Source organism: Aeromonas enterica, from assembly GCF_054052465.1.
Genome location: NZ_JBSTYL010000002.1, coordinates 57672 through 114879 on the forward strand (window position 1 = coordinate 57672; position 57208 = coordinate 114879).

Here is a 57208-nt window from a genome sequence, read left to right on the forward strand (position 1 = left end):
ACCGAGGAGCCCTTCCTCGCCAACATGCTGGTCACCAGCTTCCCGGCCAAGCTGCAACAACAGTTCGGTGCCCAGCTTGCCCAGCATCCGCTGCGTGGCGAGATCATCGCGACCCGGGTGGCCAACATGCTGGTCAACGACATGGGACTCAACTTCGCCAGCCGGATGAAGGACGAGACAGGTGCCTCGGTGGCCGAAGTTGCCTGCTGCTTCGCCATGGCTCGCGAGGTGTTTGGTCTGGGAGCCCTGTGGCGTGACATCGAAGGGTGCGACAATCTGGTGGATGCCCAGACCCAGCTTGAACTGATGTTTTACAGCCGTCGCATCGTGCGCCGCGCCACCCGCTGGTTCCTGCGCGCCCGTAATCGCAGCTGGAGCATCGCGGAGAACATCGCTTTCTTCCGCCCGGCCTTCGAGACCCTGGGGACCCACCTCTACGAGGTGATGGACGAGAGCGAGGTGGCCGAGCACCAGCAGGCAGTGGCCGCACTGGTGGCCAAGCAGGTGCCGGATGCCATCGCCCGTCAGGTGGCCCACATGAGCAGCCTCTTCTCCAGTCTGGATCTGGCGCAGATTGCCGCGGAGCACAAGACCGACATAGTGCGCGCCGCCAATGTCTACTATCGCCTTGGCGCCAAGCTCGATCTGCATTGGTTCCTCGAGCAGATCAACCATCAACCTGTGGGTAACCACTGGCAGGCGATGGCACGGGCCTCCTTCCGTGAAGATCTGGACTGGCAGCAGCGCAGTCTCACATCTGTGGTATTGGAAGGGTGCAAAGATCAGGGAGAATGCGCTACCATGCTGGCCGACTGGATTTCGGAGCATGAGCAACTCTTGTCCCGTTGGACCCACATGTTGGCCGACTTCAAGACCACGAGCACCCACGAGTTCGCCAAGTTCTCGGTGGCCTTGCGAGAGTTGAACCTGCTCCAGTTGAATTGCCGAACCTCGGCATAACCCCTAAAGCCCCGGCCAGTTGCCGGGGCTTTTTTAAGGAGCAAAAATGTTGTACCCCCTCGCCAGACATTTCTTGTTCAAGCTCAATCCTGAACAGGCACACGATCTCTCCATCAAATATTTGCCTCGCCTTCTCGGTACGCCACTTGACTGTTTCTTCCGCCATTCACTGCCCAAGCGCCCCGTCACTGTCATGGGGCTTTATTTTGCCAATCCGGTCGGACTGGCAGCTGGTCTGGATAAGGATGGGGAGTGCATCGATGCATTTGGTGCCATGGGGTTTGGCTTTATTGAAGTAGGTACAGTGACTCCCAAGCCCCAGAGCGGCAATGACAAGCCTCGTCTGTTCCGGGTTATTCCGGCAGAGGGGATCATCAATCGGATGGGATTCAACAACAAGGGTGTCGACCATCTGGTTGCCCAGGTCAAGAAAGCCAAATACCAGGGGGTAATTGGCATCAATATCGGCAAGAACAAGGACACCCCGATAGAGCAGGGCAAGGATGATTATCTGATCTGCATGGACAAGGTTTATGATCATGCCGGTTATATTGCCGTCAATATCTCTTCCCCCAACACCCCGGGTTTGCGTCAGCTTCAATACGGTGATGCACTTGATGAGTTGCTAGCTGCGCTCAAGGTTCGTCAGCAAGAGCTGGCTGCGCAATATAAGAAGTACGTGCCGCTCGCCGTTAAAATTGCGCCTGACTTGAGTCAGGATGAAATTAATCAGGTGGCCGCCTCCTTGATCAAAAACGGGATCGATGGCGTTATTGCCACCAATACCACCTTGGAGCGTGACATGATCTATGACATGCCCCACGCAGGTGAAACAGGTGGCCTCAGCGGGCGCCCCTTGCAGCACAAGAGCACAGAGGTGATCCGCCAGCTGGCCAAGGCACTGGACGGCGCCCTGCCCATCATAGGGGTCGGGGGCATAGACAGCGCCATGGCGGCGCGGGAGAAGCTGGCTGCGGGTGCCAGTCTGGTCCAGATTTACAGCGGCTTTATTTATAAAGGCCCGAGTCTGGTCAAAGAGATTGTGACCCATATTTAAGAAATAAATGGGTGCCCTTTATTTAAAGTTGCTGAAATTCTCGACATGGAATAAAGTCGAGTAACGACTTTCAGTAGGGGCACCCCATGTGTATCCAACCCAATGACAATTGGCAGTGGCATTATGATGCTCATGATGATCGTCTGATGCTGGATTTATCCGATCGCATGATATTCGCGACCGAATATAAAGGGCGACAACTGGTGCCCAGTTCCTTCACCACTCAACCTTTTTGTGTGGACGATGCCGCCCTCTATTATCAATTGATGGACAAGGCCGCCGAACTCGACTGGAGCACCCCCCATCAGGTCCAGTTGGTACTCAATGCCATCGCTGTCAGTCGCTTTTATAAACCCCTGATGCCGCAGAGCTGGTTCTTTGGTGAAGTTCATCCCTTTATTATTCCTGATACTGGAACTCTGGTATGCATGAATACCCCTCATGGCAAGGGAGAGTTCATGGTGATTGAGGCGGGTGAGCAGGCCAGCGTCTGTTTGAACCTGACGGATGATTTGATTTTGACCGCCAGTAAAGTCCTGCCCCGTTTCGGGGTGATCAAGGTAATGAACAACCGTATGATTGCCAGAGCGTCAACCCTGACACAATACCGTCAGGTGGGGTGATATTCTCGAGTTTCTTGCACAATCTTTAGCCTGTCTTGGCTCGTCCGATATTTTTTGTCTCTTCATTTCACTCATACCTATTGCTCCATTTTCATTTTCAAAAAAATGCCCTCGCATCAAGACGATGAGAGGGCGGCAAACACACACTACAGGAGGAATAAGCTGTTGTTCCAGCCACTCGGCTATTTTAAGGCTGATGGTTGCACCTGAAACCTGATAGATATGACAGTCTGGCGGCTGATGAAATGGCAGGACGCGGAAAGTAAAAAATAGCCCTCCTGTTTTCGGACGATAACGGGAGGGCAAAACACGGGGTAGTGAAAGGAGATGCACTGTCGGAAGGATAACAACTCAATGAGCCTTGTTTGACGCTTTTCAGAGATGGTGATCATTGATGTGTTGATATCCTCTGCGCCACGGATGTGGAATATGTTCAGCCTGCTGACAAGGGAGATATAACCCGGTTCAGATTGTCGCTATTTTGCGGTGATACCCTGTCACCCTATCAGGTGAATTGGCGCCAGGCATCATCGAATGCTTGGCCTGCCTATCCTGGTATCAAGGGGAATGGGGCAGAACGGGCGGGGAGGTGAGCCGGCCAACATGTAGAGAAACGCCCTGTTTCTGGCGTCATCACCAAGCTTTTGCTGCTCAGGATCGGCTCTTAAGGTATAATGCGGCACTATTTTTATGGCATCCCCGTGAGCGTGATGAAAGAATTTTTTGCAACCTGCCCCAAGGGGCTGGAAAACCTGTTGGCCGACGAGCTGACCACCCTGGGCGCAGAGCAGGTCCGTGAGACTGTCGCTGGCGTTCACTTCAAAGGCGAACTGGCCATTGGCTACAAGGCCTGCCTGTGGAGCCGTTTTGCCTCCCGCATCGTGCTGGTGCTGTCCGAATTCCAGATGAACGACGATCTGGACCTCTATCTCGGCGCCCACACCATTCCCTGGGAAGAGCACTTCTCCGGCACCTCCACCATCGCGGTGGACTTTACCGGTACCAACCCCGCTATTCGTAACACCCAGTACGGCGCGCTGAAGATCAAGGATGCCATCGTCGACCGCTTCACCAAGCGCGGCCATGTTCGTCCGGACGTGGACAAGAAGTCGCCGGATATTCGCATCATGGCGCACCTGGGCAAAGGCAAGGCCAATATCACGCTGGACTTGTCTGGCCCGGCGCTGCACCAGCGTTTCTATCGTCAGGGCACAGGCGAGGCGCCGCTCAAGGAGAACCTGGCCTGCGCCATGATCGCGCGCAGCGGCTGGGCCTGTGAGCCCATGATGGACCCCATGTGTGGCTCCGGCACCCTCCTTATCGAAGCGGCCTTCATCGCCGCCGACATGGCGCCGGCCCTGCGCCGCGAGCGCTTCGGTTTTGATCGTTGGCTGCAACACGATGGCGAGCTGTGGCAGAGCCTGATGATGGAAGCCCAGGTGCGCGCCAAACGCGGTATGCAGCGCTGCGAAGTGAAGCTGTTTGGTTGTGATGCCGACCCGCGTGTGCTGATGAAGGCTCGCGACAACGCCAAGGCCGCTGGCGTGGCCCACCTCATCACCTTCAAACAGGCCGATGTGACCGCGCTGGAAAATCCGCTGCCGATGCCGGTTGTGGAAGGGGAGGCCCGTGAAGTCGGCATGCTTATCTCCAACCCGCCCTATGGCGAGCGTCTTGGCGAATTCCCGGCGCTGCTCGAGGTGCATCAGGCCCTCGGCGATGCCCTGCGTCGCAGCTTCCAGGGCTGGCGCGTCTCCATTCTCTCTGCCTCGCCCGAGCTCTTGAGCTGCTTGCGGCTGCGTGCCGACAAGCAATATCGCCTGTTCAACGGCGCGCTTGAGTGTCAGCTGCGCAACTACCAGATTGCGCTCGACTCCGTGGCGTCCCAAAAAGAGGTCGCGCAGGACTTTGCCAACCGTCTGCGCAAGAACCTGAAGGCTCTCGAGAAGTGGGCCAACAAAGAGGGCATCGACTGCTACCGTCTCTACGATGCGGACTTGCCGGAATACAACGCCGCCATCGACCGCTATCAGGATTATCTGGTGGTGCAGGAGTATGCCGCCCCCAAAGACATTCCCGCCCAGAAGACCCGTCAGCGTCTGCTCGACATGGTTCAGGCCGCCATCAAGGTGACCGGCATGGACGGCGAGAAGGTGATCCTGAAGGTGCGCGAGCGCCAGGAAGGCAAACAGCAGTATCAGAAGCTCTCCGAAGAGCAGCACCGGATGGAAGTGCAGGAGTACGGCGCTCGTTTGTGGGTCAACCTCTACGACTACCTGGATACCGGCCTGTTCCTCGACCACCGCCAGACTCGCCGCATGCTGGGTCAGATGGCCAGGGGCAAGCGCTTCCTGAACCTGTTTGCCTATACCGGCAGTGCCACCGTGCACGCGGGCCTTGGCGGTGCCAGCGAGACCACCACGGTCGACATGTCACATACCTACCTGAACTGGGCGCAGGACAACATGCGTCTCAACTCGCTGGTGGGCCGTCAGCACAAGTTTGTCCAGGCCGACTGCCTGAAGTGGTTGTCTGAGGCGGACGAGCAGTACGACCTCATCTTCATCGATCCGCCCACCTTCTCCAACTCCAAGCGGATGGACGAGAGTTTCGACGTACAGCGCGATCACCTGCTGCTGATGCAGCACCTGAAGCGTCTGCTGGCGGTTGACGGCACCCTGGTGTTCTCCAACAACAAGCGTCACTTCAAGATGGATCTGGCCGGGCTCGAGGCCGTGGGTCTCAAGGCTCGCAACATCACCCAGCAGACCCGACCGAAGGACTTCGAGCGTAACCAGCATATCCACAACTGCTGGATCATCACCCACGCCGAGGCGCCAACGGAGGCGTGATGCTGACCCTGTTTCACACCGACGGCTGCCATCTGTGCGAACAGGCATGGGGGCTGGTGCAGGAGGCCGGGCTGGTTGGCCAGACTCGTCAATGCGACATCATGGACGATGCCGGGTGGCTTGCAGCCTACCGGGTACGCATTCCTGTGCTGCGGGATGAAGCTGGTCGCGAGCTGGGCTGGCCCTTCACGCTGGTTGAGTTGAAGGCCTGGGTTGTGCGTCAGGATTAATGCTGATTTGACGATGAAACGGGAGCGGACCCAGTCTGTCGCCCGTTTTTTCATATGAAATAAGGAACGAAAATGGCTCTTTTAACATTGCATGGCGCTTGCTTGTCGTTCAGTGATTTCCCGCTGCTCGACAATGCCGAGCTCAGCATAGAGCGCGGTGAGCGTCTCTGTCTGGTTGGCCGCAATGGGGCGGGCAAGTCCACCCTGATGAAAGTCATCGCCGGCGAACTGCCGCTCGATGACGGTCGCATGGTTCAGCAGCAGGATCTGAAGGTGACTCGCCTCGAGCAGGATCCACCCGCCTCCAGCGATCTGACTGTGTTCGACTACACGGCCGAAGGGCTGGCCGGTGTCGGCGAGCTGCTCAAACAGTATCACCATATCTCCATGGAGCTGGCCCACGATCCGAGCGATGCCAACATTCGCATCATGAGCGAGCTGCAAGAACAGCTCGATTATCAGAATGGCTGGCAGTTCGAGACCCGTATCAGCCAGGTGCTGACCCTGCTGAACCTCGATCCTGACGCAACTCTGGATAGTCTCTCCGGTGGCTGGCTGCGCAAAGTTGCTCTGGCTCGGGCACTGGCCTGTGACCCTGATCTGTTGCTGCTGGATGAGCCGACCAACCACCTGGACATCGACGCCATCAACTGGCTGGAAGAGTTCCTGAAAGATTTCCGTGGCGCCATCGTCTTTATCTCTCACGATCGGGAGTTCATCCACAAGCTGGCGACCCGGATCATCGATCTCGATCGCGGCGAGATCACCTCCTGGCCTGGCAATTACGATCAGTACCTGCTGGGCAAAGAGGAGTGGCTGCGGGTTGAAGAGCTGAAAAACGCCGAATTCGATCGCAAGCTGGCCCAGGAGGAGGTGTGGGTTCGCCAAGGGATCAAGGCGCGCCGTACCCGCAACGAAGGCCGCGTTCGAGCACTCGAGGCGATGCGAATGGAACGCTCCCAGCGCCGTGAGCTGCAGGGCAAGGCCAAGCTGCAGATGGACGATGTGAACCGTTCCGGCAAGCTGGTATTCGAGACCGAAGGACTGGGGCTGGACTTTGGCGATCGTACCCTGTTCCAGGGGTTGGATCTGCAGGTGCTGCGCGGCGACAAGATTGCCCTGGTGGGGCCAAACGGTTGCGGCAAATCCACGCTTATCAAGCTGTTGCTCGGTCAGCTCGAACCCAGCCGTGGTCTGGTCAAGGGTGGCACCAAGCTGGAAGTGGCCTACTTTGACCAGTATCGTGATCAGCTTGATCCCGAGCAGACGGTGATGGACAACGTGGGGGAGGGCAAGCAGGAAGTGATGGTGCGCGGTCGCTCCCGTCACATTCTGGGTTACCTGCAGGACTTCCTGTTTGAACCCAAGCGGGCACGTACTCCGGTGAAAGCCTTGTCAGGAGGCGAAAAAAACCGTTTACTGTTGGCCAAATTGTTCTTGAAGCCCAGTAATTTACTGATCCTTGATGAACCAACCAACGACCTGGATGTCGAAACGCTGGAACTGCTGGAAGAGCTGCTGGCAGACTATCCGGGCACCCTGTTGCTGGTGAGCCACGATCGCCGGTTTATCGACAATACGGTGACTGGTTGCTGGCTGTTTGAAGGGGATGGCCGCATCAGCGATTACGTGGGGGGTTATGCCGACATGATGGCGACCCGTGCCTTGCAAAGCACGCAACAGGCGGCAAAGGTGGCTCAAGCCAAAACGCCAGAGCCTGTCGCTGTGGCGAACCAGGTGGCCACAAAAACCAAAAAACTCTCTTACAAGTTGCAGCTGGAGCTGGATAATCTGCCAGCCCGACTGGAACAGCTGGAGACTGAGCTTGATACCCTGCAGGCCGAGGTAAACCATCCCGGTTTCTTCGCTCTGCCGAGCGATCAAACCCAGCTCAAACTGGATGCCCTGAATGCAGCAGAGGCTGCATTGGAACAAGCCTTCTCCCGTTGGGAGGAGTTGGAAGCGTTGAAACATCAGGACTAAGGAAGTAGATGAAAAAGCAATTATCCATGCTGGCCATTCTGGTCAGCGCCAGCCTGCATGCCCAGGCGGCACAAAGCCCCTTTTTCACCATTGTCGACGGGTCTGACAACGGATATGCCAGCGGGATCAGTGCCGATGGCAATGGACTCATCGGGATCAACACCAAAAACAACATGGCCGAGCACTTCTCGACTGTGCGGTTTGCCGACTTCCTGGTCGATCGTTTCCGTTTTGAGCAGGGCTGCATGCTCTCCAACTCTGTCTGTGACTCCTTCTGGGATGACAATCCGGGTTTTGCCTATCAGTGGCGTCGTGACTTCCTTGATGTTGTTGATCAACGCAGCAACGTGGGGTCTGTGGTCAGCAACGAAACGGATGGTTTGGTCACCGCTTTGGGCGATGTACCAGGCACTCGCGTCGGCTACAAGATGGATGGCAAACTGCGCACCGCATTTGCCATCGTCGAGGAAAGCAACCGCGTCAGCCTCAAGGATGGCGCCAGCAACCATAGCCTGAGTGTGCCGACCAGCATCAAAAAACTGGATAACGGTCAGTACCTGGTGACCGGCACCGCCGCTACCGGCCAGAACATTGCAGTCGGTTCCGAGACCTACAACTGGTGCTTTGCAGGCAACGATGGCCAGTATGGTGATTACCGTTACTGCCCGGGTCTCAACACCCAGGCCAGCTTCTGGCTGGTCAACCGCACGGGTACCTTCGACAAGCTGCTTCAGGCCAACGAGTACGCTCGAGCACGCAACGAAGTGGTGCAGACAGCCTCCGCGCTTGGCGTTGGAAAATTCAACGGCAGCCTGTACGGGGTGGGTTACTCCTCCACCGGCGAGATAGGGACCAACTATCTGGATGGCCGCAACCTGGCGGCATACTGGACACTGGATCTGGATAACAGCAAGGTAGGCACCACCCAAATCATACCGCTGGCCGAAGGCGAGCCGGGCAAGGATGACGCCAAGCTGCAACACAGCTGGGCGGTGGGGATCAATGACAACGGTTATGTGATTGGCAACCAGCTCTATCGCATCAACAAGGGCCAGAACCGCCCGGTCGAGATGTTCGTGTTCAACCTCAACACCCCGACCACCAATGCCGTCGTTTCCCTGCAGGACAAGCCGCTGAGCGGTTCTGGCTCCGAGGCGGCTGCCATCAACAACCACAACATGGTGGTTGGCTGGCGCGATTCCCGTCATCAGACCCAACCCGTGGTCAACGGTACCAACCGCATGCAGGAAGGCTTCCTGCTCAACGCGGCAACCGGCAACAACTGGTATCTGAACGATCTGATCTGCGGGCTGGATGATGCGGGTGCCAAGCAGTGCGCCCAGAACGGCTACTACTACCATATCGCTTATGCCAGCGGTATCAGCACGGATGGTACCGTGGCGGCGACGGCTTTCCGCTACAACAGCGAGAGCGAGCTCAACAACCGCAGCAATGCCACCGTGGTCAGCGTGAAGCTGGCGCCGGTTGTGACCGACTACAAGAACAACGATCCTGCCGGTTATGTGGTCGCCAACGCACCGGTCAACAACCAGACCGGTCAGGATGGTGGCAGCGGTGGTGGCAGCCTGTTCTGGTTGACTCTGCTGGCTCTGCCGTTTACCTGGCTGCGCCGCTACCAACGATAAAAAGGCATGTCACTAAAAATTAATGCGGTTCAGTGTCTTGTGTCACAATGACCGGATAGCATGGAATTTTTTGTTTGACCCTGCCCACCCTGTGGGGTAAAGATGAAAGCGACCGATGAAAAATTGGTCGCTTTTTTTGTTCCACGAAGAGGGTCGTAGATGATGAAGAGACAGAAACGGGACCGTCTGGAAAGAGCTCGTGCTCGTGGTTATCAGGCTGGCGTGGTCGGCAAACAGAAAGAAGCGTGTCCGTATCAATGCCTGGATGCCCGAGGGCATTGGCTTGGTGGTTGGCGTGACGCCATGGAAGGGCGGGGCTCAGGCCTCTTCATGAAGTAATAGGTACTTCATCACTCATTACAAAAGGAAAGGGGCCATCGCGGCCCCTTTACGTTATCTTTGTCTTACCACGGGATCAGTCGATCAGAATGCGGTGGTATCTTTGAACAGGCCCACTTTCAGGTCGGTGGCGCTATAGATGGGACGGCCATCCACTTCCACTACACCATCGGCGATCCCCATGACCAGCTTGCGGTTGATCACGCGCTTGAAGGTGATCTTGTAGGTCACTTTCTTGGCGGTCGGCAGGATCTGGCCGGTGAATTTCACTTCGCCTACACCCAGTGCACGGCCTTTGCCCGGGCCACCCTTCCAGCCGAGGAAGAAGCCGACCAGTTGCCACATGGCATCCAGCCCCAGGCAGCCAGGCATCACGGGATCACCCGGGAAGTGGCAATCGAAGAACCAGAGGTCCGGTGTTATGTCGAGCTCTGCCAGGATCTCGCCCTTGCCATGCTCGCCACCGTTGTCGTTGATCTTGACGATACGATCCATCATCAACATGTTGGGAGCGGGCAGCTGACTGTTACCTTCACCAAATAATTCGCCACGGCTGCAAGCGAGCAGCTCTTCACGGGTAAACGAATCTTTGCCTTGTTCACACAGGGAAAGGCGGGCATCAATGGTGGTATTGTCTAGGGTCACGCTGTTTATCCTTCATATGGGTCAAAGCGGGGCCAATTTAGCGTACACTTGTGCGCTAAACAACTCCGATCTCTTCTTTTATTACAAGCTGAACAACCGGCCCAGCAGGCGACGGAGCAAGCCCCCCTTGAACGCTGTGCCGTTCAGTTCATCCAGACGCTGCTGAATGCGACCGAACAGGGTATCCGGCATATCCGGTTCACCCGCCACACAACCGGTCAGCAACTCGATAGCTTCTTCCACATGATCCACCGGATGAATGTGGAATTGACCTGCCTCGACGGCGGCAATTACCTCGTCAGAGAGATTGAGCTGCTGAGCATTGGTACTTGGCAGCAGTATGCCTTGCTTGCCGCTGAGACCGTGGATCTTGCACACCCGGAAGAAGCCTTCAATTTTTTCGTTCACACCGCCAACGGCCTGCACATTGCCAAACTGGTCGACGGCGCCGGTGACGGCGAAGTGCTGATAGATGGGCTGGCGGGCGAGGGCGGAAAGCAGGGCGCACAGACCGGTCAGTGAAGCACTGTCGCCATCTATTTCGTGGTAGGACTGCTCGAACACCAGGTTGGCCGAGAGCGGCGAGGGGTTTTCGGCCCCAAACTTGTTGGAAAGATAGCCGTGGATGATCATCATCGCCTTGGCGTGGATATGACCAGCCAGCTCTGCCTTGCGCTCTATGTCCGCTACGTCGCCATCCCCCATATGTACGGTCGCCGTGAGGCGTACCGGTTCACCGAAATCATAGGGGTGGCCCGAGACCTGAATAACGGAGAGGCCGTTGATCTGGCCAATCTCTTCACCATCGGTTTGCAACAGGATCTGGCCATCGATGACCCCCTGATCGGACTGCTCCACCAGGTAGTTGAGACGATAGTCCTGCTCTTCCAGGGCCAGCTGGATATGTTCATCGGTCACAGCCTCGGCTTCTATTTCGCGAGCCAGGCTGTCGGCCATGCGCATGATGGCACTGAGCTGGATTTCGGACAGAGAGAGCCACTCCTGATGGTCACACAGGCGGCTGGCGTGACGACAGAGGGCCGCGAGGGCCGAAGGAGTGAAGTCCAGCAGTGTCCAACGCTCGCGCAGCCATGCCAGATATTGCAAAAATTCGGGCAAGTCTTCCTCAATATTGACCTCGGACACCAGGTCCGCGCGCAGGAAGATACGCTCGGACATGTCCCTGTCCAGCATCTGGAATTCGGATACCTCAAGGCGATCGCCAACCAGAATAAGCTTCAGCCGGATAGGGGTCGCTTCAGGGGTAAAGAAGGGGGTCAGGGTCTTGCCTTCCTGATAGGCGTTCCAGTCCAGCTCGCCTTTCTGGATGGCATTCTTGAGCTTGAACCAGAGGTGGGGCTGATCCAGCAACTCGTCGAGTTGCAGAATAAGGTAGCCACCGTTGGCCTGGCGCAACAGACCAGGCTCCAGCAGGTGCTGGTTGGCATACACAGAGCCTTGCTCTGTCTGATAGTTGATGGAACCGAACAGGGTATCCCAGTTCAGATCCCGGCCGTAAATCACGGGGGCTTCCTGCTCTTCATGATGGATCAGCAGGTTGATGAGTACGGGATGCTGGAATTCGAGCCCCTGGGCCACATGAGCTGACAGATCGGAGAGGAAGTCATCGATTTTGGGGTCGTTGTTTTGCTTGCGCATGATGCGAGTGACCAGGCGCTCGGCATCCAGATGGTGGCTCATCAGTTTGAGCAATTCACCAACCATCTCACAAAACTCGACGCCGGTACCGGGCTGCAGACGCAACCAGATAGGTTTGAACGGGTTGTTGAGGTTTTCTGTGTAACAGAGATCGAACAGGTCACCATCCTTGCCGTTGGAGGCGGCGATCAGCGTCTGACACACACCTTCATAATCTGCACCGGGGAAGCCGTTGAGCAGCATGACCGGGCAGTCACCATCAAAACTGGCGAGACGCTTGATGCCAGAAATGGCTCTGGGTTGCAAGGCGGCGAAGGGTATGGGTTCGAGTTCGCTAAGGGTAGGGAACTGTTCAATCACAAAAGCGGGTTTTAGTTGTTCTGATGTTAATTCAGCCACTTAAGACATCCGGTCGGAGATAGGATCAATTGTTGCCATTATACACAGTTCAACTAGTGGTAACAGGAAACAAGGTGCCTGCCTACAGGCCATGATTTCCTGTAGCAGTAGGGTATGTAGTTGATTTTTACGCGTAAATATCAGTATGGGCAAAAATTTTCGAACTGTTATGGCAGCAGCCAGCGGGTACTGCGATAACGAGACACCATCCAGCTTGTCAACAAAGACGCTGCACCGCTAAGGGTGATCCATATCGCGATCGCCCATGCGGGGTTGCTATCTTGCAACACGCCATAGTTTTTTAGCGGCCACAGGAAGAGTGGATGCAGCAGATAGATACCCAGACTGTGTTGACTGATAAAATTAACTATTTGCTGCCAATACAAGGGTAATTTGGTGGCAAAGGTTCGTGCTAGAACAAATATCATGCTCGCGATCACCACGACATTGACGGTTTTGTAGGAAAACCACAGCCCAACGCGGTATTCGCCCCGAGCAAGGCTCAAGGACACCACTTCACTCACAGTGATATAGAGCGCCCCCAATCCAGACAACGTCAGGAGCAACAGCCACCATCCGTTGCTCGGCCATTTGTGGTAAAGCAGATAACCTAGGGGCAAATACCCGGAAAAAAGCCACAAGTCGTTGCTCCATGGTTCACTAACGCCAAGCAGGAACAAGATCGTCGTGAAGAACCAAGGAACAACCAACCAATAGAGGAGGGGATCACCCCAACGTTTGTTCCCCCATTGCAGAAATGGGATCACCAGATAAAGCGGGATGAAATAATAGAAAAATCCGAGATGGTAATATGCTTCATATTGCGGGATGGCGAGCAATGTTTGCCAGGCTATTTCGTCATCAAAGCCGCTGGCGCTCCATCCTGATAACCATGCATAGAACAGTGACCATACGACGAACGGGACGATCACTTTTCCGAGTCGACGTTGCACATAATAGCGAGGATCAAATGGGCGCCGATCGCTGAGCATCAACGCTCCGGAAATCAGGATAAAGACGGGGACGGCCCAACGGCTCGCGCCGTTGATAGCAACTGCGGTCAACCATTGATTGAATGGTATCGTACCGAGCGAGTCGAAATAGGTTGCTACCACATGGATGGCAATCACGGCAACAGCAGCCATCACTCGCAACAAATTGAAAAAAAATACACTCTGCTGCATCTCTGATCCTCTGTATGGGGAAAATAGAGAATTCGACGGGGTGCATATTGTCGGGAATGTGGTGCATGGTTGAATGGACAATTACTGCATGCCGGAGCTCCCAGAGACGGCGCTGGGTCACAGGCCACAACAAAGTATCAGGAGATCCAGTAGTAAGGGAGTTGCACCGGTTACCCATAGTCATCCCGTTTGTGGTGAGAAATCCACGGTACTGAAAACAAACGTGCAGTCACCGTGGAATCCATTTTCTCATCAGCACAAAAACGGTACGCCTCGACACATACGAATGAAATACGTCCAGTCACGCTACGCGTCATGGCTTTTCGCAGCAGAGATGCATGGGCAAGGGGCTAGCAAGAATGATTCAAGCAAACAAGCTCATCACTATATTATTATTTAACATAATGTACATTATGCGCGGTTAGGTCATGCCCGTGACTAGGGGCCAGAAACACCGCTGCCACTAGGGCTACAGCCGTGCCGGCGCCTTTGGTGTACTTCGCCAGGATCTCGTACCAGGCCTTTTTCAATTCGGGATCCGTCTCCCTGACGGCTGCCAGACTTAACAGCACTTCATTGGCATCCAGGCCAATTTCCTCGGCAAGCTTTTTCGCAGTCGCATCAGTGAGTTGCGACTTTCCATGCTTGATTGCGGAAATGTAAGAGCTGGTAAATCCCAGGTCTGCGGCGACTTCCTGGAACTGGCTGTATTTTTTGGCCCTCATGTAGGCCTGGATCAGCGTTTTAGAGTCCATTTCTTTGTCTCCTGAGTGGTTAGACAATCAGCCCATCATACCCATTTTGGCGAAAATCGCCTCGTTTCTATTTAGGTACTTACATGATTGAATGCACTTAAGTAACTACTTGAACACATAACTCATGACCCACTCTAGCCCACAAAACCCAGATTTGCCTGCGCTGACTGAGCGCAAGGTCTATTGGCAGGCAGAACCGACCGGCGATCTCTCCGCCTGTGTGGCGGGTCAGGTTGAGATGTTCCGTGACCTGCATGAGATGCGGATCTATCTGTCCATGACCTACCCCGATACGGCCTTTGAGCTGGTCGAGGTGACCGAGGACACATGGCAAGGCTTCTATGACCAGGGAGTGTTTTTCGATGACTGGTCATAAATCCGTGATGCCGATAAATGGGGTTATCGGCAACAAAACCCTGATCGATTATCTCTCCTTTACCTGGGCACCGACCGAGTTACGCCAGATGGTCGAGTTGGCCAAGCAAGGCGCCCTCTTGAAAGCTATCCCGCGCTTCGATACCCAGAACAAGGCCATCCAGGCGGCATTGTCTGCCCCGCCCGTTGAGGGGCTGCGTTACCTGTGGAAGCGTCCGGTGGGGTTCGCTCCCCTCGCCCGCTTCGACAAGGTGACTGAACGGCTCTATGACAAGGCTGAACGGTTGGGGGTTGCCCCTGCCCCTACCGTGGCACGGGTGTACGACAAGGCCACCGAGCGGTTGAGCCTCAAGGGTGTGGCCAAGTCCCCTGCCCCGGTCTTTACCCCTTCCATGACTGAGATGATGGAGCGGGCCTTGCACTCCAATTACAAATCCCGTGCCGACATGCGCAAAGAGCTCAAAGCGGTCTGTGCTGACCTGCTCAAGTTCTCCGAGTTTGAGGTGGTCGAGGGTGCCAAGTATTGGGAAGCGTACAACGACTTGATCGACAGCTACGGCGTCCAGTTCCTGGATACTCTCTGTTGCGCCGAGTTGGAAACGTGGCTGGAAGAGCTGAACACCCGCATCGGTGTTCCCATTCCTGAGCCGCGCTTCACTATGCGCCCTCGCCGCTCCGGCCTGCATGGCTATGCCAACTCTGCTGACCTGCTGTGTGATGGGGAGCCCTGTGGCCTGATTGGTTGGGGCGCGGCTAACCACGGCTGCATGGTGAGTTTTTCCGGCGTGGGTTGTGCGGCTCTCGACTTGCCCGCTCTGCACTCCGTTATCTCTCACATTCCATCGGTGCGGATCACCCGAGTGGATTTGGCCCTGGACGATTACAGCGGCGAACACATCAGTTACCAGGGCGCGATTGCTGCCGCTGAGGCTGGCGAGTTTCACCCGCAACGGGGCCGTGCGCCTTCCTGGATGAAAATTGAATCCGGTGAGTTCGTGATTGCCGAAATATCCAAGGGCATTGCCAAGCGGTTTGGCATGGCGCCGACCAAGGGATGCTCCTTTTATGTGGGCAGCCGGATAAACGGTAAATGCGCTCGCATATATGAAAAGGGAAAACAGATGCAATCGGCAGACTGCCCGAACTGGGTACGCGCCGAAGGCGAGTTACACAACAAGGATAGAATTATTCCGCTGGACGTCCTGGTAAATCCAGATCCCTATTTTGCGGGTATCTATCCGCAATTTGCCAAGTGGCTGGATGCGGTTTGCCAGGAAGAAATAACGCCGGTTCGCGTGACCACCTTTAAAAACAAGTTCAAAACGTCCAGGGACAATGCCGTGTTTAATATGTCCAGGATGGCGGGTCGCCTTGTCAATTGGTTAGCAAGCATTGAGGGGCTATCCCCTGAAAAGATTGTTAACCAATTAACAGCGCATCTGGGAGAAGATGATATTCCCGCGCGGTTAAGAATGCCGTTACCACCTGAAATATTATCAGGTGCACATAATTTGGTATCGACCTAAAAATCAGGTTCTTCAAAGAAAGGGTAAATAATATGTCTCTGCTAACTGGTGTTCTGGTCACTCGCGTGACTCATGGTTATGGTGTTTCCCGTAAATCTGGTGCCCCTGTGCCTTATGACTTTGCCCAGGTGGAATATCTGGCGGTGGCCAATAACGTGAACAAGCCCGAATGCAATATCACCTCCTGGGGCTATGAGGTTCGCCAGTTGGCCTTGCGCAATGATGCCCCGACAATTAAAGAGCTGGCCGACTGCCCGAAATTGGTGGCAGTGGATCTTGTCCTGGAAGCAGATCCCCAGAATCCGACCCGCAACGTTGTTGTCGGTTTCCAGCCAACCAAAAAACAGCCGGTATAACCACCGCGCCGCGAGGAGGAGGAGCGAGAGCGCGCAGCGAGCGACGACGAGGGCGCGATGATGCTTTGTCTAGATATTACCTCTGAAGGATATACCCGCCTAGCCGAGGGGGATTCTTGTAAATACGTGCTCTTGACTGTCCAGGAGCACACCAAACTCACCGATATATCTGATTGGTTTCAATTCGATATATCGATTGTGGGAATTGCCTTTAGCTCCGGTATTGTGATTTGGGCTTTGGGTTTAAAAGTGGGTGCTATTGCCCGTGTAATTGTTGGTACAAAACGAGGATAAACGAAAATGCCTAATTTTTTCCGTAATGGTTGTATTGGTGTTGCCTGTTCCCTGGCTGCCATGGGCGCCAATGCTGAAACGGGTGGTGCTGCTGCCGCCGCTGCTGCGGCTCTGGATGCGGCTAAATCCGATGTGGATGCCACCTCTCCGAAGGTGATGCTGGTTGTGGCTTCTGTCGTGGCGGTCACTATCCTGATCGGCCTTATGCGCAAAGCCTAAGCCATGTCTTTGCTCATCGGGACGCTGTGGTTTCTGTTCTTTGTGGAAGGCTACAGATCATCGTTTTCGATATGACACAAAGGCGGCTCCGGTCGCCTTTTTTATTGGGGGTACTGTGCGCATCGCTTGGCTTTTATTGTTGTTTCCTTCGCTGGCCTTCGCCATTGATGGTTGTCCGGTTGGGGTGCAGCTGGGTAACGTGACGATGGCAACTCCCCTGCCCGTCTGCCTGAAATTTGGTGCATCCAAGCTGGGCGGCTGCCTGGTTGACTGCAAGGGCGTATGCGTTGAGCTGCCCTTAGCCAATACCAAGGGGCCGGTTGAGACAACGGGTAGCTCCTGTAGCTGGTCTGATTCCAATGGCAGCGGGAGCGGGGATGCTGATGGCAGTGGTAACACGCCAGGTGAAGGTAATAATGGTGGCGAGGTGGATGGCTGGGATTTCTTTGCGCCGGTCATTGGTGATGCTACCGGTACGTCTGTATCTGCCTCGGTCGCCAAGATAAATAAAAACCTTGGTAATACGCTGGGGACGTTAATTGGGAGTTCAAAAAATACATATAACGCGATAAATGAAATGCGTGGCCTTGCATTTCGTGAAACTAACGCGACAGAAAAGGCCGTTAGCATATTAGAGGAAATTCGGGAATATAATAAGAAGGCCAGTAATAACACTGAGGCTACCAATTTATATTTATCTCGAATGGAGCAGAATCAAGAAGTTGCCAATATTCAGTTGAAGAAACTGGCTGAATCATCTGGCGGTTCTGGAACGGGTTCTGGAACGGGTTCTGGAACGGGTTCAGGAACGGGTTCTGAAAATGATTCTGGCGACAATGCAAGAATATATAATGAACTGAAGCAACTCAATCTAAATATGTTCGGCCCTGACTTTACCCAAACTTATGGTGGTTATCATATGTATGCGTTGATGAAGTCAATGCAGTATGACCTCCCTGATATGAAGGCTGACCTTAGAAACATCAATAGCAACTTTACCAAGTTCTATTGGAATACGGCTAGTGAATTACAAAACAACAGTATTGAAATGAACCGCAATGTTAAAGCTATTGCCGAGGCCATTAAAAATGGCGGTATCGGTGGCGGGGATGGTTCGGGTGGCTCAGGGAATGGCAATGACGGCCCAGGGATTGATTACGCTCAAATGCCAGGCTCTGCGCAAAACCCGTTGCATGTGACGGGCGCTGATTATGAATCCAAACTCTGTAAAGGTGGTGCTGAGTGTTTCTTTGACCTGACAACCATTAATAAAAAATATGACGAAACAAAGAACCAGCTCACGGGAGCATATGACGGAATTAAAGAGCAGATGACCGATATGTTCCGTTATAACTTTAGCGGTTCTGCTGCTGTTCCTAAGTGCTTCGATATGTTTTCGTTATTTGGCCGCTCTTATTCTGTGTGTCCAAATGTCGAGGGCTATTGGGAAATGATGGCGGCCATCATGATGTTCATTTTTTATTTTGTGGCGTTGATGATTGTGGCTAAGAGGTGATATATGGAATGGATAAGTGATTTCTTTAATGGATTTTTCAACGATATATATCAACTGGCGGTGCAGTTTTCGGCCTGGATAACGATTAAGCTGGCGATCCAATGGGTCGAGTTAAAAATATTCCTGCTCACCTTCTCCTGGGACGTTGCCAAGCAAATTCTGATTAACATGCAATTCAGCGACCTGATATCAGCCTCATTTAATAACCTGCCGTCCCAGGTGAGAGGGATATTGCTGTATTTACAGCTTGATAAGGGATTGTCGATAATAACGCAAGCCTTTGTGACTCGCTTTTTGCTGAATATGTTGGGGTGGTGAGCCATGTCAATCAAGATCCATCATGGCGCTCCTGGTTCTTACAAGTCGTCAGGGGCCATTCATACCGATGTGATACCGGCCATCAAGGCGGGTCGCCATATCGTTACCAACGTGCGCGGCTTTACTGCGGAACGGTGCAAAGAGGTATTGGGCAAGCAAGTACCCGACGAGTTCCAGGTAACGTATATCGAGACAGAATCCCAGGAAGGACGCGATCACCTCGCCCGCTTTTATCATTGGGCGCCTAAAGGGGTTTTCTTCCTGGTCGATGAAGTGCAACGGATATTTCCGCCTTCCTGGCGCCAAAGCGATTTGGACCGGCTGAATTATCCAGGCGGGCCGGATGTGGCTAAAGACGATGGGCGACCGGAAACCATAGACGTGGCCTTTGATATGCACCGTCATCATAACTGGGACTTTGTATTTACGACTCCGAACATCAAAAAGGTGCACCAGGTAATCAGGGCTGCTGCCGAAACGGCGATTCGCCATACCAATATGGCGATATTGGGGATAGGTGGCCGTTACAAGACGGTATTACACCTCTCTGATAACTCCGGTACATCCATGAACGATGTATTGCAAGCCAAGCCATTTAATAAGGTGCCAAAGCATGTTTTCAAGCTTTATGACTCGACTACAACCGGTAAGGTCTCGGATACAATCGCGGGGAGCTCGTTATTACGAGACCCTAAAATTCTGTTTATTCTGGCGATTTGGGGACTCTGCGTATTCTTTGGCTTCATCAAGCCTGAGTATATTGATGCTCCTGCTAAGGCCGCTAAAACCGCTTCTGCCGCTGTTCCGGCTGCTGGGGCGGTGGGTGCTTCGCCCTCTGCTGATGTACGTCCTGGTGGCGCTCCTGCTGCGTCTGCTGCTGGTGTCCTTGCTGTAGGGCCGTTTGCTGGGCACCAGCTCATTATCAGCTGTCATATCCTGATAAAGGATCATCGGGGCGAGTATCGGGTCGAGTATTGCTTTTCGCTGCGCAAGGGTAACGACGTGCAGGCCCTCTATAGCGATGATTGGCCGGATGAGCTTGCCCGTGTGGATGCGGTGAGCGGCTGCCATGCGGTGGTGCAGTACCAGGGCCAGCCGGTAGACGTGTATTGCGACCCCGAGGGGGATGCCTTGCGCCGGAAATACAATGCTGCCCTCTTTGCCGGCGGCGATACCAAAAAAGCGCCATCGGATGACCGGTCATAACTATAAAGGTGAACGGGCATAAAAAATATAACCGCGACACTGTATTTCTTATGTTAAATACAGATGTTAGGGCGACAAAGACCGGGGGCGGTAGCCCCTGCAAGCCGCCCCTTTATGCTGATTTAGCCCCTATCGTCTCGCGGCGGAACACGCTGATATAGCCCCGAGACTGGATCACCCCCTTCCCTGCTAAACCGGCTTTTAAGGCTTTCCGGCTCTGAGGGAAGGGAGCCTTTAACTTTCTTCAATTGAAAAGATGTGCGTTCTATAATAATAAAAATTTAATTTAGTCTAATAAGTAATTCACCCTATAATAGGATCTTTTTTTGAATTAGTTCAAATCGCTCATTTGACAATGTGCTTTTGTAAAGTGAAACATGTCCTAAGCCATTTTTCTTATCCTGAACTAATTTCATTATCTCCTGTTGTTTTTTTAACGGATAATTAATTCCAAAGTAAATTGATTTAATTTTATTCTTATCTATGTTTTTAAGGAACATTGTGTCCTTTAATTTTGCCAATTCTCTTTCAAAGCTTTCATTTAATCTTTTATTCAATAGAGGCCTATCCTTGGATTGAGGTGGGGTTATTATTGCATCATTAGACTCGTTTTTAATTGTATAGTTAGTTTTTTTCATTTTTTCAAATGGCTCTTTAATATACTTTGGTAAAGAGCTAATGGATCTTAATATTATGCTATCACTCCATTCAACAGGAACAACTAGGCGGTGTTCTTTTTCGTATATCCATGCGTCGCTTTTTGTTGTTATCGCTCTCTTAATTGTTTCGTTGAGCTCATCATCTGTTAGTGCTTTTTTATTATCCAAAGAATTAAACTGATCATCATCAAAAACAACACTGTCATAATTCACTTTAATTGGAGTATAAGAGTAGCAAATTTCTTTGTTTCTTGTCTCTAAACCTTCAAATATGTCGGCTTCATAACCTATGCAACACCCTCTATGCTCTGAAGCATAATGGGACCACATTAAAAGATTTCTTTGTGTTTCCGTTAATGCTACAACGGATAAAGATTTCATCCCCTCTTCAAGAATTTCATGTAATCTAGATAGGGTTTCTTCTTCTGTGTCGAAAGTTGGAAAATCTTCAATTAAAATGATCCTTTCGCAGAGGACTTTCATTATTTTGTCACTTACCTTTCCTTCAAATGGATCATTCAAACCTGTTGTTTGAGTTAAGCGAATTGTTGGGTTGATAATATATTTTTCTAAATCAAGCGATGAAGAGTAATATTTATACAGTATTGTCATGATAATCTAACCAATGCCTCTGTTTTATGGTTCCCCCCGTATAGTAATACGGGGGGAATTCTTTGCACAGAGCCTCATGGCACCCTGGATCACATCTTTAGTTGTTTGTGCTGTCCTGCAGCGCACCTGGTCAAGCTTTCACGACATATCATGCTGCGGTTATGGAAAAGGGGGCTTTCGCCCCCTCCCCTGTCTAGTTGATACCTAGCTTCTTCCTCCAATAGAAGGCCGCCATTTGCCTTTCTGATCGTTCCACCTGGATGATAGCCAGGGCCTCGATCCTTCTTCTATCGTACATCACACCGTTAGGCGAGATAAGGCAGTCGTTCTTCATCCGCCAGCCTTCCCAGGCTTTGAAAATTGTGGGCAGCTCCCGCCCGCATGCCATACGCATCAGCCGTTTATAGACAGGGGGTATCTCTGTACCCTTATCCCAATATGTGACCTGCCTCACAGAAACGAAACATAGATTTGCCACCTCTTCAACGGATAAGCCGCATTCAAACCAGCGAAAAATGAAGTTTTTGGTCAACTCTCGTTCCATCCAAGTAAATACCTGATAAACCAGCAAAATTGCGTGGAGTGGCTTATCGGCGGGTTTCGGATGGGCATTTAACAAAACGTCGCATTATGCGCGGTCAGGCTTAGGGGCATGACAAAGGGGCCTGAGACGTCGGCCCCATTCTTCATATCCTTTGTTCGACACCACAAAACGGAAAGGATTTGTTTGTATCCTAGCTGGTGTGTCATAGAGAATCACTCTCGAACAAAAAAATCACCACTATGGAGAGAAACACCATGTTCAAACCCAACAGCCTAATCATCTATGTTGAAAATGTGGCCTTAAGTACTGACTTTTATAAAAAAATACTCAACGCTGAACCTCTTGAGACTTACGAAGAGTTTTCAGTTTTCCCAATATCATCGGATTTCATCCTCGGTATTCAAGCAAAATCAGGGATTGATCCTCAACCTCAACCTCAATTTGGCGGGTTTGAAATGTGCCTGTCAGATGTAACTAAAGACGAAGTTGACGCAATCTATAAAGAATGGAAGAAACTAGGCATTACCTTTGAACTTGAACCTACGCACCTTGATTTTGGTTATACATTTGTCGGCGTTGACCCTGACGGCCATCGATTGAGAGTCTGTGCAACCGATACAAGTAACGTCAACTAACCCTCTAAGCAGAAGCCTGTTCTATACACCTGACACTAAAAAGAGGCCACATAGCCCCTTGATCATTGATGCCGATAACTAGATTTATCGGCATCAACCTCTAAATGTCACTGCCTGGATAGAGCCCAACGTTCCATACGAATATTGCCTAGTCTGCTGGAGGGATGCAAAAGACCAGTGTCTAGGTCTGGCCATACCAAGCCATACCACCTTCCCTATCTGAGAACAGATCTCAATGTCTGATAATTCCACTTATTGGACATTCATAACCCCTCTTACTTGAAAGAGATAACACCCCTGCCCCGTGGCTGTATCGGGCATGTGAGGATTGAATTCCCCCCGTATTACTACCCGGGGGGCTGGCGCTCGAAAACCAGTGCGGCGCTGTAGCGTTACCCTCCCCCAGAACCGGCAGAGCCTTAAAAGCCGGTTTTGCAGGGAAAGGGGGTGGCCGTGCATCGGGTATAGATGGGCGTGTCTCGCCGCGAGACGGTAGAGGCAAAAATGGGCAGTAGAGGGCGGCTTGTAGGGGCTACCGCCCCTGTCCTTGGTAGTCTTGAGAGTCCTATTTAACATAAAGAACCGAGTGACGCGGTTGTGGTTATTTATGTCCGGGTATCAATATCATGACCGGTCATCACTTGGCTTGTCTCCTCCCCCTTTTGTACCAGCAAAGAGCGCGGCGTTGTATTTCCGGCGCAAGGTATCCCCGTCCGGGTCACAATAAACGTCCACAGGTTGGCCCTGATACTTCACCACCGCATGGCATGCACTCATTGGATCCACCCTAACCAGTTCATCCGGCCAGTCCTCGGTATCGAGCGGCTGCACATCATCCCCTTTGCGCAGTGAGAAACAATATTCGACCCGGTACTCTCCCCGCTGATCCTTTATCAGAATGTGGCAGCTGATAATAAGCTGGTGCCCGGCGAACGGCCCTACAGCAAGGACACCAGCAGCAGGCGCAGCAGGAGCGCCACTAGGACGTACATCAGCAGGGGCCGAACTACCCACCTCCCCAGCAGCCGGAGCAGTGGCCGCAGCGGCCTTAGCAGGAGCATCAATATATTCAGGCTTGATGAAACCAAAAAATAAACAGAGTCCCCACACCGCCAAAAAAAACAATACTTTAGGGTCTCGTAATACCGAACTACCCGCAATTGTATCCGAGACCTTACCGGTTGTAGTCGAGTCATAAAGCTTGAAAACATACTTGGGCACCTTATTGAATGGCTTGGCTTGCAGCACATCAGACATGGACGTACCGGAGTTATCGGACAGGTGAAGGACTGTCTTGTAACGGCCACCTATCCCCAATATCGCCATATTGGTGTGGCGTATCGCGGTTTCGGCAGCGGCCCTGATCACCTGGTGAACCTTCTTGATGTTCGGCGTGGTGAACACGAAATCCCAGTTGTGGTGACGGTGCATATCAAAGGCCACGTCTATGGTTTCCGGTCGCCCATTGTTTTTAGCCACATCTGGCCCACCGGGATAATCCAGCCGGTCTAAATCGCTCTGCCGCCATGAAGGCGGAAATACCCGCTGCACTTCATCGACCAGGAAGAACACGCCCTTGGGTGCCCAGTGGTAGAAGCGAGCCAGCTTATCGCGTCCCGCTTGGGATTCCGTCTCGATATAGGTCACTTCAAATTCGTCAGGCACCTCCTTGCCCAGCACTTCTTTACAGCGCTCTGCCGTGAAGCCGCGCACGTTGGTGACGATGTGGCGCCCCGTCTTGATGGCCGGGAGCACATCGGTATGAATGGCCCCTGACGACTTGTAAGAGCCCGGCGCCCCGTGATGGATCTTGATAGACATGGCTTACCACTCAAACATATTCAGCAAAAAACGAGTTATAAAGGCTTGCGTCAATATTGAAATCCCTTTATCAAGACGTAAATATAATAAAATCCCTTTCATCTGACCCGGCAGATTATTAAATGACGCCGATATTAGGTCGCTGAATTGCAAGTTAATCAATATCTGCTTTGCGACATCCCATGAGAACGTCAGCAGGAATATTTTAAATTCAACCCACTGGATAGCCATTTTAATAGCTATCCATGCTGCAAACTGTACCGCAAGCTGATATATGTCGTTGAAAAATCCATTAAATAAATCACCCATCCATTCCATATATCACCTCTTAGCCACAATCATCAGCGCAACAAAGTAAAAGATAAACATCATGATGGCCGCCACCATTTCCCAATAGCCATCGGCATCCGGGCACACAGAATAGGAACGACCAAACATCGAGAACATATCAAAGCACTTAGGCACCGCCGCCGACCCGTTAAAGTTATAACGGAATATGTCGGTCATCTGGTCTTTTATTTCGCCATAGGTATTGGTTAGCTGGTTTTTTGTTTCATCGTACTGCTCATTAATAGTCGCCAAGTCAAAAAAACATTCTGCCCCACCCTTGCAGATGTTTGAGCTATATTTTGCACCTGCCACATGCAGCGGACTTTGTTCAGAACCGGGCATTTTAGAATAATCAAGACCTTCACCACCCTCCCCCGAACCGTTGCCCAATCCATCAAGCTTATCCATCAACATAGAAAACTCACGACCACCCCAAGGGCGATTGTTAGACAGTCCATTAAGAGCGCTGGAAATATTGCCGCCAACGCCGTTAATACTTCTAATAACCTCGCCCTGCATGCTCATAATGCCGCTTAACTGACCAGATAAAGGCGAAAGATCATTATGAATGCTAGTTGTATTGGAGTTAATGCCGTATGAATTCTGAACCAACGCCCGCGCCATATCAGCCGTGAAAGGAGATGCACCACTAGAACCGCTACCGGAAGAACCAGAAGAAAGGTTATCAAGCTTTGAGTTTATTGACTGCAAATACTCATTAGACGTATTAAGACGCCCCAACATATGGGAGGTTGTATTTTGAGTCTGGAAAATATCAGTGGCAATCTTGTCCAAATGATAAAGACTTGTTTTCATATCCCGAGATAAAGACTCGGCACTATGAGCAATGGAATTAAGATTGCCTGAATCCTGTTTTGTGCCATCCACGACCTGACGCAGAGCAACACCAAGGTTTTTATTTAACTTGGCAACAGCACCCGAAACAGATGTTCCGGTGGCATCACCAATCACAGGTTCAAAATTGAACCAGCCATCAATCGGCTTAGTGCCGGAAGGGCCTTCACCTGGCGTGTTACCACTGCCATCAGCATCCCCGCTCCCGCTGCCATTGGAGTCAGACCAGCTACAGGAGCTTCCCGTTGTCTCGACCGGCCCCTTGGTATTGGCTAAGGGCAGCTCAACGCACACGCTCTTGCAGTCAACAAGGCAGCCGCCTAGCTTAGAGGCTTCAAACTTCAGGCAGACCGGCAAGGACGTGGCCATAGTAACGTTGCCCAGCTGCACCCCAACAGGACAGCCATCAATGGCGAACGCCAGCGAAGGAAACAGCAGTAAAAACAAGCCAATGCGCACACTACCCCCCAAATAAAAAAGGCGACCGAAGCCGCCTTTGTGTCATATCGAAAACGATGCCCTGTAACCTTCCACAAAGAACAGGAACCACAGCGTCCCGATGAGCAAAGACATGGCTTAGGCTTTGCGCGTCATGTTGATCAGGATGCCGACACCGACCACAGTCGCGACTACCATCATGACCTTGGGCGCGGTGATGGTGACGTCAGACTGGGCAGAATCCAGCGCAGCACCGGCAGCACCGGCAGCAGCGGCAATACCTTCGCCAGCAGCATTGGCACTCATAGCCGCGACAGAACCAACCAGAGCAATACAGCCATTACGGAAATAGTTATTCATATTCGTTTATCCTCTTTTTGCACCAACAATTAACCGGGCAACAGCGCCCACTTTCAAACCCAAAGCCCACAATACAATTCCAGAGCTAAAGGCAAGTCCTACAGTTGATATATCGAACTGAAACCAATTGGATATATCAACGAGTTTGGTGTGCTCCTGAACGGACAAGAGCACATAAGAGCATGTTTCCGGCGGGGCCTGTTTTACGTACCCTTCGGAAGTTAAATCAACGCAGATCATGTTTATGGTGCCCCGTCGTCGGTCGCTGCACGTCTTCGCTCCTCCTCCTCTGGCACCGGGTTATTACAGTTTTTTGTGGAGAGAACCGAATTCATCCTGTTTGGCCCCGCCTTCAATTTCGAAGCCAGCCACGATATTTTGGGCCGGGTTGCGCGGGTCAGCTTCCAGCAACAGAGTAACGGCTTGCAGCTTGGGACAGTCCGCCACTTTAGCCAAAACAACCGGGTCATTTTTCAGCGGCATTTCTTTAACCTTAAAACCCCAGTTGGTGATTTTGCATTCAGGCCGGTCAATGCTGGTAGCAGACACCAGAAATTTGAGGCTGGAAAAATCATAAGGCTGGGGAGTTGCCCCTTTACGGGAAACACCAACACCGTGAGTGACACACAGCACCATTACGCCAGTAATTTTGGACATATCTTTACTCTCCACTTGGGTTATTAATGCCCGTTCAGTTGGGCTCGAAAAGCGGTATTTCATCTAACTCTGGTGGCAGCGGCATCAAAAGCCGCACCGGTACATCATCAGGGCCTAACTGCCCAATTAATTGACGCACAATAGAATCGCTCGCCAATCCTTCCACGTTCTTTAAATAGTTGACCAGACGACCGGCCATTCTGGACATATTTGTAACCGCGTTATCGCGACAGGTCTTGAACTTGTTCTTAAATGTGGTGATACGTACCGGCTCAATGTTGTCTTTTGATACCTCAGCCAGCCATTTTGAAAACTGGGGATACATGCCTGCAAAATAAGGGTCTGGGTTTATCAGCACATCGAGCGGGATTATCCGGTCTTTACTGTGTAACTCGCCTTCGGCGCGTACCCAGTCGGGATATTCGGCAGATTCCATCTGCTTACCCTTCTCATAGATGCGGCCGCATTTGCCATTAGCGCGAGAGCCGACATAGAAGGAGCAACCAGAGGATGCGATCATGCCAAAGCGCTTGCCCATGGCGTTGTGGACTTCGGGAATAAACTCCCCTGCCTGAATTGCCATCCACTTGGGAGCCATACCGCGAGCCGGGTGAAAATGGCCTAATTCCGCCGCTTCGACTGCTCGGAGATACGATATAACCGAGCCTGAGTAATCATCCAGTGCGAGGTCAACTCGAGTAATACGGAGCCCAGGCACCACAGAAATGACACGGTGAAGAGCGTCAAAGTCCAATCCATCACATCCGGCTCCAGTGAAGGAAACCATGCAGCCGTGGTTGGCAGCTCCCCAAGCCACAAGGCCACAAGCAATTCCATCGATAAGAATGTCACCACTATAGCTGTAGCCGTGCAGACCCCCGCGACGATGGCGGACGGCAAAGCGAGGAGCAGGGAGCGGAACACCAATTTGCGAATTGAGTTCTTCAAAGAAAATCTCCAGCTGTGAACAACAGAGGGTGTCGAGAAACTGCACCCCGTAGTTGTGGATCAAGTCGTTATAAGCGTCCCAATATTTGCCGTCTGGGTTGACCTCAAACTCGGAGAAATCGAGCAGGTTGGTACAGGCGGCTTTGAGCTCGCGGTGAATATCGGCGCGGGACTTGTAACCGGAGTGCAAGGCCTGCTCCATCATGGTGGTCATGGACGGCGTGAGCACCGGCACGGAATCCTTGGCTGGCAAGGGCTTCGGGGCTGCTTTGGCACACAGGCGCTCGGTGGCTTTGTCGAAACGGGTCAGCGGGTTAAAGCCTTGTGGCCGAACCCACAGATAACGCAGTCCCTCAACCGGAGGCGTACCAATGGCGGCCTGCAAAGCCTTCACATTGGAGTCAAAGCGCGGAATGGCCTTGAGCAAACAGCCCTGCTTTGCAAGCTCGGTGATGCGCTTGAGCGGTTCAGGCGTGAAGGTGAAGGACAGGAAATCGATCTTGGTTTTGGGGCTATGACCAGTCATCAAAGAAGACTCCTTGGTCATAGAACCCGCGCCAAGTGGCCTCGGTGACTTCGACAGGTACGAAATCGAAATCTGGGTAAGTATGTGAGAGATAACGTGCAAGCTCGGGGAGGTCGCGGAAGAACTCAACCTGACCAGCAACGCAGGCGGAAATGTCGCCCGTGGGCTCATCCTGCCAATACACATTGCGCTCTGGTTTTGCTACTGCCGAGAAATCAACCACAACCAACACCCCATTGAGTGAGTCCTAAGACCCGTTAGTAACCATTCGCGGTTACTGTAGAACCGTGAAAGGTTACTGTTAATGATGAAGTTACGTAGCTGCCCTAGTTACTATGTCCGATAATCGAACAAACCCTCTCTAAGTGACTGAAATATGAAATGGTTTGACAGCTACATTGATGAGCTTAAAGAAAAGCTAAATCTACCCAGCGACTATGCAGCTGCAAAGTTCCTTGGGGTGCCGAGACAATCCATGACGAAAGTAAGAAACGGACAAGTGCTAGGGAAAGACAAATGCTTGAGGCTGGCGCTGGCGCTGAAGCGAGATCCTTTGGAGATCATCGCAACAGCGGAAGCGCAGACAGAGAAGAATCAAGAACTTAAAGCCGTATGGCTTAAATTGGCAAAGGAAAAGGGCAACGCCTGATCTCGCATAACACGAGTTATATTAAACATTCTCGGGCGTCTGGATGATGCCAGCACGCTGTCCCACATCCCTCCTACCTCAAAGCCCCCTGCCCTGTTCGATTGTGGCAGGGGGCCTAGTGTTCAACATAACTACTGATCACATTATGCGCAGTTGTGATTTGTTGGACTGAGCGAGGTGCCAGGTCCGGGTTTATCAGGCCGGAGATTCTCGCTATTGGGTTGGCCATTGAGCATGTCATCTTGATTGTTATCTCTCACTCATTGCCTATTCATTCATGCAACCGATCCAGCGGTTTGTGGTTGGCACTTTCATGGCGTTCGCTGTTGCCGGTGTGCAGATACTTTGAGGTTGTGTCTATGCTGTCATGGCCCGCATCGGCCTGCACATGAGATAGCGGCCGCCCGTTGAGATTGATGTCGTGGGTAATGCCGGTGTGGCGAATGGAATGCGGGGTCAGGTTGCGCATCTCGGCGGCGTCCTGGGCAAAGCCGTCTTGCTCAGCCAGGTTCGCGGCGGTCTGGATGACCGTCAAAACAAGTTCACGCAGTTGGCGGATCCCGAGATTGGCATTGAGTTCGCCTTGCTCCCGGCCGTGTGCGGCGGCCTTGTGGCGCACAAAGAGTGGCGTCTGCTCATTGGGTGCCGGCAATGGCGACAATCCCAGAAAGATGCGATAGCGTTCGAGGGCCTCCAGCAAGGCATGGGATACCGCCACTGTACGCCGCTTGCCACCCTTGCTGCGCGGAATGTAATACCCCCAGACGCCAGTTTTTCCATCGCGGCGAAACTGGCCCATGACGGGTGTGAAACCGGGTCTGGCTGCCACTTCGGAGATGCGCAGATAACAGGCGTACATCAGGCTTATCAGGAAGCGGCTGCGCTCGTGCTGATCCGGTGATTCGGTTGCCAGTCGGTCGGCGGCTTGCATCACGTAGGACCATTGCAACTCGCTGAAGGCCTGGCCCTGATCATCGGGCTCCTGCTGGACCGGCCGCTTGACTCGCTGCAGCAGCAGAGCCGGATTTCTATCCATGTACTCTTCCTGGATCAAAAACTGGAAGAAGGCCGACAGGATGGCGAGCTTGGTCTTCATTGCCTGCTCGCTGAGGCGGTATGGCAGCTCGCGGCCCAGTTCCCGTTTGCCGAGAAAGGGTCGCCACAAGGGATTGGGTAGCCGTTCTCCCCACTCCTTGTCGAGGATGAATTGTGCCACGTTGCGGTAGGCAATCAGCGGCTCTGGCGGCGCCAGGCAGTAGTCGAGATAGCGCATCATGATGCGCCGGGTCAGATCTTTCGGGCTGATGGCCAGCTCGCTGAAACACCAATGCAGAAACGTCGTCAACTCGCTGCGATAGGTCTTGTAGTTGTTCTCGTTGTGACGCTGTTCCAGCAGCCAGTCGACCGCCAGTTCGTAGACGAGACCCGCATCGGGCACGTCGTTCAGGCTGAGGTTGGCCAGATACTGATTGACCTGGGGATTGCCCGCCTCCAGGTGAGCCAGGCCATCAAACAGCGGCATGGCGGGCGGAAGTAACATAGAGGTCATGGTGGTGCTTGCTTGGTTCATGGAATGGAGGCCGGCAGCCCCGCTCAAAAGCTGATGCCGATAAATGGGGTTATCGGCATCACGGTATGACTGACAATCCGGGCGTGTGTAAGGTTAAATCGTCCGTTGCAACCGATGTGCACAACATGTTGGCATTATTCAATGAATATGCACCTTGGTTGGAAAATCCTCGGGGCAAATAGCCGTAAAAATGATTTTTAATGCTCAATATGTGAATGATTGGTGAAGGCTCCATGAGGATAATGTCAACCCGGCGCCTCTCCCCCGCCCCTCAGGCCACGCTCTTGAGAGATTTCCCTTTGGGCTTGTCGGCATCGCTCTTCTCTGCCGTCTTTTGGGGCTCCTCTTTGGGGCTCCCCTGCCCCTTGCCACCGCGCAGCACGTTTTGCAGTACATCACGCTGTTCGGCCAGGTAGAAGGCCAGGCTCTCCTGCTGTTCGGGTTCGAGAGCGACAGGAGCCCCCGCCAGCAGGGTCATCAACTCATCGGCGGTATCCAGCAGCTTGTCATAGGCATCCGCCTCTTTCTTGCTGGCAAAGGTCATCTTCTCCACTCCCCCACGCACGACAACATATTTGATCTCAACGGCCATAGTGGCGTCCTCCTCATGATAGTGACTACAAGTATATGTACGGATATACAGTATTGCAAATAACCCTGTCCAACCGGCTTTTATCATGGTGGTCTGGCCGATTACGCGGTCGTTATCACATTGATGAAAGGGTCATTTGACATCCGCTTTACGCAAGTCGGATGATGGGCTCATGACGATCACAAGACAACTGCTCATACTGCTGCTGGTTGAAGTGACGCTCCTCGGGGGCATCGCTCATCTGGTCATTGGTCTCTCTCCCCTGCTCTCCCTGCTGTTTGTGGTGCTGGCGCTGCTGGGGCTGCGCTGCCTGGTGGTATTGCTGACCTGGGGCTTTTCCCGCTTCTACCCTGTCCCCGCCATCGGTCTGCGCGCCTGGCTGCACATGGTGATCCGGGAGATGTTCGCCTACTTGCTCACCTTCACCTGGCTGCTGCCGTTTGAGCGACTGCTGATGGCGCCGGACAGGCTCACCCCTTCTCCCCTGCCTCTGCTGCTGGTACACGGTTACGGCTGCAGTCGCGGGATCTGGCGGCTGCAGCGCGCCCGCCTGGAAGCCGCTGACCACGTGGTCGCCACCGTGACCCTGACGCCTCCCTTCGGTCATCTCGATGATATGGTGCCCCTGCTGGCCAGACGCATCGACGAGGTGCTGGCCGCCACCGGCGCCGCTCAGCTGGTGCTGATCGGCCACAGCATGGGCGGGCTGGTGTGCCGTGACTATCTGGCCCTGGCCGGTGGTGGCAAGGTGGCACAACTCATCACTCTGGCGACCCCTCATCAGGGCAGTCAGCTGGCTGCCCTTGGCCTGGGAGACAACGCGCGGGAGATGGAGCCGGGCTCCGGCTGGCTGCAACGCTTCGCCGCCGTGCCGCTGTGCGTGCCCGGCATCTCGGTGCGCACCAGCCATGACAACTTCGTACTGCCCCAGTCCCGTCAGCGGATGGAGGGCATGGAGGACATAGAGCTCGCCGCCCTTGGCCACCTCTCCCTCATCTATTCGCGCCGCACCACGGCCCTGCTGCTGACCCTGCTTGCCCGCTCACAACCACAAACGAAAAGGGCCTGATTGCTCAGGCCCCGGTTTATCGAATGCTTCCTCAAATCAGAAGTGAATGCCCTTGATCAGGGTCGATACCGCCATCTGATCCGCAGAGGCCTTGGACTCGCCGCCCTCTTTCGGATCCGAAAAGGTGCGGAAGCTGGTGTTCATGATCACCTGGGCTACCCGTGGCGCCAGGGCATGGATCACTTGACCGAATACCCCGAGACGGGTGGCCAGCCGCACATGCTTGTTGATGATGGTGTCGCACACCAGATCGGCGGCCTCCTCCGGCGTCATCATGGGCACCTGCTCATACACCTTGGTCGGCGCCACCATGGGGGTTTTCACCAGAGGCATGTTGATGATGGAGAAGTTGACCCCCTTGTCGGCAAACTCGGACGCCGCGGTACGCACCCAGGCATCGAGCGCCGACTTGGAGGCGACGTAGGCGGAGAAGCGCGGCGCATTGGTCAGCACCCCGATGGAGGAGATGTTGATGATGTGGCCCTTCTTCTTCTCGATCATGGTGGGCAGCACCCCCATGATCACCTTGAGGGTGCCGAAGTAGTTGAGCTGCATGGTGCGCTCCAGATCGTGGAAGCGCTCGAAAGAGTCCTCGATGGCGCGGCGGATGGAGCGGCCGGCATTGTTGATGAGGATATCCACTCCGCCGTGCTCGGCCACTATCTGCCGGGTGATCGCCTCCCCCTGCGCCAGATCCGCCAGATCCCCCTGATAGACCAGCAGGGCCAAGCCCTGTTCGGCAAACTCGGCCTGGGTTTCGGCAATCTTGTGCTCGTCTCGGGCAATGGTCAGCACTGTTGCGCCCGCCTCGGCCAGCTTTCTTGCGGTGGCCTTGCCGATGCCGGAGGTGGCGCCGGTGATCAACACCACCTTGCCCTCGACCCGACCTCGCAGAGTGCGATCGATGAACAGCTCGGGGTCGAGGTGACGCTCCCAGTAATCCCACAGCCGCCAGGCATAGCTGTGCAGCGGCGGCACCTCGATGCCGGTCCCTTTCAACACCCGTTGGGCTTCGCGGTTGTCGAAGCGGGTGGGATAGTTGATGAGCCGGAAGATGTCCTTGGGCAGGCCGAGATCGGCGATCGCCGCATCGCGAATGCGCCGCACCGGCGTCAGCGCCATCAGCATGGCCATCAGATGGCGGGGAATGAAGCTGAACAGGGCGGCATTGATGCGAATGGCGGGCTCGGGCGCGTGGGCCGCGCGGGAGAAGGTGCTCAGCATGTCACCGACCCGCATGGGGTGGGAATCGGTCAGATGGAACGCCTTGTTGTCCTCCCCCTCCAGATGAGCAATGTGATCGATGGCATCCACCACGAAGTTGACCGGCACCAGATTGATGCGTCCCCCTTCAACACCGATGGCGGGCATCCAGGGTGGCAGCAGGCGACGCAGCTTCTGGATGGTCTTGAAGAAGTAATAGGGGCCGTCCACCTTGTCCATTTCGCCTGTGTTGGCATCCCCTACGACGATACCGGGCCGGTAGATGCGCCAGGGGATGGTGCTCTCCTTGCGTACTATGCCCTCGGCCTCGTGCTTGGTCTGGAAATAGGGCATGTCGAGGTGTTCGGCCTCATCGAACATGTCTTCCCTGAACAGTCCCTCGAACAGACCGGCCACTGCGATGGAGCTGCAATGATGGAAACAGCGGGCACCGAGTCGCTCGGCCAGTTGCAGTGCCTGACGGGTGCCCTCGGCATTGACCTGCTGTTGAATGCCCGCCTTGGCGTTGAGATCATAGATGGCGGCGAGATGGAGGAAATGATCGACCTTGCCGATGAGCGGTTCCTGTTCGGCCACACTCACCCCGAGTTGCGGGTGGGTCATGTCGCCGACGACCGGAATGGCGCGCAGCGCATCGACACCCCAGTAGGCCAGCAGTGCGGGTACCCGCTCAAGATGGGCTGCGCGCATCAAGAAATGCACCCGGCTATTCGGGCGCTGCAGCAGTTTTTTAATCAGCCGGCGGCCGATGAAACCGCTGCCCCCCGTGACGAAATAGTCCATGGTATTTATTTCCCTTACTGATTGGGCTGTTAGTTGCTGTTAGATATATCACGCTTCAAATAGAAATATTCATTTGAACATCATCTTCGTGACCCAGACCAAAATTACCACGACTGTCTGTTCCGTTATTAGGTAGAACCCTCTATTTTTTCTCCATAGACTGAGGATGAAAGCTCAGTAATGCCACAACGAATGTACCAAGGTTGTTGTCATTACCTATATCCCACTCACCAGTAAGGAAACAATCATGGCCAAGAAATTAAAAGCGCTGGCAAGCTCGGTGACCGACAACCAGCTCACCTCGACCATCAAAGAATCCACTCAGCAGATCTGGCTGGCGGGGTTGGGTGCCTATGCCAAGGCGCAAGAGGAAGGGGGCAAGATCTTCGAAGCCCTGGTACAGGAAGGCGAGGCATTGCAGACCCGTACCCGTCAGAGCGCAGACGAGAAGATCGCTGCCATGACGGACAAGACCGCCGGTACCTGGGGCCGTCTGGAGCAGGTGTTCGAGGATCGCGTGGCCCGTGCCGTCGCCAGTCTCGGCATCCCGACCCGCAAGGACATCGACAAGCTCTCCAAGCGCATGGCCGAGCTGACCGAGGTGGTGCAACAACTCATCGATGCGCAGGATGAAGAGGACGCGCCAGCCGCAGAACACAAACCCGCTGCCGCTGCCAAGAAACCCGTTGTCAAGAAGGCACCGGTGAAGAAAGCCGCCGCCCCCATCGCCAAGGTGAAGGAAGAGGTCAAGGCGCTGGCGACTGAGGTCGAGAGCGTAGTGAAAGAGGTCAAGGAGAAAGGCGAGACCGCACTCTCCTGATTGGAACGGCAACGCCAGATTGGCTTTGCGTCATAACCCACCGGCCCATGCCCTCTTGCTGGGCCGGTTTTGCTTGAGAAGGGAGGCCATGTCATGAGCACGATTGCGATTGCCCTCGCCGGAGGGGGACCTCTGGGAGGGATCTACGAGATCGGAGCCTGCGCCGCCCTGGCCGACAGCATCAAGGGGCTGCGTTTCGAGCAGGCCGACATCTATGTGGGGGTCAGCTCGGGGGCCGTGATCGCCTCGGCGCTGGCCAATGGCATCTCCCCCGACAAGCTGGTGCGGATCCTGCTCAGCGACGACAGCGGCGAATTTTTTGATCCCTCCACCTTGCTGCGACCTGCCTTCGGTGAATACGCGAAGCGGATCTCCTCCTTGCCGCCACTGGTCTGGGAATGCCTGGCCGATTACCTCTCAGCCCCTTGGCAAAAGAGCCTGCTCGGCTCCTTGCAAGGCTTGTCCAAGGCGATCCCGACCGGCTTGTTTGACAGTCGCGGGGTGGACAGGATCCTGACCCAGTTCTTCTCTCGAAAGGGGCGCAGCAATGACTTTCGTGAACTCAAGAGTCGTCTGTTCGTCATTGCCACCGAACTCGATACCGGCCACGCGGTCGCCTTTGGCAGTCCGGGGTTGGACCAGGTGCCCATCTCGGCGGCGGTGCAAGCCTCTGCCGCCCTGCCCGGTCTGTTTCCCCCGTCGCTGATCAACGGCCGTTACTACGTGGACGGGGCCCTTATCAAGACGCTGCATGCCTCGGTCGCCCTGCAGGAGGGCGCCGATCTGGTGTTCTGCATCAACCCGCTGGTGCCATTCGATGCTGGCATGGCGAGTGAGCACCCCGCCAGTTTGATGGAGAGCGGCCTGCCAGTGGTGCTGGCCCAGACCTTTCGCGCCATCATCCACTCGCGCATGCACGTGGGGATGGATCGTTACAAGCACCAGTATCCACAGGCCGACGCCCTGCTGTTTGAGCCTTCCCCGGCCGATGGCGAGATGTTCTTTACCAATGTGTTCAGTTACCGGGATCGGCGCCATCTGTGCGAGCACGCCTTCCAGCATACCCGCCGGGATCTGTGGCAGCGGCGGGCCGAGCTTGGCCCCATCCTCGCCAAACACGGACTCGAGCTGGATCTTGGCGCGCTGGCCGATGAGCAGCGCTCCCTGCTAACCCCGGGGACGGGATCGGTGGCGGCGCTGGATACCTCACTGACCCGGTTGCAACACTGGCTGACCCGCCGTTATGGTGGCAAGGGTCGTCGCCATTCGAAGGAGTAGCATGGACAGCAAACCAAAGCGGCGGACGCGGGAGCGGATCCTGGCCACCGCCCTCGCCCAGTTCAACCTGCTGGGGGAGCCGACCGTTACCACCTCCGCCATCGCGGCCGAGCTGGAGATGAGCCCGGGCAATCTCTATTACCACTTTCATCACAAGGAGGAGATAGTCAACGCCCTGTTTGGCGAGTTCGAACAGGAGATGGCCCATCTGCTCGACACTGTTGCCCCCCCGCTGGATGAGACGGAAGACATCTGGTTCTTTTTGCACCTGATGTTCGAGCTTATCTGGAAGTACCGCTTCTTCTATTACGACATCAGCACCCTGATGAGCGGCAACCACAAGGTGGAGTTGCGCTTCTCGGCCCTGCTGCGGCGCAAGGAACAGACAGCCGCCGCCATCTGCCACAGCCTGTCCCGCAGTGGCTTGCTGCTGGGCAGCGACGCCCAGATCGACGCCCTGGCGGCCAATATCGCGTTGGTGGGGACCTTCTGGATCTCCTATCAGCGGGCGTTGCACCCGCGGGCCGATGCCGACATCGCCCTCGGGGTGTTTCAGGTGATGCAGCTGGTGGCCCCTCGTCTGCGACCCAATGCCCGCGCCCATCTGGATGCCATTGCCATGCATTACCGCCCGTCCCTTGCGACGAGCGAACAGGATTCCGATTTTTAACAGGGAGAACAACATGACCACTTCACAACCCAAATTGTCCGATTTCACCCCGTTCCCCTGGCCGGAAGCGGCCTATGACTACGCGGGGGCAGGACTCAAGCAACATTGGGCCCGCCTGCATCAGGGGGATGCCGAGCCCTGGCCTGCCGACAAACAGGTGCAGGCGGCCTGGCGTGCCTACCATGCCGGCGACTTCGGTCAGGCGGTGATGCTGGGAGTTGAGGCTGGTGAAGACGGCCTCAACGTGGTGAACAAGGCGCTGGTGATCCACGCCAGCTACCTGCTGGAGGACAAGTACGCCAAGCGGGAGGCGTTCGAGCTGGCCGCCGCCAACGCCGAAAAACTGCAAAAGCGTCAGCCCGACAATGCCAACGCCTGGTATTTTCACGCCCTGTCGCTGGGTCGTTACAGCCAGGTGATCTCGGTCTCCAAGGCGCTCTCCATCGGCATAGGCGACAAGATAAAGAGCAGCCTGGAGAAGGCGCTGGCCCTGGCGCCTGAACATGCGGAAGCGCACATTGCCTTCGGCGCCTGGCATGCGGAGATCATCGACAAGCTGGGGGCCATGATAGGTGGCATCACCTATGGCGCCAAGAAGGAGGAGGCCGATCGCCACTTCAAGGCGGCGCTGGCCATCATTCCTCACTCCGCCATCGCCCGGGTGGAGTACGCAAATGCCATGGTGATGATGCATGGCAAGAGCAAAATGGCGGCCGCCGAGGCGCTCTACGGTGAGGCCGCAGAGTGCGAGCCCGTGGATGCCATGGAGCGACTCGATGTGGAAGCCGCCCGTGAGGAGCTGGAAGACGAATAGTCCGGCGGTATTGCGCAATGAGAGAGGCCAACCCCGGGGTTGGCCTCTTTGTTTCATGTTGGGCAGCGTGCCGGAACAACTCAGCCGTGCAGCAGCTGATCCAGCATCTCGGGATCGTAGAGCAAGTCCGGCTCCATCAGCACCAGCAGCAGCAATTGTTCGAACTCCACGGCGAAGCGCAGGGCAATGAGATCGGGATCCGGCACCCGCTTCTTGTCGGTGATGAGGCCGAGTTGCACCTTGTTGTCATAGGAGAGGATGGAGACGCCGACTCCGATGTCACCGGCCTGAGGCACCCAGAACAGGGGTTGGCGCAGGCGGGCACCGGCCAGATAGAGGGTCTGCTGGGGACCAGGCACATTGGTGATGACGGCGCTGGCCTTGGCCGACAGTATATCGATAGCCTGTTGCTGCACCGCTCTGGGGGCCATGCCCATTACCTCCAGCAGATTCAGCACCACCGCCGGTTGCAGGGAGGATTTGAGCGCCTGCATCCGATCCCGCACCGCATGGAGCCGCTGCAGCGGGTGTGCTATGTCGATGGGCAAGTCCAGGGCCACCAGCCCGAAGCGGTTGCCAAGAGCGCCCTTGTCGTCGGGCGCGCGCATGTTGACCGGCACCAGCGCGCGGATCTCGACGCCATCGACCTCGTCCCCCTTCTCCAGCAGATAGTGGCGAAATGCGCCGGCAGTGGCGGCGATCAGCAGATCATTGACCGAACAGCCGAGCACTCGTCCTACCGCCTTCACGTCAGGGAGCGGGATCTGTTCAGACCAGGCCACCCGTTTGGTACTGCCTGTCTCCCCCTTCAGCCGGGTCTTGGCGTCGTCGGAGAGGGTCGCGATGGTGTAGAGCTCGGCGCTTACATCCCGGCCTGTCTTGAGGTAATCCATCGCCTTGGTGGGATGGGTCAGCACCTCGACATACTTGGACCAGAGGGTGCCGGTCAGTTTGAGCCCGGCCCGCAGCAGACGACTGCCTTGAGGATCGTGCTCCTCGTCGCTGTCGTCGTTGGCCACCGGCTCGGGTTGCGGACGCGGCGCTGGGGTCGGGCTGTCATCCATCATGGTGAGCAGGGCGCGTACCAGAGAAAAGCCATCCCCCATGGCGTGATGAAAACGTACCACCAGTGCCTGCCCGCCGAGGGAGGTATCCACCAGGTGCATCTCCCACAGGGGGCGCTGGTGGTTGAGCGGGGTGGAGGCAAAATCGGCCACCAGCCGCTCCAGCTCCTCCTTGCCGGCCTTGCCTGGCAGGATCACCCGCTTGAGGTGCAGGTCGAGATCAAAATCGGGATCGTCGCGCCAGTAGTACTCTCCCCCCTCCAGGCTGGCTTTTTGGTGAAACCTGGGCTGTACCCGTATGGTGTACTCGAGACTGGCACGCAGTTGGGTCTCGTCCAGCTGACCGTCAAACATCAGCACGCCGACGATCTGCATCAGATTGTTGGGCCTGTCCATCCGCAGCCAGGCGGTATCGACACAGGAGATAAGTTCACAGGGTGACATGGTATTTTCCCTACCGTTTCGCTTATTTGTTCGCGGTCTTCTCATGAAAACAAAATTATCGATGGCAAATACAAAAAAGTGTCGTATATATTGGTGCCAATATGCGTTGATTAATTTCTCTGTCAAGACAGAACGATCCGTCGTACCGTGAACATTTCATCGCAGAACAAATAATCAGCCCGCAGATACCCTCCCGATTAATTGTTGTCCGGAGGATATATACCGTTCGATTAATATACATAAGTGCTAATTCGCAGCTATTGCAGCGAACGTATTACAGGCACCTTGAATTTCCGGTCCGGGTTATCCCTGGCTGGGGCAAGGCAGGCGATGATCGACATACTCGAGGATCTCCTGCTCCAGCACGCTGCGTACCGGCAGCAGCATCAGACCGAGGCGAACCTCCAGTTGCAGGCTGTTGTCAGTCAGACAGAGGAAGCCATTGACCCCGGCGCCGCGAAACTGCAACCGGGTCTCTTCCTCATCTTCCCACGCACAGTCGAGTTCGTACTCTTCGCTCATGTCCTGCGCGATGGCTTCGGCTGCGAGCCGTGCCCCCGCCAATCCCAAGGGATGCTGGCGGTTGACCTTGATGGTCGACAGGCTGCTGCCGACAAGGGGATCGTATAGAAACATGCTAACTCTCTGAGCGGTGACAACATTTATTGATATTAAACACATGAATCAAACAAGTGAAAGTCATTTGCAACATAATTGGGACTCACTTAACAAAGCCGGTTGAGTAAATGCTCCATGCATTTCTCCTCAATTCCTGCTCGCGTTACACTAGCAGGCAAAGGCGTACCTGAGTGGCAGCCCCGCTTCCCTGTCAGGGTTCATGCCACCCGCCAGGCCATTCTATGCAAGTCACCAGAGAGCAGCATATGACCCAAGAGATACATATAGCCGACGACGAGAGCACTCTGGGGAGACTCTATCGCCAGCTCAACCGGGTTGCCTCCCTGCGCGAACAGATGCGTACCCATCCGGAAGATCAACAAGACAGGGACAGCTTGCGCCAGTGGCAGGCGGATCGGCTGGGCCGCACCCATGGCGATCTGCTGCAGAGCAAGCGCTATGGTCCGGCCGCACAGTTCTTCCTGACGGATCTCTATGGCCCGGGGGATTGTGCCCGCCGCGATGCGGACGTGATGCGGGTGATGCCTACCGCCGAGCGATTGCTGCCGGAGTCCGGCCTCAAGGTGCTGGCCCAGGCAATTGAACTCGATGCTCTCTCCGAAGAACTCGACTACCTGATGGTGGTAGCGCTGCGCCGCAGGGGGGCCATCAAGCGGCTGACGGCAGAGGCGTATGCCCTCGCCTATCGGGAGGTGGGCGAACCCGAGCGGCGCGCCCATCAGATAACCCTGGTCACCGAGCTGGGGCTCACCCTGGACAGGCTGGCCCGCAAGCCTTTCCTCGGCACCACCCTCAAGCTGATCTCGGGACCGGCCCATCTGGCGGGGCTCGGCGAGCTCTTCTCGTTTGTCGAGCGCGGCTATCGGGTCTGTCATCAGATGGGGCGGGCCAACGAGTTTCTGGAAACCATCGCCAGTCGGGAAACCGCCATCATGGAAGCGCTGTTTGACGGGGATGCCAGCGTGCTGGCCTGACAGGCGACGCTGGATGCAGCAATAAAAAAGCGGGCCCGTGCGGCCCGCTTCTGTTTTGGTGGGGAAACCCGTGGCTCAGATCACCAGCAGATCCATAAAGGCGTGGACCGGTGTGGCGGCCAGCCGCTTGCCATCTTGACAGAGAGTGAGGATATCGTGTACCTGCTTGGCCGGGAAACGGGTGGCCAGGTTGTGCTGGAATTTTTCCACCAGCAGCGGTATCCCCTCCTCCCGACGGCGACGATGACCGACCGGATATTCGACCTCTACCTTGGCGCTGTGACTGCCATCCTTGAAGAAGACCTGGATGGCATTGGCAATCGACCGCTTGTCCGCCTCCAGATATTCGCGGCTGTAGCGCTTGTCCTCCTGTACCACCATCTTGCTACGCAGCCCATCGATGCGGGGATCGGCGGCTATGCCATCCTCGTAATCCTCGGCAATCAGGCGCCCGAAGATGAGCGGCACGGCCACCATGTACTGCAGGCAGTGATCCCTGTCCGCCGGGTTGTTGAGCGCGCCCACCTTGCTGATGATGCGAATGGCTGACTCATGGGTGGTGAGCTCGATGCGGTCGATCTCGTCGAGCCGCCCTTTCACTTCCCCATGCAGCTTCATGGCGCACTCGACGGCGGTCTGGGCGTGAAACTCGGCGGGATAGGCAATCTTGAACAGCACGTTCTCCATCACATAGCTGCCGTAGCCCTGATGCAGGGCGAACTGGTTGCCCTTGAACAGCACATCGTAGAAGCCCCACTTGGGCGCGCTCAGTACACCGGGATAACCCATCTCGCCGCTCATGGTGATGAGCGCCAGACGCACGGCGCGAGAAGTGGCATCCCCGGCCGCCCAGCTCTTGCGCGAACCTGCGTTCGGCGCGTGGCGGTAGGTACGCAGGCTCTGGCCATCGACCCAGGCTTGGGAGACCGCATCGATCACCTGATCGCGGTTGCCGCCCAGCATGTGGGTCACCACGGCGGTACTGGCGACCTTCACCAGCACCACGTGATCGAGACCGACCCGGTTGAAGGAGTTCTCGAGCGCCAGTACCCCCTGAATCTCATGGGCCTTCACCATGGCCGTCAGCACATCGGCCATGGTCAGCGCTGCCTTGCCCTCGGCCACGCGAGTGCGCGACAGCCAGTCGGCGGTGGCCAGAATGCCGCCCAGATTGTCGGAGGGGTGACCCCATTCGGCGGCAAGCCAGGTGTCGTTGTAATCGAGCCAGCGGATGATGGCGCCGATATCCCAGGCCGCCTTGACCGGATCGAGGCAGAGCTGGGTGCCGGGCACCCGGGCACCATGGGGCACGACTGTACCAGGGACGATGGGGCCCAGATGCTTGGTGCACTCGGGAAAGCGCAGAGCCAGCAGGCCGCAACCCAGGGTATCCATCAGGCAGTAGCGGGCGGTGTCGAGGGCTGCCTGACTGGTGATGGGGTGGTTGCAGACATAATCGGCAATATCGACCAATACCTGATCGGGTTCGGGTCTGTGGTTGACGTCGACGTTGGCGGACATCGTGATTTCCTTATCGTTGTTGTGAATTGAACGACGTGACGAGCGACTGGGCCATCGCCGACATATAACCACACCGACCTGCTTGAGCAGGCACCAAGCCGTGGTGGATGTCGACGATGGCAGGACGCGTCATCTTATCGTTGTTGCAAAGAGACGAAATGACGGGGAGCCGGGCCGACGTAATCGGCGCTCGGGCGAATGATCCGGTTGTGTTCGCGCTGCTCCATCACGTGGGCGCACCAGCCGGTGACCCGCGAGCAGACGAAGATGGGCGTAAACAGCTTGGTCGGGATCCCCATGTAGTGATAGGCGCTGGCATGAAAGAAGTCGGCGTTGGGGAAGAGTGCTTTCTCTTCCCACATCACCTTCTCCGCCTCACAGGAAACGCGATAGAGGCGCGTGTCCCCCACTGCCTCGGCTAGCTTGGCCGACCACGCCTTGATGATGACGTTGCGCGGATCCGAGGTGCGATAGACGGCGTGGCCAAAACCCATGATCTTCTCCTTGGCCGCGAGCTTTGCCAGCAGCTCGCGTCGCGCCTGGGCCTCATCCTGCCAGGGTTCGATCATCGCCATGGCCGCCTCGTTGGCACCACCGTGCAAGGGCCCACGCAGGGTGCCGATGGCGGCGGTGATGCAGGAAAACATGTCGGACAGGGTCGAGGCGCAGACCCGGGCCGCGAAGGTGGAGGCATTGAACTCGTGCTCGGCATAGAGAATGAGGGAGACGTGCATCACCCTGCGCTCCAGCTCGCTTGGCGCCTTTTGGTGCAGCAGCGCCAGGAAGTGGCCGCCGATGCACTCCTCGTCGGTATCGAGCGCGATGCGCACCCCTTCATGACTGAACTTGTACCAATAAATCAATATGCCAGGGAAGGCGGCCAGCAGGCGATCGGCCACTTCATGTTCGTGCTCGAAGCCCTCTTCCGGCTCCAGATCGCCGAGCATGGAGCAGCCGGTGCGCAGTACATCCATGGGGTGGGCGCTGGCGGGGATGCGCTCAAGTACCTCCAGCAGGGCTCCTGGCAAGCTGCGCAGGCGACGTAGCTCGCGCTTGTAGTCCAGCAGTTGCTGTTCGCTCGGCAGCTCGCCCTTGAGCAGCAGATAGGCGACCTCTTCGAACTGGGCACCATCTGCCAGCTCCTTGATGTCATAGCCGCGATAGGTGAGCCCAGTACCGCTCTTGCCCACGGTACAGATGCTGGTTTCCCCCGCGCTCTGACCGCGCAGGCCGGCGCCGCCCAATGGTTTCTGTTGTCCCATAACCTTGCCTCCTAATCCCTGGATGTGAACAGACGATCCAGTGTCTGCTCGTAATGGTGATAGCCGAGAAAGTCATACAAGGCTTCCCGGGTCTGCATGGTGTCCACGACGGCTCTCTGGTGACCATCCTGGCGAATGTGCTGGTAGACGTTGAGCGCGGCCTGATTGGCCGCCCGGCTGGCGCTTAACGGGTAGAGCACCATGTCGACGCCGTGGGCGGCGAGCGCCTCCTTGTCAAACAGCTCTGTCTTGCCGAACTCGGTCATGTTGGCGAGGATGGGCACCCCGGCGGCCTGCTTGAAGCTGTCATACTGACCGAGCTCGGTCACCGCTTCGGCGAAGATCATGTCGGCCCCGGCGGCCACGTAGGCGGCGGCGCGCTCCAGCGCCTGGCCTATCCCCTCCACCGCCAGCGCATCGGTGCGCGCCATGATGACGAACTCCCCGTTCTCACGGGCATCCACCGCCGCCTTGATGCGATCGCACATCTCCTCCTGCGAGACCACCGCCTTGTTGGGCCTGTGGCCACAGCGTTTCTGGGCCACCTGATCTTCCATGTGCACGGCGGCGACACCGGCGCGTTCGAAGGCGCGAATGGTGCGGGCGATATTGAAGGCGCCACCCCAGCCGGTGTCGATGTCGACCAGCAGTGGCACCTTGGTCGCCGCGGTGATCCTTTCGGCGTCGATCAGCACATCGTTGAGGGAGGTCATGCCGAGATCCGGCAGGCCATAGGAGGCATTGGCCACCCCGGCACCGGAGAGGTAGAGGGCCGCAAAGCCGCTACGCTCGGCCATCAGGGCCATGTAGGCATTGATGGTGCCGACAATCTGCAGTGGCCGTTCGTTGGCAAGGGCGGTGCGAAAACGCAGGCCTGCCGAGGGGGTAAGGCTGGACATCATGACTCCTTTCATTTGTCTGGTTCGACTATCTAATATCACGTTTACGTTAACGTCAATCATACTTTCGTGGCAGAACGGTGCCAGACAAGACAGGACGCGGGTTTTAGGGTAAATTTCACCAATTCCTTCAACAGGTTGAATCGTATGTCGGATCCAAATCCCGTGATCGTCTGCCCGGCTTGCGACTTGCTGATCGAACGCAAGTTATTGCCCCTGCGCCGCCACGCTCACTGTCCCCGCTGTCACCAGCATCTGTATGGACGCTACGCCTTTCGCCCCTCCCAGTTGATGGCCCTGACCATCACCGGGTTCCTGCTGCTGCCCTCCGCCTTCTTCGAACCGCTCATCTACCTGCGTCTGGCCGGCGTCAACTCGGATGCGAACCTGCTGAAGGGGATCCTGGTGCTGATGGTCGAGCACGAGTTCTGGGTGGCGGGGCTGGTGTTCTGGTGCGCCGTGCTGGCACCCGTGGGTTTGCTGCTCGGGATCTTTGCGCTGGCCTCCGGCCTTGCCAAACGCTGGCACATACTGGCGCCGACCTTGAAGGCGGTGGAGGTGTTTCGTCACTGGGCCATGCTGGAGGTCTACATCGTCAGCCTGCTGGTCGCCCTGTTCAAGCTGATCGACATCGCCGATGTGCGCCTCGGCGGCGGCCTGCTGAGCCTGGGGATCCTGATGCTGCTCAACATGACGCTGCTGATCCTGTTCGATCCGGCCCCCTACTGGGAGCGCGTGCCACTGGAGGAGCCGGATCATGTCCCAGACCAGCGCTCGTGAGCTGGGGCTGTGCCGCTGCCACACCTGCGGCCTGCTGGTGCGCTATCGGGCAGGCAGCGTCTGCCCCCGTTGTCACAGCCGGTTGCAGGTTCGTATCCCCCACTCCCTGGCCTGGTCCTGGGGCTTGCTGGCGCTGGCCACCTTCATGTTGCTGCCTGCCAACCTGTTGCCCATCACCCACTTCTACAACAAGGGATTATTGCAGTCCGATACCATCTTCAGCGGTATCATGATGCTCTATCGCAGCAAGATGTCGGGGATCGCCACCATAGTGCTGACTGCCAGCATCATAGTGCCGGTGGGCAAGATTTTGGGGCTGGGCTGGATCTGCTGGCAGTTGCAGCGGACCAAGCCGGTGCGCCGCAAGCGCCAACTCATCATGTATCGCATCATCGACTTCATCGGTCGCTGGTCCATGCTGGACTTGTTCGTCATCTCGCTGATGGTGGCCCTGGTTGATCGCGGTGTGTTGCTCAATGTGCGGGCTGGGCCCGGTGCCACGGCGTTTGCCGGTGTGGTGGTGCTGACCATGATGTCGGCCCGCATGCTGGATACCCGCTTGCTATGGGACAAGGCGGCCCGTTGACACCCAATTGGGCATGCATTCCGCTCGTTTGTGGATGATGCACCGAATGGTGAATAACCGCCTGCGCCGTCGCAAGACAAAGCGCGGGTGATGATATGTCTGTATCTGAACTGCTGTTTATTTCAGCCAATTAAGGAGTCGGTATGATCGGGGCTGAACCCGTCATTGAGAAGCGTCGCTGGTTGTCGCCAGTCTGGTTGTTGCCCGTTATTGCCCTCTTGCTGGCGGGTGGTTTTATCTACCAGCAGTTTGCGAGCAGTGGCCAACTTATTCGCATCAACTTTGCCCAAGGCAACGGTATCTTGCCGGGCAAGACCCAGCTGCGCTATCAGGGCGTGGCCATCGGGGTGGTGCAGGAGCTGGAGCTGGCCGAGGACGGGCGCAAAATAGCCGTGCTGGCCAAGATTGACAGTCGCGCCCGGCCGCTGATCCGCAAGGGATCCGACTTCTGGCTGGTGAGCCCCAAGGCGTCGCTCACCGAGATCTCCGGCCTGGATACTCTGGTCTCCGGCAACTACATCAACCTGCAACCCGGTCGGGACAACAACCCGCTGGAAGAGGAGTTTGATGCGCTGGATGGCCCTCCCCCCGGCTATCAGGCACAAGGGCGCATGCTGCACCTGACCGCCGATTCGCTAGGGTCGGTCGGGATCGGCGCCAAGCTCTATTTCCGCGGTATCGAGGTGGGCAGCGTCATCAACACCCGTCTCGGTCAGGACAACCAGAACGTGATCCTGGATCTGGTGATCGAGCCGCGTTTCGAGCACCTCATCAAGGCCGACACCCGCTTCTGGAACATCAGTGGCATCAAGGGCTCCTTCAGTCTGGCCGGGGTCAATGTGGAGGCCGGCAGCCTCACCTCCATCCTCAGCGGCGGCATAGCGTTTGACTCCCCCAAAGCCTCCCCCGAGCCGGAAAAGGGTCAGACCTTTGTCCTCTACAAGGGGTTGGCCGAAGCGGCCCGTGGTGAGCGGATCGACATCCTGGCGGGCGATCTGCCGATCAAGGAGGGAATGCCCATCCTCTATGAAGGGATCGAAATTGGCCGTATTGACCCCATTCGCCTGACCGACAAGGGACGGGTGGTGACGGCGTTGATCAACCCTGAACAGGCATTTCGGATCACTGGCAACAGCCGCCTCGTCTGGGAGTCAGTCTCCCTCGGTGCGGCCGGCCTCAAGCATGCGGATCGCCTGCTGACCGGCCCGGCCATTCGCCTCGACTACGTGGAAGGTGACAGGGTCAGGGCCATGACCTTGAGCAGCAAGGATCAGGTCAGTGGCACCAAGGTTACTCTGCAGGCCGACGATCTGGCGGGGCTCAATGAAGGGGCACCGCTCTGGTACAAGGGGCTGCAGGTCGGCCAGATCAGGCAGTTGACCCTGGATACCAGGGGCAATGCCAGCGTTGCCATGGTGGTCAGCAGCCAGTATCAGCATCTGCTGGCACGGGCCCGTTTCTATCGGGCGGCGCCGCTGCAAATCGATGCCGATCTCAGTGGCATCAAGGTGGAAACCAGTCCGGCCAGCGCCTGGATCGGCGGTGGTATCAAGCTGCTGCAGGCGGCGAGTGGCGAGCGGATCAACCGTCTCTACCCGAGTCAGGAGCTGGCCCTGCTCGGTACCCGGGACGCCAAGCCCCAGCGCTGGTTATTGAAAGCTGAACAGGCCGATGGCATCGGCATCGGCTCCCCCGTACTCTATCTGGGACTGGAGGCTGGCAAGGTCAAGCAGCTGCGCGCCGCCAAGGAAGGGGTCGAGATCGAGCTCGAAATCGATGGCGTCTATGCCCCCCTGCTCTCCCAGCTGCCGCAATTTTGGAAAAAACCGGCGCTGGATACCCGGGTGCGGGTCGATGGTGTGCAGGTGAAGGTGGGTAATCTGGCCACTTTGCTGCGCGGAGCCATCGAGTTCGATCGGCTCGGCACCGGCCGCAGCAGTCATCAGTTGTTTGACAGCAAGGAGCAGGCCAAGGCGAAAGTGCGCAGCCTCTCCCTGGTAGCCGACAGCAACCCGGGTCTGGGTATCGGCAGCCCGATCCGCTATCGCGGGGTCGACATCGGCAAGATTGAGCAGATCGAGCTGGAACCCTCGCTGGGTCAGGTGATCTTCAAGGCCGAGCTGGATGGGCAGTATGCCGAGCGTTTCCTGCAATCCGGCGCCCGCTTCACCCTGGTGCAGGCCAAGTTGGGGCTGGGCGGCGTCGCCCACCTTGACACCCTGATCAAGGGGGCCTTCGTGGAGGCCCTGCCTGGTCAGGGGGCTGGCAAGGATCGCTTCCCCTTGAGTCAGAGTGGCCCGGTTGGTCTGACCTTGACCCTCAAGAGCCCCTCAGTCAATGGCCTGAGCGTCGGCAGCCCCTTGCTGTTTCGCAAACTGGTGGTGGGCAGCGTCACCAAGGTGGCGCTGGCCCGCGATGGCAGCGAGGTGCTGATCGACGTGAATGTCGACAAGGAATATACCCATCTGGTGCGGGCCAACACCCGCTTCTGGAATGTTTCCGGGGTCAAGGCCGACATAGGCCTGACCGGGGGCACCATAGAGGTGGAAACTGTGCAGAGCCTGCTGGCTGGCGGCATTGCCTTCAATACCCCGGAGCGGGAAATGGGCTCGACCGTCAAGGCCGGCCACAGCTACCCGCTGTATGGCAAGGCAGAGAAAGAGTGGCAGGAGTGGAGTCCTCGCATCCAGCCCTGATAGTCTCTCTTGTTCCAAGCCCGGCCCAGCGCCGGGCTTGTTCATTTCCCCCCTTGCTCATTGCCGTTAAGAATATTCCTACCCCTGTGATAAGATATCGCCCCTCTTTTTGGGTCAGCGAGACGGCACAGTGCACGACAATACCTACCTTCCCGATCACTTCTTGCACCATATTGCGGCCATCATGCCAGCGCATCTCACCATGGATTCGTTCGTGGCCAGTTGCCGACGCCCACTGCGCCGCAGCATACGGGTCAACACCCTGAAGATCCCGGTGCCCGCATTTGTCGAACAGATGCAACCGCTGGGCTGGCAGCTCGAGCCCGTGCCCTGGTGCGAAACCGGCTTCTGGTTGAGTCGCAGCGACGAGAGCGTGCCCCTTGGCAATACCGCAGAACACCTGAGTGGCCTCTTCTATATCCAGGAAGCGAGTTCCATGCTGCCGGTGACGGCGCTATTTGCCAGCGCTCAGGTCAAGCGGGATGGCATGCTGCTGGATGCGGCCGCCGCCCCCGGCTCCAAGACCACCCAGATCGCGGCCCTGATGAACAACCAGGGCATGCTGGTCGCCAACGAATATTCCAGCAGCCGGCTCAAGGTGCTCAGCGCCAACATTCAGCGCTGCGGTGTGACCAATGTGGGCATGACCCACTTCGATGCCAAGGTATTTGGCCAGTGGTTGCCGGAGACCTTCGACGCCATACTGCTCGATGCCCCCTGCTCCGGCGAAGGGACGGTACGCAAGGATGAAGATGCCCTGCGCAACTGGAGTATCGAGAGCATCGACGAGATTGCTGCCGTGCAACAAGGGTTGCTGGAGAGCGCCTTTCACGCCCTGAAACCCGGTGGTGTGCTGGTCTACTCTACTTGTACCTTGAGCGAACAGGAGAACCAGGCAGTCTGTCAGTCCCTGCTGGAGAAATTCGGCGATGCCCTGAGTGTTGACTCGCTGGCCGACCTGTTCCCCAATGCGGAGCAGGCCTGTACGCCCGAAGGATACCTGCATGTTTGGCCCCAAATATTTGATAGTGAAGGTTTTTTTGTCGCCAGATTGCGCAAGCATCACTCGGTGCCCAACACCATGTTCAAGCCGGGTAAACTCGGCAAGTTCCCCTTCTTGCCACTGCCGGCCAAAGAGACCGAGCTCATGTTGCGCGAGATCGCAGCCAATTTTGGCGTGGCCCCCCAGGGTCAGCTGTTTGGTCGCAACGACGAGATCTGGCTCTTCCCTCACCTGTTTGAACAGGTGCAGGGCAAGCTGCGTTTCGATCGCATCGGCATCAAGCTGGCGGAGACCTTCAAGAAGGGGTATCGCCTCACCCATGAGTGGGCACTGGCTTATGGCGACAAGGCCACGCTCGGGATTATCGAACTCGACGGCGCCAATGCGCGGGAGTTCATGATGGGGCGGGATGTCTGGCCAGCGCAGGAAGCTGGCTCGGGCGAGGTGATCGTTCGTTATCAGGGTCATACCCTGGGTATGGGGAAGTGGGTTGGCAGCCGGGTCAAGAATGCCCTGCCCCGCGAGTTGGTGCGCGACAACAATCTGTTCGGCGCCTGAGTGCGTGATGACTCGCGTCGGAACGAGTCTTAAAAACCCACACTCGGGTTGAACTTTTGCTCGGATCTTGAAAAGCCTTGAGCCTTGTCTAAGCTTAACGCTATCCGAACACCAGTTAGCGCACGGCTCTGCAAGGAGCCAATTCCCCTATGCCAGGTACAAGGAATTCGTACCTGGCTTTTTTTATGCCCGCACTTTCTGTTTCCTGCCTCTCACTCGAGTGCTTCCGCCATCTCTTGCTCAACCTGGGGTCGGGATGACAGCTCATGTTGATAGAGCAGGTCGATCGCCTGCTCGATGAGCGAGGCCTGACTGTCTTCAAGGTGCAAACCCAACGCCTGTAGCCGCTCGGCGTGACGGTTGCTTATCCAGCACTGCAACCGGCTGTGGGTTTCCTGCTTGCGCTTTACATGTTGGCGTTGCCGCTCGGCATTGTTGTGCGGGGCCGCCTCTTGGGCCTCATTCATGTTTATTTCCTGGCTCATATGACCTTGCAATGTTCTGCTTTAACGTTTGTTATCTCTAACCTGTGACGTATTGTTGTCTGAACAAGAGGACTCTCCCCTCCCATCGGGCACCTTGGCAAAGCGCGATAAATATATCATTAGATCAACAAGATGCAATTTAACATAAAAAATGCAGTGGCGCGGAGTGTCACAACAAGCCATCCAGTGCGTGATCAGAGAACTTGTGGGCATCGTCGAAATACTCCTGCAGGGTACGCATGTCCTTGTGACGGGTCACCTCGATAATCTTGTTCATGGGTTTGCCGGCGGTGACGGCCGAGGTGATGAATCCCCGTCGCAGGCTGTGGCCACTGACATAGAGATCGTCGATGGCCTGGCCGGTGCGCCGCTTGATCATCAGGTTGATGCCTTGCGGACCGAGCGGTTCCGGCGTGAGCTGACCCCAGCGGTTCATGCGACGAAACAGCGCGCCTTCACCGATCCGGCTTTTTTTAAGCCAGATGTGCAGCGCCGAGACGGGGCAATACTGCTTGCCGGGTATAAGCGCTATTTCGGTTTCATGGAGCTGATGCTTGCTCGGCTTGAGGCGAAGCCGGATCCCCTGCCCCACAAAATCGAGGTCGCTGACCTCGATTCTGGCCGCCTCAGAGCGACGCAAGGCGCCACTGAACATCAACAGCAGCAGGGTGTGATCCCGCAAACCGGCCAGGCTGGAGGTGTCGATTTCATCGAGTACCCTGGCCAGTGGTTGCAGGGTCAGCGCCCCCGTCTTGCGCTTGCGGTTATCGCCAAGGCGCACTATGCCGCGCATCATCTCCTTGATTTCGGCATGCTCGGTCGGCATGGGATGAATGCCCTTCTGCTTGAAGGCATAGCGGATCCCGGCCAGTCGTCGCACCAGGGTCGCGGGTTTGCGCGGTTCACCGTTGCGCAGTTCCCCCTTGCCCTCTTCCTTGTCCAGCCAGACCCAGTCCGCCAATATGCCATCGGCCTGATCTGCCAGAAAGTTCATAATGTCGTGATGGGTGGTTTGCAGTGGATCCAGCCCATGCAGCTGGCACCAGAATACGAAGATGCGGGTGTCAGCCTGATAGGCATTGAGGGTTGAATCCGCTTTGGCGCTGCGCAAGAAGCGTCTCGCCCGGTTATTGAGCTGAGGATCGAACACAGTCTGCAATGACTGATGAGCTTGGGGGGAAATGGTCGGATAAGCCACGTAAGTCTATGATTCAATATGAAGTTTAGGAAGATCTTACAGGATCCTTTACATACATCAAGTATCGATAATGAATATTATCGATACTTATAGATACCTTGATTAAACCCTTTGAACCTCGATGATCATCTGCAGCAACATCATCTTTAGTAGGCCGGTTTATCAGCGATATCATTGCGCTGACATTCAATAAAAGTGAGAGATAACAGGTGGCGTAGGCAATGCTGACGAGGGGAAAGTATGCGGATGATTTGAAATAAATAGGCCCCGTTATTCGGGGCCTCGTCTTCTATTTTTTTGCCAACTTGAACAGTTCGAAGAAGTTGCGGCTGGTCGCTTCCGCCAACTCGGCCAGCGGCATCTGGCGAAGGTCGGCAACGAACTGGGCAACATCGCGTACGAAGGCGGGTTCATTCTCCCTCCCCCGATGAGGAACGGGGGCAAGATAGGGAGAGTCCGTTTCGACCAGCAAACGTTCCAGCGGCAGCGCCTTGACCACGGCTTGCAGCGCGGACGCATTCTTGAAGGTCGCTATGCCGGAAATGGAAATATAAAAGCCCATCTCCATCGCGGCCTCGGCCATCTCCAGGGATTCGGTGAAGCAGTGCAACACCCCGCCGACCTGCTCGGCCCCCTCTTCGCGCATGATCTGCAGGGTATCTTGCTGGGCATCACGGGTGTGTATGATCAGCGGCTTGTTCAAGGCGCGAGCGACCCGGATATGTTCGCGGAAGGAGGCTTGCTGTACCTCCTTGTTTTCCGGCGAGTAGAAGTAGTCGAGCCCGGTTTCCCCTATGGCCACCACTCTTTCATCGCTGGCCTGCGTCAGCAACAGCTCGGCATCGACACCGGGTTCCTGATTGAGCGGATGCACGCCACAGGAAGCAAACACCTGGGGATAAGGGGCGATCGCCGCCAGCATGGTCGGGAATTGTGCCTGGGTGACGCTCACACACAGAAAGTATCCCACGTCCTGCTGCGCGGCCTTGGCCAGCACATCGGCCATGTCGGTCTGCTTGCTGCCATAGCTGAGGCGATCGAGGTGGCAATGGGAATCAACGAGTAACATAAAGAACCTTTGCGTCTTGTCAGATTTATAACCAGCGGCTGAGCCAGTTCATCAGATGAATGGTGGGATTGGAGAGCTGGCCAGGTTGGCAGGCGGCCTTGAGCGCCACGAGCTGCTGTTCCGCCTCCAGCAATTTTTCGCTGGAGTTGCCCTCGGCCAACTGCTGGCTGAGAGCCGCCAGATCCGGCATCGCCAACTGATGATGACCACAGCCGGCCTGAGTCTTGAGTGCATCACACAAGAACAGCTGCAACCAGTGCAACCTGACCTGAGTTTCATCCGCCAACTGGCTGCAGACATGGCTGGCCCGGGTCGGGGTCAGTGACAGGGAGACAAAACTCTCCAGCAACTCCCGGCGTTTGCCGTCCTGCTGCTCGTCGATGTAGCGCAGCACCCGCAGCGGGGCCCCCTGACAGATCCGCACCTGGGCCAATGTGGCCTGGTGACCCTGCTCAGCCAGCCAGCGCACCGTCTCCCCTTCCGTCGGCAACTGGCAGACGTGCTTGTGGCACCGACTCAAAATGGTGGGCAACAGACGGGAAACCTGGGAGGCAATCAGCAGCAAGAGACTGTCACCGGCCGGCTCCTCCAGCGTTTTCAGCAAAGCGTTGGCGGCGGACTCCGTCATGCGCTCCGCATCCGGGATGATCACCACCTTGCCCCGGCCGAGCTGGGCCGAGTTCTGCAAACGGGCACAGATCTCGCGAATGGCCTCGACCCCTATGGTCTTGCTGTCAGCAGACAGGGTGCCGAGATCCGGGTGATGACCCTTGTCAAACAGCTGGCAGGAGTGGCACTGGCCGCAGGGTTCCCCCCGATCCGGCTGCTGGCAGAGGTGCAAGCGCGCCAATCGTTCTGCCAGCTGCGCCTTGCCAAGACCGGGATCGCCGAGCAACAACCAGGCGTGGCCCAGCCGACCCGCTTGGGCCGTCTGACTCAGGGCATGCCAGTCGGGGATCAGCCAGGGATACATAGATGCTCATTCGACAAGTAGTGGGCCAAGGCATGCTCGATAGCCGCTTTGACCTGATCCGGGGTTTGCGCCGCATCGATCACCCGGATGGAATCATCCTTGGCTGCCAGCTCGAGATAACGCGATCGGGTACGCTCGAAGAAGCTGAGTTGCTCCAGTTCGATCCTGTCCAGCTCGCCGCGATGGCGGGCACGCTGCAAACCAAGGGCAGGATCGATATCGAGATAGAGGGTGAGATCCGGCTTGAACTCACCGAGCACCGCCTGCTTGATGGCGCCGATGAGCCCCGCATCGATGCCACGTCCGCCACCCTGATAGGCCTGGGAGGAGAGATCGTGACGATCCCCCACCACCCAGCGACCCTCAGCCAGTGCCGGTTTGATCCGGGTCTCGACCAGCTGCACCCGGGAGGCATACATCAGCAGCAACTCGGCCTCTATGGTGAGGCGCTCGTCGTGCACCTCTTTGACGATGGCGCGCATCCGCTCGGCCAGCGGGGTTCCCCCGGGCTCACGGGTGCATTCGATCTGGTCTATGCCGTGGCGTTGCAGATAATCGGTGACATAACGCACCGCGGAGCTCTTCCCTGCCCCTTCCAGTCCTTCAATCACAATAAATTTAGACATTAGGGCTTCTTCAATATGTATTCGCGAACCGCCCGATTGTGTTCATCGAGGGTCTTGGAGAAATAGTGGGCACCGCCCCCCTTGGCGACAAAATAGAGATAATCGGTCGCCTTGGGGTTGAGCGCCGCTTCGATGGAGGCCTTGCCCGGCATGGCGATGGGCGTGGGCGGCAAGCCGTCGATCACATAGGTATTGTACGGATTCACGTCCGTCAGATCGCTGCGGCGGATATTGCCATCGTAGCGATCCTTGACCCCGTAGATGACGGTGGGGTCTGTCTGCAGCTTCATGCCAAGGCGCAGGCGGTTGACGAACACGGAAGCAATTTGCGCCCGCTCCTCTGGCTGCCCCGTCTCTTTTTCAATGATGGAGGCCATGATCAGCGCCTCATAAGGGGTCTTGTAGGGCAGATTGGCCTGGCGTTTGTCCCAACTCTCTTGCAGGAAAGCTTTCATGTCCTGATAGGCTCGACGCAGGATCGAGATATCACTGGCATGAGTGGTATAGGCGTAGGTTTCCGGCAGAAACCAGCCCTCCAGCTTGCCATTGTCGATGCCGAGCTCCTGTGCCAGGTCGGCTTCAGATTGCTCCACGGTCAGCCGCTCCAGATAGGGCGCGCCGGAGAGCTGCTTCAGCCAATCCTCAAAACGGGACCCCTCGACGAAAGTGAGGCTGAAGTGAAACTCCTTGCCGGAGGCGAACAGGGAGAGGGTCTCCTTGAGCGGCGCCCCTTCCTTGATCTCGTAGGTACCAGACTTGATGGCAACCAGCTCGGGATGGCCTCGCAACCAGAGTCGCACCGCCCAGGGGCTGGTTTCTCCCTCCCCCAGTTCGGCGATCAAACGCGCCGCGTGGGCTCCCTTCTCGACGGTAAAGAGACGCGTCGGCCCCTTGTTGGTGAGCGTCTCCACCTGCTGCCATTTGTAATGTACATAGCCCCCGGCCACGGCCACGGCGACTGTCAGTGCCGCGCCCGCGAGCAGGGTGTAAAGCCGATTAAACTTCAATGACCAAACGCTCCTGTAAACGGCGGATCAATACCGGGCTGGGATACTGGGTATCCCCGATGCCGCTCACCGGCACTATGCCCATCAGGGTATTGGTCAGCCATACCTCTTCGGCCTGCCACAGTGACTCCAGCGGAGCCTCCACGACACGCAGTTCAATACTCATCTGTTTTAGCATCCCCATCACATGGCGCCGCATGATGCCATCAATACCGCAGTGAGAAAGATCCGGTGTAAACACCGTCTTGCCACGGCGCCAAAACAGATTGGCACTGACACCTTCTACCAGAAATCCCCGACTGTTCAAGACTATACCTTCGACTCCCGAACGCGCCGCAAGTTCGCTTTTCAGCAACACCTGCTCCAGCCGGTTCAGTGTCTTGAGTCCGGCCAGCATGGGAGCGTCACCGAGCCTTTGCTGGCAAACCAGCAGTGGAATGCCGTTTTGCTGCCAGCCATGATAATGACTCGGGTAATCGGCAAGGGAGACGATCCGGGTCGGCGTCTGGCAGCCGCTGCCATCATAACCCCGGCCACCCGTGCCACGGGTCAGCATCACCTTGGCGACAGCTTGCGTCTGGCCGGCGGCAAGCTGCGCCACCTCGCGGCTCAGGGTTGACCAGTCCATCTCGGCAAATCCGAGTCTGGCACTGGCCTGCTGCAGACGTGCCAGATGAGCCGGCCACCAGATAATCTGACCGTTTCTGACCAGCATGGTGGTGAAATGACCGTCCCCATAGGCCAGCCCACGATCCCTGGCGGATACAGCATCTGTCTGCATTCCATTGACAAGCAAAAGGATCCCTCCGATAAAAAAAGCCCGATACTGACGTATCGGGCCCATATTGTCCGCCCTGAGGCGAATTATACGCGTTTGAAGATCAGTGAGCCATTGGTGCCACCAAAACCGAAGGAATTGGAGAGGGCATACTCGAAGTGGCCGGCCTTGGCCACGTGAGGCACCAGATCCAGATCACACTCTTCATCCGGGTTATCCAGATTGATGGTGGGCGGTGCCACCTGATCGCGCAGCGCCAGCACTGTGATGATGGCTTCGATCGCGCCTGCCGCACCCAGCAGATGGCCGGTCATGGACTTGGTGGAGCTGATCATCAGGGCGCTGGCATGTTCGCCAAACACCTGCTTCATGCCGCGCAGCTCGGCCACATCCCCCAGCGGGGTGGAGGTGCCGTGAGCATTGATATAACCAATCTGCTCGGGGGCAATGCCGGCATCCTTGATGGCGTTCTTCATGGCGCGCGCGCCGCCGTTGCCGTCAGCGGGCGGTGCCGTCATGTGGTAGGCGTCGCCACTCATGCCAAAGCCAACCAGCTCGGCATAGATCTTGGCGCCGCGGGCCCTGGCGTGTTCGTACTCTTCCAGTACCAGCACACCGGCGCCGTCCCCCAGCACGAAACCGTCGCGATC

General features: G+C 56.1%; 56 protein-coding genes (2 of these 56 only partly in view). 27 read left to right on the forward strand and 29 right to left on the reverse strand.

Annotated features, from left to right (window positions below):
- From ACW5XD_RS02455 to rmf, 8 genes are all read left to right on the forward strand, one after another.
- Positions 1–960, forward strand: partial view of an NAD-glutamate dehydrogenase gene (locus ACW5XD_RS02455; protein WP_456493467.1) — the end only. The gene continues 3882 nt to the left of window position 1, outside the view; 960 of the gene's 4842 nt are visible here — the last part of the coding sequence; the start codon falls outside the window, past its left edge; its stop codon occupies positions 958–960.
- A 46-nt stretch (positions 961–1006) separates the two neighbouring features.
- Positions 1007–2017 carry a quinone-dependent dihydroorotate dehydrogenase gene (gene pyrD, locus ACW5XD_RS02460; RefSeq protein ID WP_456493468.1) on the forward strand — a complete coding sequence of 337 codons (1011 nt, stop codon included), beginning with the start codon at positions 1007–1009 and terminating at the stop codon, positions 2015–2017.
- 86 nt (positions 2018–2103) lie between these two features.
- The gene (locus ACW5XD_RS02465) at positions 2104–2640 is read left to right on the forward strand and encodes a cell division protein ZapC (protein WP_456493469.1); all 537 of its coding nucleotides are present in this window, start codon (positions 2104–2106) and stop codon (positions 2638–2640) included.
- A 674-nt stretch (positions 2641–3314) separates the two neighbouring features.
- Positions 3315–5492: a bifunctional 23S rRNA (guanine(2069)-N(7))-methyltransferase RlmK/23S rRNA (guanine(2445)-N(2))-methyltransferase RlmL gene (rlmKL, locus tag ACW5XD_RS02470; protein WP_456493470.1), complete on the forward strand. Its 2178-nt coding sequence runs from the start codon at positions 3315–3317 to the stop codon at positions 5490–5492.
- Complete coding sequence (locus ACW5XD_RS02475) at positions 5492–5722, forward strand: glutaredoxin family protein (RefSeq protein ID WP_456493471.1); 231 nt, start codon at positions 5492–5494, stop codon at positions 5720–5722. The genes rlmKL and ACW5XD_RS02475 overlap by 1 nt, the downstream gene beginning before the upstream one ends.
- 72 nt (positions 5723–5794) lie before the next feature.
- Positions 5795–7705: an ATP-binding cassette ATPase Uup gene (gene uup, locus ACW5XD_RS02480; protein ID WP_456493472.1), complete on the forward strand. Its 1911-nt coding sequence runs from the start codon at positions 5795–5797 to the stop codon at positions 7703–7705.
- Positions 7706–7713: 8 nt separating this feature from the next.
- Positions 7714–9351 carry a DUF3466 family protein gene (locus tag ACW5XD_RS02485; RefSeq protein ID WP_456493473.1) on the forward strand — a complete coding sequence of 546 codons (1638 nt, stop codon included), beginning with the start codon at positions 7714–7716 and terminating at the stop codon, positions 9349–9351.
- Positions 9352–9510: 159 nt separating this feature from the next.
- On the forward strand, positions 9511–9690 hold the full coding sequence (rmf, locus tag ACW5XD_RS02490; RefSeq protein WP_005315693.1) for a ribosome modulation factor: 180 nt from the start codon (positions 9511–9513) through the stop codon (positions 9688–9690).
- A gap of 84 nt (positions 9691–9774) precedes the next feature.
- Here rmf and fabA read toward each other — a convergent pair whose 3' ends face one another.
- The 4 genes from fabA to ACW5XD_RS02510 form a co-directional block, all read right to left on the reverse strand.
- Entirely contained in the window at positions 9775–10335 is a 561-nt protein-coding gene (gene fabA / locus ACW5XD_RS02495) for a 3-hydroxyacyl-[acyl-carrier-protein] dehydratase FabA (protein ID WP_456493474.1), read from the reverse strand.
- An 81-nt stretch (positions 10336–10416) separates the two neighbouring features.
- Positions 10417–12393, reverse strand: a complete 1977-nt coding sequence (locus ACW5XD_RS02500; protein WP_456493475.1) for a Lon protease family protein — start codon at positions 12391–12393, stop codon at positions 10417–10419.
- Between the two features lie 167 nt (positions 12394–12560).
- Positions 12561–13577 carry an acyltransferase gene (locus ACW5XD_RS02505; protein ID WP_456493476.1) on the reverse strand — a complete coding sequence of 339 codons (1017 nt, stop codon included), beginning with the start codon at positions 13575–13577 and terminating at the stop codon, positions 12561–12563.
- 392 nt (positions 13578–13969) lie between these two features.
- Positions 13970–14332, reverse strand: coding sequence for a helix-turn-helix domain-containing protein (locus tag ACW5XD_RS02510; protein WP_456493477.1), 363 nt, complete (start codon positions 14330–14332; stop codon positions 13970–13972).
- Positions 14333–14456: 124 nt separating this feature from the next.
- Here ACW5XD_RS02510 and ACW5XD_RS02515 point away from each other — a divergent pair, with 124 nt between their 5' ends.
- The 7 genes from ACW5XD_RS02515 to ACW5XD_RS02545 all read left to right on the forward strand — a co-directional run bounded on the left by ACW5XD_RS02515 (position 14457) and on the right by ACW5XD_RS02545 (position 20142).
- Positions 14457–14708, forward strand: a complete 252-nt coding sequence (locus ACW5XD_RS02515) for a hypothetical protein (protein WP_227291522.1) — start codon at positions 14457–14459, stop codon at positions 14706–14708.
- Positions 14695–16233: a replication initiation factor domain-containing protein gene (locus ACW5XD_RS02520; protein ID WP_456493478.1), complete on the forward strand. Its 1539-nt coding sequence runs from the start codon at positions 14695–14697 to the stop codon at positions 16231–16233. Before ACW5XD_RS02515 ends, ACW5XD_RS02520 begins: the two co-directional genes overlap by 14 nt.
- 32 nt (positions 16234–16265) lie before the next feature.
- Positions 16266–16589, forward strand: a complete 324-nt coding sequence (locus tag ACW5XD_RS02525) for a hypothetical protein (protein ID WP_456493479.1) — start codon at positions 16266–16268, stop codon at positions 16587–16589.
- A 300-nt stretch (positions 16590–16889) separates the two neighbouring features.
- A complete protein-coding gene (locus tag ACW5XD_RS02530; RefSeq protein WP_201891542.1) occupies positions 16890–17102 on the forward strand; it encodes a Flexible pilin in 213 nt (70 codons plus the stop codon).
- Between the two features lie 40 nt (positions 17103–17142).
- Positions 17143–18618, forward strand: a complete 1476-nt coding sequence (locus ACW5XD_RS02535) for a hypothetical protein (RefSeq protein ID WP_456493480.1) — start codon at positions 17143–17145, stop codon at positions 18616–18618.
- 3 nt (positions 18619–18621) lie between these two features.
- Positions 18622–18936 carry a DUF2523 family protein gene (locus ACW5XD_RS02540; protein WP_456493481.1) on the forward strand — a complete coding sequence of 105 codons (315 nt, stop codon included), beginning with the start codon at positions 18622–18624 and terminating at the stop codon, positions 18934–18936.
- Positions 18937–18939: 3 nt separating this feature from the next.
- A complete protein-coding gene (locus ACW5XD_RS02545; RefSeq protein WP_456493482.1) occupies positions 18940–20142 on the forward strand; it encodes a zonular occludens toxin family protein in 1203 nt (400 codons plus the stop codon).
- A 308-nt stretch (positions 20143–20450) separates the two neighbouring features.
- Here the strand turns inward: ACW5XD_RS02545 and ACW5XD_RS02550 are convergent, their stop codons facing one another.
- The gene (locus ACW5XD_RS02550) at positions 20451–21413 is read right to left on the reverse strand and encodes a DUF2971 domain-containing protein (RefSeq protein ID WP_456493483.1); all 963 of its coding nucleotides are present in this window, start codon (positions 21411–21413) and stop codon (positions 20451–20453) included.
- A 193-nt stretch (positions 21414–21606) separates the two neighbouring features.
- Positions 21607–21957: a DUF3653 domain-containing protein gene (locus ACW5XD_RS02555; RefSeq protein WP_264303610.1), complete on the reverse strand. Its 351-nt coding sequence runs from the start codon at positions 21955–21957 to the stop codon at positions 21607–21609.
- A gap of 254 nt (positions 21958–22211) precedes the next feature.
- Between ACW5XD_RS02555 and ACW5XD_RS02560 the strand changes: the two genes are divergently transcribed.
- Positions 22212–22592 (forward strand): VOC family protein, encoded by a 381-nt coding sequence (locus ACW5XD_RS02560; RefSeq protein WP_456493484.1) that lies wholly within the window; start codon positions 22212–22214, stop codon positions 22590–22592.
- A gap of 624 nt (positions 22593–23216) precedes the next feature.
- On the opposite strand, the gene ACW5XD_RS02565 is transcribed toward ACW5XD_RS02560, so the two are convergent.
- The 7 genes from ACW5XD_RS02565 to ACW5XD_RS02595 all read right to left on the reverse strand — a co-directional run bounded on the left by ACW5XD_RS02565 (position 23217) and on the right by ACW5XD_RS02595 (position 28750).
- Positions 23217–24413: a zonular occludens toxin family protein gene (locus tag ACW5XD_RS02565; RefSeq protein WP_456493485.1), complete on the reverse strand. Its 1197-nt coding sequence runs from the start codon at positions 24411–24413 to the stop codon at positions 23217–23219.
- A gap of 3 nt (positions 24414–24416) precedes the next feature.
- Complete coding sequence (locus ACW5XD_RS02570) at positions 24417–24731, reverse strand: DUF2523 family protein (RefSeq protein ID WP_456493486.1); 315 nt, start codon at positions 24729–24731, stop codon at positions 24417–24419.
- Between the two features lie 3 nt (positions 24732–24734).
- A complete protein-coding gene (locus ACW5XD_RS02575) occupies positions 24735–26057 on the reverse strand; it encodes a hypothetical protein (protein ID WP_456493487.1) in 1323 nt (440 codons plus the stop codon).
- Between the two features lie 117 nt (positions 26058–26174).
- On the reverse strand, positions 26175–26396 hold the full coding sequence (locus ACW5XD_RS02580; protein WP_456493488.1) for a Flexible pilin: 222 nt from the start codon (positions 26394–26396) through the stop codon (positions 26175–26177).
- Between the two features lie 303 nt (positions 26397–26699).
- A complete protein-coding gene (locus tag ACW5XD_RS02585; protein ID WP_456493489.1) occupies positions 26700–27053 on the reverse strand; it encodes a hypothetical protein in 354 nt (117 codons plus the stop codon).
- Between the two features lie 34 nt (positions 27054–27087).
- Entirely contained in the window at positions 27088–28527 is a 1440-nt protein-coding gene (locus ACW5XD_RS02590) for a replication initiation factor domain-containing protein (protein ID WP_456493745.1), read from the reverse strand.
- A complete protein-coding gene (locus tag ACW5XD_RS02595) occupies positions 28514–28750 on the reverse strand; it encodes a hypothetical protein (RefSeq protein WP_456493490.1) in 237 nt (78 codons plus the stop codon). Before ACW5XD_RS02595 ends, ACW5XD_RS02590 begins: the two co-directional genes overlap by 14 nt.
- A gap of 153 nt (positions 28751–28903) precedes the next feature.
- Here ACW5XD_RS02595 and ACW5XD_RS02600 point away from each other — a divergent pair, with 153 nt between their 5' ends.
- The gene (locus tag ACW5XD_RS02600) at positions 28904–29176 is read left to right on the forward strand and encodes a hypothetical protein (protein WP_306643523.1); all 273 of its coding nucleotides are present in this window, start codon (positions 28904–28906) and stop codon (positions 29174–29176) included.
- 271 nt (positions 29177–29447) lie between these two features.
- Here ACW5XD_RS02600 and ACW5XD_RS02605 read toward each other — a convergent pair whose 3' ends face one another.
- Together ACW5XD_RS02605 and ACW5XD_RS02610 are read right to left on the reverse strand one after the other, a co-directional pair.
- Positions 29448–30725, reverse strand: a complete 1278-nt coding sequence (locus ACW5XD_RS02605) for a tyrosine-type recombinase/integrase (RefSeq protein ID WP_456493491.1) — start codon at positions 30723–30725, stop codon at positions 29448–29450.
- 292 nt (positions 30726–31017) lie between these two features.
- Complete coding sequence (locus tag ACW5XD_RS02610) at positions 31018–31338, reverse strand: YebG family protein (protein ID WP_043135339.1); 321 nt, start codon at positions 31336–31338, stop codon at positions 31018–31020.
- A 172-nt stretch (positions 31339–31510) separates the two neighbouring features.
- On the opposite strand from ACW5XD_RS02610, the gene ACW5XD_RS02615 reads away from it, so the two are divergent.
- Positions 31511–32407: an esterase/lipase family protein gene (locus tag ACW5XD_RS02615; RefSeq protein ID WP_456493492.1), complete on the forward strand. Its 897-nt coding sequence runs from the start codon at positions 31511–31513 to the stop codon at positions 32405–32407.
- A gap of 36 nt (positions 32408–32443) precedes the next feature.
- Here ACW5XD_RS02615 and ACW5XD_RS02620 read toward each other — a convergent pair whose 3' ends face one another.
- Positions 32444–34414 (reverse strand): SDR family oxidoreductase, encoded by a 1971-nt coding sequence (locus ACW5XD_RS02620; protein ID WP_456493493.1) that lies wholly within the window; start codon positions 34412–34414, stop codon positions 32444–32446.
- A 247-nt stretch (positions 34415–34661) separates the two neighbouring features.
- On the opposite strand from ACW5XD_RS02620, the gene ACW5XD_RS02625 reads away from it, so the two are divergent.
- The 4 genes from ACW5XD_RS02625 (at position 34662) to ACW5XD_RS02640 (ending at position 37996) form a co-directional block, all read left to right on the forward strand.
- Positions 34662–35234, forward strand: a complete 573-nt coding sequence (locus tag ACW5XD_RS02625) for a phasin family protein (RefSeq protein WP_456493494.1) — start codon at positions 34662–34664, stop codon at positions 35232–35234.
- A gap of 93 nt (positions 35235–35327) precedes the next feature.
- The gene (locus tag ACW5XD_RS02630; protein WP_456493495.1) at positions 35328–36512 is read left to right on the forward strand and encodes a patatin-like phospholipase family protein; all 1185 of its coding nucleotides are present in this window, start codon (positions 35328–35330) and stop codon (positions 36510–36512) included.
- 1 nt (position 36513) lies between these two features.
- Positions 36514–37182 carry a TetR/AcrR family transcriptional regulator gene (locus tag ACW5XD_RS02635; RefSeq protein ID WP_456493496.1) on the forward strand — a complete coding sequence of 223 codons (669 nt, stop codon included), beginning with the start codon at positions 36514–36516 and terminating at the stop codon, positions 37180–37182.
- 13 nt (positions 37183–37195) lie between these two features.
- A complete protein-coding gene (locus ACW5XD_RS02640) occupies positions 37196–37996 on the forward strand; it encodes a hypothetical protein (protein ID WP_456493497.1) in 801 nt (266 codons plus the stop codon).
- An 80-nt stretch (positions 37997–38076) separates the two neighbouring features.
- Here ACW5XD_RS02640 and ACW5XD_RS02645 read toward each other — a convergent pair whose 3' ends face one another.
- Both ACW5XD_RS02645 and ACW5XD_RS02650 read right to left on the reverse strand, forming a co-directional pair.
- Positions 38077–39504 carry a WS/DGAT/MGAT family O-acyltransferase gene (locus ACW5XD_RS02645; protein ID WP_456493498.1) on the reverse strand — a complete coding sequence of 476 codons (1428 nt, stop codon included), beginning with the start codon at positions 39502–39504 and terminating at the stop codon, positions 38077–38079.
- Positions 39505–39807: 303 nt separating this feature from the next.
- Complete coding sequence (locus tag ACW5XD_RS02650) at positions 39808–40185, reverse strand: polyhydroxyalkanoic acid system family protein (RefSeq protein WP_456493499.1); 378 nt, start codon at positions 40183–40185, stop codon at positions 39808–39810.
- A 203-nt stretch (positions 40186–40388) separates the two neighbouring features.
- On the opposite strand from ACW5XD_RS02650, the gene ACW5XD_RS02655 reads away from it, so the two are divergent.
- On the forward strand, positions 40389–41117 hold the full coding sequence (locus ACW5XD_RS02655) for an FFLEELY motif protein (RefSeq protein ID WP_456493500.1): 729 nt from the start codon (positions 40389–40391) through the stop codon (positions 41115–41117).
- A gap of 75 nt (positions 41118–41192) precedes the next feature.
- Here ACW5XD_RS02655 and ACW5XD_RS02660 read toward each other — a convergent pair whose 3' ends face one another.
- The 3 genes from ACW5XD_RS02660 to prpB form a co-directional block, all read right to left on the reverse strand.
- A complete protein-coding gene (locus ACW5XD_RS02660; RefSeq protein ID WP_456493501.1) occupies positions 41193–42638 on the reverse strand; it encodes a bifunctional 2-methylcitrate dehydratase/aconitate hydratase in 1446 nt (481 codons plus the stop codon).
- A gap of 134 nt (positions 42639–42772) precedes the next feature.
- Entirely contained in the window at positions 42773–43900 is a 1128-nt protein-coding gene (gene prpC, locus ACW5XD_RS02665; protein WP_456493502.1) for a bifunctional 2-methylcitrate synthase/citrate synthase, read from the reverse strand.
- Positions 43901–43911: 11 nt separating this feature from the next.
- Positions 43912–44799, reverse strand: a complete 888-nt coding sequence (gene prpB, locus ACW5XD_RS02670; RefSeq protein WP_456493503.1) for a methylisocitrate lyase — start codon at positions 44797–44799, stop codon at positions 43912–43914.
- A gap of 147 nt (positions 44800–44946) precedes the next feature.
- On the opposite strand from prpB, the gene ACW5XD_RS02675 reads away from it, so the two are divergent.
- The 4 genes from ACW5XD_RS02675 (at position 44947) to rsmF (ending at position 50422) form a co-directional block, all read left to right on the forward strand.
- Positions 44947–45579 carry a paraquat-inducible protein A gene (locus ACW5XD_RS02675; protein WP_456493504.1) on the forward strand — a complete coding sequence of 211 codons (633 nt, stop codon included), beginning with the start codon at positions 44947–44949 and terminating at the stop codon, positions 45577–45579.
- Positions 45557–46165, forward strand: coding sequence for a paraquat-inducible protein A (locus ACW5XD_RS02680; protein WP_103470758.1), 609 nt, complete (start codon positions 45557–45559; stop codon positions 46163–46165). Before ACW5XD_RS02675 ends, ACW5XD_RS02680 begins: the two co-directional genes overlap by 23 nt.
- Positions 46166–46308: 143 nt before the next feature.
- On the forward strand, positions 46309–48861 hold the full coding sequence (locus ACW5XD_RS02685) for an MlaD family protein (RefSeq protein WP_456493505.1): 2553 nt from the start codon (positions 46309–46311) through the stop codon (positions 48859–48861).
- 130 nt (positions 48862–48991) lie between these two features.
- Positions 48992–50422: a 16S rRNA (cytosine(1407)-C(5))-methyltransferase RsmF gene (gene rsmF / locus ACW5XD_RS02690; RefSeq protein WP_456493506.1), complete on the forward strand. Its 1431-nt coding sequence runs from the start codon at positions 48992–48994 to the stop codon at positions 50420–50422.
- A 212-nt stretch (positions 50423–50634) separates the two neighbouring features.
- Here rsmF and ACW5XD_RS02695 read toward each other — a convergent pair whose 3' ends face one another.
- The 8 genes from ACW5XD_RS02695 to fabF all read right to left on the reverse strand — a co-directional run.
- Positions 50635–50907 (reverse strand): RepB family protein, encoded by a 273-nt coding sequence (locus tag ACW5XD_RS02695; RefSeq protein WP_456493507.1) that lies wholly within the window; start codon positions 50905–50907, stop codon positions 50635–50637.
- Positions 50908–51076: 169 nt separating this feature from the next.
- Positions 51077–52018 (reverse strand): site-specific integrase, encoded by a 942-nt coding sequence (locus tag ACW5XD_RS02700; protein ID WP_456493508.1) that lies wholly within the window; start codon positions 52016–52018, stop codon positions 51077–51079.
- Positions 52019–52394: 376 nt separating this feature from the next.
- Positions 52395–53174 (reverse strand): TatD family hydrolase, encoded by a 780-nt coding sequence (locus ACW5XD_RS02705; protein WP_456493509.1) that lies wholly within the window; start codon positions 53172–53174, stop codon positions 52395–52397.
- 25 nt (positions 53175–53199) lie between these two features.
- Complete coding sequence (gene holB, locus ACW5XD_RS02710) at positions 53200–54147, reverse strand: DNA polymerase III subunit delta' (RefSeq protein ID WP_456493510.1); 948 nt, start codon at positions 54145–54147, stop codon at positions 53200–53202.
- Positions 54132–54773, reverse strand: a complete 642-nt coding sequence (tmk, locus tag ACW5XD_RS02715; protein WP_456493511.1) for a dTMP kinase — start codon at positions 54771–54773, stop codon at positions 54132–54134. Before tmk ends, holB begins: the two co-directional genes overlap by 16 nt.
- Entirely contained in the window at positions 54773–55780 is a 1008-nt protein-coding gene (gene mltG, locus ACW5XD_RS02720) for an endolytic transglycosylase MltG (protein WP_456493512.1), read from the reverse strand. The genes tmk and mltG overlap by 1 nt, the downstream gene beginning before the upstream one ends.
- Positions 55770–56624: an aminodeoxychorismate lyase gene (gene pabC / locus ACW5XD_RS02725; protein WP_456493513.1), complete on the reverse strand. Its 855-nt coding sequence runs from the start codon at positions 56622–56624 to the stop codon at positions 55770–55772. The genes mltG and pabC overlap by 11 nt, the downstream gene beginning before the upstream one ends.
- Positions 56625–56644: 20 nt before the next feature.
- Positions 56645–57208, reverse strand: partial view of a beta-ketoacyl-ACP synthase II gene (fabF, locus tag ACW5XD_RS02730; RefSeq protein WP_456493514.1) — the 3' end only. Its footprint extends 678 nt past the window's final position; only the last 564 of its 1242 coding nucleotides appear in the window; its start codon lies beyond the right edge, outside the window; the stop codon is at positions 56645–56647.

Bases quoted from the DNA above. Each gene is read 5' to 3' on its own strand.
- ACW5XD_RS02545 (WP_456493482.1), top strand. From the start codon at position 18,940: ATGTCAATCAAGATCCATCATGGCGCTCCTGGTTCTTACAAGTCGTCA.
- ACW5XD_RS02650 (WP_456493499.1), bottom strand. From the start codon at position 40,185: ATGTGTTTAATATCAATAAATGTTGTCACCGCTCAGAGAGTTAGCATG.
- ACW5XD_RS02695 (WP_456493507.1), bottom strand. From the start codon at position 50,907: ATGAGCCAGGAAATAAACATGAATGAGGCCCAAGAGGCGGCCCCGCAC.
- ACW5XD_RS02660 (WP_456493501.1), bottom strand. From the start codon at position 42,638: ATGTCCGCCAACGTCGACGTCAACCACAGACCCGAACCCGATCAGGTA.
- ACW5XD_RS02565 (WP_456493485.1), bottom strand. From the start codon at position 24,413: ATGTCTATCAAGATCCATCACGGGGCGCCGGGCTCTTACAAGTCGTCA.
- ACW5XD_RS02675 (WP_456493504.1), top strand. From the start codon at position 44,947: ATGTCGGATCCAAATCCCGTGATCGTCTGCCCGGCTTGCGACTTGCTG.
- ACW5XD_RS02630 (WP_456493495.1), top strand. From the start codon at position 35,328: ATGAGCACGATTGCGATTGCCCTCGCCGGAGGGGGACCTCTGGGAGGG.
- ACW5XD_RS02505 (WP_456493476.1), bottom strand. From the start codon at position 13,577: ATGCAGCAGAGTGTATTTTTTTTCAATTTGTTGCGAGTGATGGCTGCT.
- rlmKL (WP_456493470.1), top strand. From the start codon at position 3,315: ATGCGGCACTATTTTTATGGCATCCCCGTGAGCGTGATGAAAGAATTT.
- ACW5XD_RS02510 (WP_456493477.1), bottom strand. From the start codon at position 14,332: ATGGACTCTAAAACGCTGATCCAGGCCTACATGAGGGCCAAAAAATAC.
- ACW5XD_RS02585 (WP_456493489.1), bottom strand. From the start codon at position 27,053: ATGTCCAAAATTACTGGCGTAATGGTGCTGTGTGTCACTCACGGTGTT.
- ACW5XD_RS02550 (WP_456493483.1), bottom strand. From the start codon at position 21,413: ATGACAATACTGTATAAATATTACTCTTCATCGCTTGATTTAGAAAAA.
- uup (WP_456493472.1), top strand. From the start codon at position 5,795: ATGGCTCTTTTAACATTGCATGGCGCTTGCTTGTCGTTCAGTGATTTC.
- ACW5XD_RS02520 (WP_456493478.1), top strand. From the start codon at position 14,695: ATGACTGGTCATAAATCCGTGATGCCGATAAATGGGGTTATCGGCAAC.
- rmf (WP_005315693.1), top strand. From the start codon at position 9,511: ATGATGAAGAGACAGAAACGGGACCGTCTGGAAAGAGCTCGTGCTCGT.
- ACW5XD_RS02600 (WP_306643523.1), top strand. From the start codon at position 28,904: ATGAAATGGTTTGACAGCTACATTGATGAGCTTAAAGAAAAGCTAAAT.
- ACW5XD_RS02540 (WP_456493481.1), top strand. From the start codon at position 18,622: ATGGAATGGATAAGTGATTTCTTTAATGGATTTTTCAACGATATATAT.
- ACW5XD_RS02485 (WP_456493473.1), top strand. From the start codon at position 7,714: ATGAAAAAGCAATTATCCATGCTGGCCATTCTGGTCAGCGCCAGCCTG.
- ACW5XD_RS02605 (WP_456493491.1), bottom strand. From the start codon at position 30,725: ATGACCTCTATGTTACTTCCGCCCGCCATGCCGCTGTTTGATGGCCTG.
- ACW5XD_RS02530 (WP_201891542.1), top strand. From the start codon at position 16,890: ATGCCTAATTTTTTCCGTAATGGTTGTATTGGTGTTGCCTGTTCCCTG.
- ACW5XD_RS02590 (WP_456493745.1), bottom strand. From the start codon at position 28,527: ATGACTGGTCATAGCCCCAAAACCAAGATCGATTTCCTGTCCTTCACC.
- ACW5XD_RS02615 (WP_456493492.1), top strand. From the start codon at position 31,511: ATGACGATCACAAGACAACTGCTCATACTGCTGCTGGTTGAAGTGACG.
- ACW5XD_RS02555 (WP_264303610.1), bottom strand. From the start codon at position 21,957: ATGGAACGAGAGTTGACCAAAAACTTCATTTTTCGCTGGTTTGAATGC.
- ACW5XD_RS02525 (WP_456493479.1), top strand. From the start codon at position 16,266: ATGTCTCTGCTAACTGGTGTTCTGGTCACTCGCGTGACTCATGGTTAT.
- tmk (WP_456493511.1), bottom strand. From the start codon at position 54,773: ATGTCTAAATTTATTGTGATTGAAGGACTGGAAGGGGCAGGGAAGAGC.
- ACW5XD_RS02680 (WP_103470758.1), top strand. From the start codon at position 45,557: ATGTCCCAGACCAGCGCTCGTGAGCTGGGGCTGTGCCGCTGCCACACC.
- ACW5XD_RS02645 (WP_456493498.1), bottom strand. From the start codon at position 39,504: ATGTCACCCTGTGAACTTATCTCCTGTGTCGATACCGCCTGGCTGCGG.
- pabC (WP_456493513.1), bottom strand. From the start codon at position 56,624: ATGGGCCCGATACGTCAGTATCGGGCTTTTTTTATCGGAGGGATCCTT.
- ACW5XD_RS02560 (WP_456493484.1), top strand. From the start codon at position 22,212: ATGTTCAAACCCAACAGCCTAATCATCTATGTTGAAAATGTGGCCTTA.
- ACW5XD_RS02620 (WP_456493493.1), bottom strand. From the start codon at position 34,414: ATGGACTATTTCGTCACGGGGGGCAGCGGTTTCATCGGCCGCCGGCTG.
- prpB (WP_456493503.1), bottom strand. From the start codon at position 44,799: ATGTCCAGCCTTACCCCCTCGGCAGGCCTGCGTTTTCGCACCGCCCTT.
- ACW5XD_RS02570 (WP_456493486.1), bottom strand. From the start codon at position 24,731: ATGGAATGGATGGGTGATTTATTTAATGGATTTTTCAACGACATATAT.
- ACW5XD_RS02625 (WP_456493494.1), top strand. From the start codon at position 34,662: ATGGCCAAGAAATTAAAAGCGCTGGCAAGCTCGGTGACCGACAACCAG.
- ACW5XD_RS02705 (WP_456493509.1), bottom strand. From the start codon at position 53,174: ATGTTACTCGTTGATTCCCATTGCCACCTCGATCGCCTCAGCTATGGC.
- ACW5XD_RS02635 (WP_456493496.1), top strand. From the start codon at position 36,514: ATGGACAGCAAACCAAAGCGGCGGACGCGGGAGCGGATCCTGGCCACC.
- ACW5XD_RS02685 (WP_456493505.1), top strand. From the start codon at position 46,309: ATGATCGGGGCTGAACCCGTCATTGAGAAGCGTCGCTGGTTGTCGCCA.
- ACW5XD_RS02475 (WP_456493471.1), top strand. From the start codon at position 5,492: ATGCTGACCCTGTTTCACACCGACGGCTGCCATCTGTGCGAACAGGCA.
- ACW5XD_RS02640 (WP_456493497.1), top strand. From the start codon at position 37,196: ATGACCACTTCACAACCCAAATTGTCCGATTTCACCCCGTTCCCCTGG.
- ACW5XD_RS02465 (WP_456493469.1), top strand. From the start codon at position 2,104: ATGTGTATCCAACCCAATGACAATTGGCAGTGGCATTATGATGCTCAT.
- pyrD (WP_456493468.1), top strand. From the start codon at position 1,007: ATGTTGTACCCCCTCGCCAGACATTTCTTGTTCAAGCTCAATCCTGAA.
- ACW5XD_RS02610 (WP_043135339.1), bottom strand. From the start codon at position 31,338: ATGGCCGTTGAGATCAAATATGTTGTCGTGCGTGGGGGAGTGGAGAAG.
- ACW5XD_RS02515 (WP_227291522.1), top strand. From the start codon at position 14,457: ATGACCCACTCTAGCCCACAAAACCCAGATTTGCCTGCGCTGACTGAG.
- prpC (WP_456493502.1), bottom strand. From the start codon at position 43,900: ATGGGACAACAGAAACCATTGGGCGGCGCCGGCCTGCGCGGTCAGAGC.
- ACW5XD_RS02655 (WP_456493500.1), top strand. From the start codon at position 40,389: ATGACCCAAGAGATACATATAGCCGACGACGAGAGCACTCTGGGGAGA.
- holB (WP_456493510.1), bottom strand. From the start codon at position 54,147: ATGTATCCCTGGCTGATCCCCGACTGGCATGCCCTGAGTCAGACGGCC.
- ACW5XD_RS02580 (WP_456493488.1), bottom strand. From the start codon at position 26,396: ATGAATAACTATTTCCGTAATGGCTGTATTGCTCTGGTTGGTTCTGTC.